Origin of the sequence: Salinicola sp. 4072 (genome assembly GCF_036663415.1) — a bacterium.
GTDB lineage: Bacteria > Pseudomonadota > Gammaproteobacteria > Pseudomonadales > Halomonadaceae > Salinicola > Salinicola salarius_A.
In genome coordinates, this window is the sequence record NZ_JAXOVV010000025.1 from 1 (window position 1) to 57,381 (window position 57,381).

Here is a 57,381-nt window from a genome sequence, read left to right on the forward strand (position 1 = left end):
GCGGGGAAATTTCAGCGTTTTGGCATTACTCAACAGCTATTCGCGCTGAAGAAGCCGATCCTGATAAGCGATGCCACCAGTCAGTACCTTCAGACCGCTCAATCAGCACCCTCGTGAATGAGGCGGGGTAGTGGCAAGAGGCGCGGTAGTTCAGTGAGATTCTGGACCAATCTTCCGTATAGCCGCGATCCCGCTCGTTGCCCATGTTGCGCATCGGATGAGAAGGAAAGAAAGACTCGTATTCTTCAAAGAAGAATTCGTAGGAGAAGTTTCGAAAAATATCGCTCTTGCCTCGCCCCGGCGCAAGATAGCCCTTGTAGTTCAGCTTGCGCAGACAAAGCTTGCAGACTTTGAGCTCTGCATCGCCTACACGTGAGCTAAAGTTTTCATAGATGCGAAATGCGCCGTGAAGGTCCTGAGTAGCAAAGTACTTGCTGTCGAACTTGCCACTCGCTTTCATCTTTTCCAGATGAGAACAGAAAGCTACATGAATCCTATTGCCCTCTTTGCCGTCCAGAAGTGCATTTTCATAACGCGCCGGATAGTGGCTGGGCATGTACATCATGATTTGCTGGCTGTTTTTCTGCAGTAGGCCGCCCGGGCCCTCGACTTCTTCGAATTCCTGCCAGGTAATTTCTTCTCCGCCTGTATCTACGACAGGTAGCTCTCCTTGAGACGTTGGTTGCGCTGACAGCACTCTAGGCGGGAATGGTGGTAAATCGAGAGTCAGCGATAGCGGGCGATAGCCTGGGGTTGAAACAGGGCGCACCGCCTCGACCAAGGCTGAAAGATTCAGCTCCAGTTTCATGGCTCGATCTCACCGAGAATCGCGCGTATCTGACTTTCGGCATTGGTCATGATGCGGAAACTGACACGTCGGGAGCGCTCTTCATCCTCAGCCCCTGAATCATCCAGAATAGGGTGTGCAGAGGAGAAGCCTACTGCTGCCGTGGTCTTCTTCACCCAGGCCTTGTCGGCCTGGGTGTTGGGCAATTCATAGAGATAGCTGAGAACCGATCGGGTGCGATCCTGGGATAGCTGCATATTGAGAAAGTAAGCAGTGTCCGCATCTACGCTCTGATTCCAGAGGCTAGATGTATGCCCTTCGATACGGATCTCGTCGATGTTGCCGTGAAAGGGTTCGAGCACCTTGAGATAGCGCGGATAGAAGTCTGACAGGATCTGCTCGAAACGCGGGCGTAAATCAGCTGAGCCGGTAGCAAATAGTACTTCGGGGGACTGGAAGGTCAGCGCCAGGGTGTCGGAATCGATTTCGGCCTGCCATGCTGCCAGATCGTCGTCGAATTCGTTCATCAGTGCCTGATAGATCGCCACTTGGGTTTGTTGATAAGCTTCAGCGACCTGAGTGACCCGATCACGCTCCTTGAGCGCATGCTGCATCAATGCAATGGAGATCAGTAGAAAGACCATCATCAGGCCGGCCATCAGATCCGAGACACTCAGCCAGTGGTGCTCGTCCTCGCTACCGGTCGCGCTGCCGCGACCGAAGATGGTGTCGAGACGGCTCATTGATAGACGCCTGCCTGCGATGCCTGATTCACGACTTTCTGCATCTCATTGGTCAGCCTGGAGTAATCTTCGGTAAAGCGTCCGGTGATCTGTGCCAGTTGGTTACCCATTTGAGTCAGGGCGCGGGTGAGTTCTTCCTGCATGCTGTCATCGAGTGCCTTGATCTGGTTATCAAGTGAGGCCGACGTTGTTTGGGCGATTTCCTGAAGGATGCCATTGAACTGTTGCTGGGTACTGTTCAGCTGATTCTGATACTGCTGTGAGGCCTCTTCCAGCGCCTTGCGGTGCTGTGACTGCAGGTTTTCGAGTTGCTCCTGGGTCAGGGCCTGGCTTTGACGCAGCTGGCTTTGAGTTTCTTCGCCAGCTTCGCCCAACTGGCGGGCCAACTGACTGGAGTGCTGGCTCAGTTGGTCGATCAGCGTCTTCACCTGCTGCTCGGCGTGCTCTATGCCCATGCGATGTGTTTCGCTCAGACGCTCGGCACCTTCGTTGAGCTGGGTCGCATTTTTCTCCAGCGTGGCATGCAGCCCCTCGAAAAGTTCAGCCGTCCTGCGATGCTGATCCTCCAATTGACTGGCGATGCGCTCGTTGCCTTCGGTCAGGCGGATGGTTATCTGTTCGGCCTGGATAGAGAGATGGTCCGAAGTGCCCTGCAGGGTTTCATGCACGCTGTTGTAGCGTTCATTAAGACCGGAGGCCCCATCGATCATCTCGGCATTGATGTTCGCTGAACCCTCAACAAGCTCTTTCTTGAGACTTTCGCTACCACTGACCAGTTGGCTGGCGGCGGAAAGGGCTGCCTGGGAAATATCGGCGACGGTCTTCTCGACCTGAGCGTTGATTTCCGGCACCGCCTCGATGGCGCGATCGCGCATGTCAGCGAAGGCCGAGAGATGGGCTTCGAGGTCCGCCAACTGACGCTGGGTAGTGGTCAGCAGGGTCTCCAATCCGGCCATTGCTTGGGGGATGGCGCCAGCGCTGACGCTGATATTGGCGACGCTCTTCTCGGTGTCACTGATGGCGGTAACGCCTTGGGCGTACTGATCGCGCATTTCAGTGAGCTGCTGTCGGTAGTTCTCCTGCCACTCCACCATTAATTTCACAGCATCATTCAGTTCTTCAAAGTTCTTTCCGAATTGTTCGGTAAGCTTTTCGTTGAAATCCCTGATGACTTTGTTGAGTGCTTCTATAACCTGCTCGGTAGCGGACTTCGACATCATCTCGGCGAAGTCATGCATCTGCTGGCTTAGCTCGCGAGCGAACTCATCGAAGCGCGTGCGCTGAGTTTCGGCGTGTCGGCCGAGCTGCTCGACCGCCTCGGCCTGGCGGCTGACTTCGCGCACCAGACGCTGCTGGCCATCATCCTGGCTCTGACGCATCAGCCGAATCTGCCCCATCAGGGTGTCGCTGTCATCACCGGCGATGGCATGGCGCAGCCGATCGAGGTTGTCGTTCTGCTCGCGCATCAACTGATGGATATGCTCTGGACCGATTTCGTCCGGGCCGGTAGCCAGATCTGCCCTCGGCTGCATCTGAGGCACGCTGATAAAGAACTTGTAGATAATGGTCATGCCCATGCCGAACAGGCTGGTCATGAAGGCCGTTTGTAGGCCGCCCAGCAGCAGACTGATGCTGCCGTCAATGTCATTGGGGTCGAAATGCAACAGGCCAATCACGATCCCGATGAAGGTGCCGAGCATCCCCAGCGAAGTCAGCAGATTCGGGGTGTAGTGGGTCAGGCTTCGCAGCTTGTCCTGCTTGTAGCAGTACAGGCTGATCACGAAGCAAGCCATGATCAGCGAAAAGAAAATCCCGGTTACAGTGTTCGAGGATGCTTCGCGCAGCCAGGTCTCGAAAAGCGTTGGCAGCCAGTTCATGATCGTTTTCTCCTGGGCCATGGAGCGTTAGGTACCGCCATGGTTGTTAATCCTGCGCGCTCCGGTGCCGGCTCGGAACGTAATGGTTTTGCCTTGATCGGCAGAGATGATCGCTAATTTAGGGTTTTTTCTTTAAAAAAGCTCAGGGCTTGATCGCCAGCGATAGAGCCATGGCCCATGGGGTATGTCGAGTTGAAGATGACCATGCATGGCAACCATGAGTGGTGGATGCGCCAATTGAATCCCAGGCTTTGGTCAATACCTGACTTCAGCCGGCAATCTCGTAACGCCTGACCATGGCAGTTTCTGCGGACTTGATAGAGACTGGCAGCTTTGTTGCGAGCAAAATGCAGCAGGCAATCTTGTTGGGGTACTGTTGGGGCACGGCTGGTGGGACTAAGCTGAGTAGAAAGAGTTTTATAGATAAGTTGTTGATTTAATTGGTGCCCCCATCAGGATTCGAACCTGAGACCTTCCCCTTAGGAGGGGGACGCTCTATCCAGCTGAGCTATGGGGGCGGGAGGCAGGACAGCACTACCGCTGTTCGTCGAGCGAAGCATGTGTCTCGAGCGGCGCATAGTATAAGCGCCGGATTCGCCGAGATAAACCCGCTGGAGCCATTGCGTCGGGACGCTCTGCGTTGGCGTTGATACAATGCCGCCTTTCCGATTCGAGCCATCCCTATCTCATGCCGTGTTCTCATGCCTAGTTCTGATGACGCTTCCGAGCTGCCCGCCGCGAGCCCGCGACACGGCAACGATATCCCCGTGGGGCAGGACCGGATCTTCGACGGTCTGGCCGACAAGTTCGCCAACAGCCTCTATGCCACGGCGCGCGGCCAGATCCGCCTGGCGGTGCTCGATCAGGTGCTGTCGCACGCCTTGCCGCAGGACGGTGCGCCCGCGCTGGATGTAGGCGGTGGCCTCGGCCAGATGAGCGTGTGGCTGGCGGAGCGGGGGCATGATGTCACGCTGGCGGAGCCTTCCGCGGAGATGCTGGCGCATGCGCGAGCCGAATTCGGCGAGTTGCCCATCCGGGCGCTGCAGGCGCCGATCCAGGCATTGCCGGAGCTGGCGCCGGGGCCGTGGCCGCTGATCGTGTGTCACGCGGTGCTGGAGTGGCTGGCCCAGCCGCGTCAGGCGGTTGCCACGCTGAAATCCCTGCTGGCGCCGGGCGGTCGCCTGTCGCTGATGGTGTTCAACCGCGATGCGCTGCGTTTTTCCAACGTGGTCAAGGGCAACCTCGACAAGGCGCTGGAGGATCGGCTCTCCGGCACCGGCCAGCGCCAGCGGTTGACGCCGATCTCGCCGCTGACGCATGCCGATATCGAACGCTGGTGCCGGGAAGAGGGGCTGGTGATCGAAAGCGTCGCCGGTATCCGGATCTTTCACGATTACCTGCGGGAACGCTCGCCGAGCGAGGAACAGCTCGAGACGATCATCGAGCTCGAGAAGCGCTACTGCCAGGTCGAGCCCCACTGGCGCCTGGGGCGCTACCTTCACTACATGATTCGGCACGCCGACAGCGCGGGCCCAGAGGAGACGTACTGATGTCGACGCAACCCCCGGCGTGTCAACTGCTTGCCCGCCAGGATGCGGATTATCGCGGCTGGCTGTGGGTGGCGCCGCCCCGCGATGGCTGGCTCGAGTCCGGCGAGGGCAGCGTCTGGAGCGCGGAGCTGGATGTCTGCGACGCCTGGCGTCAGGCCGGCCGGCCAGCCTACGGCGCCCTGAGCGCGCCGCCGGCCAAGGTGCCGGGGGCGGTGCTGTTCTGGCCCAAGAGCCATGCCCTGGGCGAATGGTGGCTGGCGGCACTGAATGCGTCCTTGCCTGTCGGCACGCCGCTGCAAATCGTCGGCGAGAACCAGGGCGGCATCAAGCGGGTGCCGAAGATACTGGAAGGCTTTCAGCAGGAATGCCGCAAGCTGGATACGGCGCGTCGCTGCACGCTGTTCGCCACCCGCACGGTCGAACCCGTTCGCGATCCGGATGCGGTCTGGCAGACGTTCACGGCAGAAGGGCTAACGCTTGAGACCCATCCCGGCGTTTTCGGTCATGGCAAGCTCGACGAGGGCACGCGGCTGTTGATGGAGGCGTTGCAGCAGTCGCCGTTACCGGCGCGCGGTGGTGCATCGCTGCGGGCGCTGGATGTCGGCTGTGGCGACGGCATTCTGGCGGCGTGGCTGGCACGGCAGGGCTGCGAGGTCACGGCGGTGGACATCAACGAGTTCGCAGTCGAGGCGACCCGCCGCACGCTGGCGGCCAATCAGTTGACCGGAACGGTCGTCCAGAGCAATGTCTATCGCCAGCTGGAGGGCACCTTCGAAGCCATCGTCAGCAATCCGCCGTTCCATCAGCAGCGTGCGGTCGATTACGGCCCCGCCGAGCGACTGATCCGCGAGGCGCCGGCGCATCTGGTCGATGGCGGCAGCCTGACGCTGGTCGCCAATGCGTTTCTGCCGTACCCGGACTGGCTCGAGGCCGCATTTGGCAGCTTCGAGATCCTGGCCGACAACCGGCGCTTTCGCGTCTATCGCGCCATCAAGGCCTGGCGTTAGCCTGTAGCTCTCGGGCCGTCTGGCGAGCGCGCCGATCGGCGGCCCGGACGTCTTCGGCCTGAATGCCGATCAACTGCAGCCGAGGCCAGGTAATTTCGTCCCATGACTCGCTTTCCAGCCGGATGGCGGTCTCCAGCAGCGCGCCCACCGGGCCGGCGCGGGTCAGCAGTGCTCTGGTGATCGACGCGTGCAGCGGCAGCGACTCGACGAGTTCCACCAGTGGGCGATCGAAGAAGGCCTCCAGGTAGGAAAACAGGCCCGAGATGAAGGCTTTCTCGGCCAGCGCGGGATCGCCCGCCGCGAGTTCCCGACACAGGCAGGCGCGCGCCAGCGCCGACTGCGGCAGTGACTCCGGCTTGTCTTCCATCTCGGACAGTGCCAACAGCGTCGCCAGACTGCGGATGCGTTGCGGGCCGACCAGGCCAACGGCTTGCTCCAGGGAGGTGATATCGGCCTGGCGTTGTTTGGTGTTGTTGACCAGCCTGAGTAGACGCACGCCAAGCGTAGGGTCGTACTCGATGGCGGTGGATATCTCGCGCACGCTCACGTCCGGCTTGCTGAGCGTGGCGATGAGTTTGAGTATGGCGATGCGGTCGGTGACCAACGTGGCGCCGTGAACGATCTGGGGGCGGGCGAGAAAGTAGCCTTGGAACAGATCGCAACCGGCACGCTGGCAGCAACTGAGCTCGGTTGCCGTCTCCAGCTTTTCGGCCAGTATCTTGAGATGCGGATAGCGTTGACGTAGCTGCTGCACGATACGCTCGAATGCATCGTCGCAGTAGTGTGGATACTCGAGCTTGACGATATCCACGAGGGGGAGATAAGGATGCTCGATATCCTCCTCGGCGTAGTCATCCAGGGCGATGGTGAAGCCTTGCTGGCGTAGCAGCACCAGTCGGTCACGGATGGCGTCGTCGAACGGAATGTCCTCGAGTAGCTCGATGACCAGGCAGGCAGGGTCGAATGGCAGATCATCGCGCAGCGTCGTCGCGGTAAAATTGACGTATAGCGGCTTCCCTTGACTGACCGTCTCCAGATCGCTCTGGGTGAAGGCATTCAGCAAGACGGTGCTGGTCGCTCGGTTGCCATCGAATGATATCGGCATCGGCCCGCCATCGGTCGGCCGAAACAGCAACTCGAAGGCGACGATTTCGAGCGAGGCATCGAAGATCGGCTGCCGTGCGAACAACACCGAGGTTGCTGGTGATTCGGAGGCGTTCGGCATGGCTGTCCTCAGTGGGTCCCTGTCATTTTGATCTGTCGGGCCAGGTTGGCTGGCCCTTTGACCCTCTATCGACCGCCTCGCGGATTTTTTGAATTACCGGCGCGTTTTCAGCGTCTTCTCGTTTCAATGGTCGCGATCCGAGTAGGCGATGTCGGTCACGATATAGTGGATCTCGCCACCCGGGGCAGCGACCACGACATCATCATCGAGCCCTTTCCCCAGCAATGCCCGGGCGAGGGGGGCGTCGACGCTGATCCAGTGCTTGTCGGTATCGGTCTCGTCGTGGCCGACCAGGCGTATCGACAGTTCTTCGCCCTCGTCGTCTTCCAGCGTCACGTAGGCACCGAAGTAGACCTTGCCGGTATCGGCCGGCAAACGGTCGACGACCTGCAGCTCGTCCAGGCGTTTACGCAGGTAGCGAATCCGCGCGATGACGCGATTGAGCTCTTTCTTGTTGTAGGTGTAATCCGCGTTTTCGCTACGGTCGCCCAGGGCGGCGGCCTCACCGACTTTCGCCGATAGCTGGGGCCGTTTGACACGTGACAGATGGTCGTGGATGCCCTGCAGTCGATCGAATCCCTGCGGGGTGATCAGGTTGCTTTTCTTTTCCTGACGCGGGTCTTTCTTGGGATCGCGCCAGCGCGTCATGTTTCGGCCTTGCATAAGACGTCTCTCGATGCCTGAAGATCCGGATAGCGTAACGTGAATCCGCCGACCACCACCACGAGCACGGCGATACCCTCGGCCCGCGAGACGTTGGCCGAGCCAGGCCTCGTCAGTCGAGCAAGGCCTCGTCAGTCGAGCAAGGCTCCGTTAGCCGAGCAATGGCCCGTGGCTGCCGGTATGGGTTGCAGAGGGCGGTAGCAAACGGAAGCAGAACCGTAGCGACAGGAAGTCGCCGTGGCGAATGGCGTCGTGGTGTGTGCCGAAGCGTAACGGAAAGCGGGGAAGGGTTTTATGCGGTTAATCCGGATTAACGAGGAGGAAAGGACGCTCGCTATACTCGATAACGAGATGACAACGAGAGGCGACAATGCAGAATTCGATCCTCATTCCCATGGGAAAAAATCCGGCATCCATGGCGGCCTTGCGAAGGGCGAGAGGCATTGCCCAACATGAACATACTCGACTTTATCTGCTGCATGTCGTCGAGCCCAGCGAGACGGGAGATGTTCTGGGCGCTGCGACAGGCGCCGCCACCCATGCTCTGGATAGCGAAGATCTCGCGCGCGCCGAAGCGTTTCTGGAAGCTCGGTGGGACCGTTTGAACGAACCCATGGCGGCCGTGAATTTCGTCGTAAAGGCTGGGAAGCTTTCCGAGACGATCGCTGAAGAGGCCCGGCGGCTGGAGGTCGATACGATCATCATGGGTACGTCGAAATCCTCCCCGAAATGGGAAGGGATGATCGGCAAGGTCAAGAAGTCGACGCCCTGTAAATTGACGATCGTGGATGAAGAGGAGAACGTCGTCCTGGAGTACTCGCCTGGCTCATCTGACACCTAACGCATTTGACTCGCCTGGCTCGCGGAACCGGGACCGATGACGCAGACCCGGCTCGGCAGATTCTCGACAGATTAGTGCATGAACGTATGCTTCGGCATGTGATCGGCATGGAAATGGTTGAGAATGTGCTCCAGCCCGTTGGTCAGAAGGGCACCACCGACCGGCGGGCCATGACCCGTCGTCGCCATCGCCGGTGACAGCTTCGCGAGTCGCCTGATGGACTCGAAGGCCTGCCTCCAGTCGTGGGTGAAGTAGCGCGGTGGCCCGCTCAGTTTGGCCCGTTGCAGGATGACCTGGCCGAGAGATTCCTGCTGTACGGTCACGAAGGCATCCCCCGCGATCAACGTCTTGTCTTCCTGCCTGAATAGCGAGACATGCCCCGGCGAATGGCCCGGCGTCGCCAGCCAGCGCCAAGAATCCAGCCCGGGAACCGAGCCGTCCTCCGGTAGCGGAGAGAGAACGTCGTTGAAATGATAAGGGCCTCGCGAGAACAGCGGGGAGAGGCGCGAGATGACGCCGCCTCCCGCCGAGGCGTCCGCTGGTGGATAAGGCATCGAGCCGGTCAGATACGGGAACTCCAGCGCATGCGCGTACAGCGGCACCTGCCAGTGGCGACTGAGCGCCAGCGCCGAGCCGATATGGTCGAAGTGGCCATGTGTCAGGATGATTGCCGCGGGTGCCCGATCGCCGAAGAGCCGTTTGGCCCAGGCGATGATTTTTCCCTCTTGCCTGGGGAGCGCAGCATCGACCAGCACCCAGCGATCCTGGCTTGGCTCCGCCACGAAGCAGATATTGACAAACTTGAGCGTCAGTTGCGTCACGCCGGGTGCTACCGGAGAACTTTGATTATCGCGGACTGATATCAGGCCCAGGGCAAGATTCTGACGGGTTTCTTCGTTCATGGCTTATCTCGTGCTGGACGACGGGATGACTCGACTCGATTCGACTCGGTTCTATAAGAAGGCGCGCCAAGATTCGCTAGCCGCTCGCCTTGGGGTCCGCTTTATCGGCCTTGTCATTGATGTTGGACTTGTGGGCCTTCTTCTCCTTGGCGAGCTGGGCGCCAGGAACGGGCGTCTCCTTCACCGTGTCGTTATGGTGGGGCGTATGCCGTGACTTGGCAGACTTTTGATTATCGACGTTTTCATCCGGGCGATAGGGTGTCGGCTCCTCGTGATGGGATTGTGCCGCTTTACGGCCTTCGGCAGCATTGGGGGTATCCTTGTCCATCGCCTTCTTGGCTTGCTGACGCTCTGTTTCAGTCCCTTTGGACCCATCCGTCTGTCGGTTCATCACGTTGCTCCTGAGTGAAGACATTCCCGAGACAGAATCGGTCAGTTTGTCTCCAGTTTAAAGCTGATGCAGCGGGCATGATTAATCGGCATCAACAATCCTCATGGATCGAAGGGGGATCGAAGGACGTATTCCCTTATTCATATCGAAGCATCGCTAAAATGCGTTGCTCGATGTTGAAGACGAAGAGGCCGCTTTCGGCATTGTTTTGTTCATGGCAGCGCTGAATTTACCCGCGAATGGCTGGCCCCTGATCGGGAAGATAACCGTGCCGAAAAGCTGATACTTTTATCAGGTCAGGCACAGTCTGACGCCATGTGGATGCTGGTTTGCCGACTGCCTCAAGACTTCAGGAGAGAGCGATAGCTGTACAGGGTATAGGTCACGATCAGTGGCAGCGCTATCGCGAGTCCGACCAGGAGGAACAGCAGGCTGGCATGCGAGGCAATCGCGCCTTCCTCCGCCGGACTGCCGATCAGGAGATCGGGGTAGATACAGACATAGACGATCGAGGTCAACAGCAGCACCGAGCACGCGGCCCATAAAAAGGATGCCGTACGGTTATTGGTAAGACGTCTGGCGAGTACGGCGCCCACGATGCCGACGGCGGAGAGCCCGGCGATGATGCCGCCTCGTTCTCCTACCCGAGAGGCGAGCAGCGGCTGCTCGATCAGACAGACGACGATCCAGAGAACGAGCATGAGGAGCGCCACGATGCCCAGCGTCAGGCGGTAGGCCGACTGCTTGCCGGTGCTAGTCTGGGAGATTGTCATGCGCAGCCAGGCACTGCCCAGCACGGCATAGCCCAGGATGAACACGGCGCCGCCAAGGGCGCTTTCATATTGCCAGATGTCGCCATGGCCAGGTTCGTCCGAGAGCCCCTGGCCCATGAGAAGCTGCGTGGCGATGGCGCCCTGGAGATAGGCGGCGGCCAGGGCGGTCAGAAACAGCAGTGTCTGGAAGAGCGCAGGGCGCGAGAACTTTTCATAGAATTCGAACACGATGCCGCGCACGAACAGCAGCATCAGCAGCACGACGATCTCGATGTAGAAGGCTGGCAGTATCGTCGAATAGAGCGCCGGAAAGGCGCCGTACAGCGCCGAAACCGCGAAGACCAGCCAGGTCTGGTTGGCATCCCAGAACGGGATGACGGAATGGATGGCGTGTTCCCGAACCTGCTTGTGGCCGAGAAAGGGCATGTTCAGGCCCACACCCAGCGTGTAGCCATCCAGCAGGAAGTAGATGGAAAGCGCCAGGGCGATCAGGATGTAGAGTACCGTTGCCAGCGTATCCATCAGGAGGCCCCGTTATCGTCTTTCGCCAACATGGCGCGCGGTGAACGCCGCGTGAGCTTGAAGAACAGGTAGGTTCCCGCCCCGGACACCAGCGTGTAGATCGTCCACAGCACGGCGAGGCTCGAGATGAGCTGCCAGGTGCCATAGGGCGTCACGGCTTCCTGTGTCGTCATCTCGCCGTAGATGATCCAGGGCTGGCGGCCGGCTTCGGTGGTGATCCAGCCGGCCTCGATGGCGATGAGGCCCACCGGCAGGGTCAGGGTCATCGCCCGCAGGAACCAGCGGGCATCGAAAAGCGACCGTCGGTGGCGGAGATAGAGCGACACCGCGACGATGCCGAGCATGGTGAAGCCGGTATAGACCATGAGCCGGAAGGACCAGAAGACCAGCGGCACGTTGGGGCGTTCCGCCTCGGGCCAGTCCGTCAGCGGCTGGATCTTTTCCGTCAGGCTGTGGGTGAGATAGAGGCTGCTGAGCCGGGGAATTTCCAATACGAAGCGGTTGCTCTCGCTGTCGCTGTCCGGCCAGGCGGCAACGACCATCGGCATGCCGCCGCGCTCCGGCTTGTGCTCCCAGTAGGCCTCCATGGCCGCCACCTTGACCGGCTGGTTCTCGAGCGTATTCAGCCCGTGGAGATCGCCCGCCACGATCTGCAGCGGCACCACGAAGGTCAGCATCCACAGCGCCATCGACAGCATCTTGCGGGAGACGGGGTCGGTGCGGTCCTTGAGCAGGTGCCAGGCCGCGATGGCGGCCACGACGAAGGCAGTGGCGATCATCGCGGCCAGCGACATGTGGACGAGACGGTAGATCGAGGAGGGGCTGAAGATCACCTGGAACCAGTCGACGGGGATGAAGGTGCTGCCATCGCGCCCGTAGCCTGCCGGCGTCTGCATCCAGCTGTTGGAAGCGAGGATCCAGAACGAGGAGAGGTAGGCGCCCACAGCCACCATGATCGCCGAGAAGCAGTGCATGCGGGTGCCGATCTTGCCTTCGCCGAAGATCATCAGGCCGAAGAACGTCGCCTCCAGGAAGAACGCCGTCACCACTTCGTAGCTCAGCAGCACCCCGTTGATGCCGCCGGCGGCGCGGGTAAACCCCTGCCAGTTGAGCCCCAGCTCGAAGGCCATGACCACGCCGGATACCACGCCGGCGCCATAGTTGGCGGTGAAGTGGGGCAACCAGTAGTGGTACAGCGCCATGTAGACCGCATCGCCTTTCCACGCCGCCATGCAGCGCAGAAAGGCGAGGTAGGTGGACAGGCCGATGCTCAGTGCCAGAAAGATGATGTGGAACAGCAGGGTGCTGGCGAACTGCAGACGTGCGAGATCGAGCGTGTCCAACGAGAACATGGCTGGTTACCCTTTCAGGAGCGGCGCATCGGCCGCCTATTGATCGGTCGCCTATTGAAAGTCGCTGGGCTTGCCCGTGCGGTCGGAAACCGGCCGTTCGACATCGCGATCCAGACGCTCGGTGAATGTCTTCAGCCCGCCGATCAAGGGCGTCAGCGCGTGCCACAGCTCTTCGTCCTTGAGCAGACGGAAGGCGCCGCTGAAGCCGGGCGCCTTGTCGTGTTCACGCTCCGAGCGAACCTCCGTCTCCATGGCGACGAACGCATCCCGCGCGGCGTAGACCGTCTTGTGGAACTGCCCGGGCGGAATGCTGGAAAGCGCGATCAGTAGTGAAGAGAGGTTCTGAATGGCATTCAGCGACCCCTCGCGGCTGAGCGCGTTGGTGAGTATCTGCGCCAGCTGGGTATTGCTGCGGACCAGATCGTTGGCAAAGCGCAGGAAGCCATGCTCGTGTAGGCCCTCAAGTAGGCGTTCCCACTCCTGCTGGGCACTGGGATCGAGATCGCCGTTGGGCGGTGGCGTGTAGTCGATACGTTCTGCCATCAGCTCTTCTCCGGATGCGATTGGTGTTGCGGTGGCTGACGATAGTCCTCCTGCATCCACTTGACCTCGACCGGGACGCCGTCGATCGGCGTGCGGTGGCCGTAGCGAAAGTTGTTGCGGGGGAGGGGCGGTTCGCCTTTCTCTCGGGGCAGCGGTTCCAGCCTGACCGCGGTTTCCTTGTAGGCCGGCGTGTCGACATCAGGGTCGTGGTGTTCGCCCGTCAGCAGGTTCAGGCCCGGCTTGCCCTGGTGAATCGGCATGAACAGCGTATGGCCGCTTACCCGATCGGTGACGCAGACCTTCACCTCCAGGCTGCCGCGTCGGGACGAGACGCGGACCCAGCTACCGTCTTCGAGATCCATCTCGCGGGCCGTGTCCTCGCCGACCTCGACGAACCACTCGGGAACCTGCTCCAGGGTGCCTACCGTCTGGCCGCTCTGGTTCATGCTCTGGAAGTGCTCCAGCAGGCGGCCGTTATCGAGCATGAACGGGTAGTCGTCGTCGTTGGATTCCGCCGGCGGCCGCCACTCCACCACGTAGAGCTTGGCCTTGCCGTCATCCTGCGGGAAGGAGTCGCGGAAAAGGTAGGGAGAGTCGGTGCCATCGGCGTCGACCGGCCACAGCAGGGAGTTCCAGCCGGCCAGGCGTTCATAGGTGACGCCGGCAAAGAGCGGCGAGATGGACGCGCACTCGGCCATGATGTCGGAAGGGTGGCTGTAATCCCAGTCATAGCCCATCCGGTTGGCCAGCTCGGTCAGTATCTGCCAGTCGGGGCGGCTGTCTCCCAGGGGTGGCATGACTTCATAGAAGCGCTGGATGCGGCGCTCGGTGTTGACGAAGGTGCCTTCCTTTTCGACGCTGGGGCAGGCCGGCAGCACCACATCGGCGAACTGCGCCGTGCGGCTGACGAACATGTCCTGGACGACGAGAAAATCGAGATTGCTGAAGGCCTCGTGAACGTTGTTGGTATCGGCGTCCGAGAAGGCCGTCTCCTCGCCCATCACGTACATCGCCTTGAGCTCGCCCTTGTCGGCCGCCTGCACCATCAGGAAGTTGCCTTCGCCCACCTCGCCGGGGAGCGTCTCCTTGTCGACGCCCCAGCCTTTGGCCCAGCGCTCGCGCACTGCGTCGTCGGTGACCGAGTCGTAGCCGGGATAGGTGTTGCGCAGGCAGCCGAAGTCGCTCGCGCCCTGCACGTTGTTGTGGCCGCGCATGGGGTAGCCGCCGGTGCCCAGACGGCCATAGTTGCCGGTGGTCAGCAGCAGGTTGGCGAAGGCCGAGCTGGTGTCCGTGCCATGGACGTGCTGGGTGATGCCCATTGCCCAGACGATGCAGAGCCGTTCGGCGCGGCCGACGGTTTCCGCCAGTTCGGTCAGCGTCTCCAGCGAGAGCCCGGTGACCTCGGCGGCGAATTCGAGCGTATAGGGTTCGAGCGATCGGCGGAATTCGTCCACGCCGGAGACGCGCCGTTCCAGAAAGTCGAGATCGGCATAGCCGTGATCGAACTGATAGCGCGTGATCGCCAGGACCCAGGCGAGATCGGTCCCGGCGCGCGGCTGCAGGAAGCGGTCGGCGCGGTCTGCCATCTCGTGTTTGCGGGTGTCGACGACGATATGCTTCTGATTGCCCTGCTTGTGCGCCGACTTCAGGCGCGAGGCGATGACCGGGTGGCTCTCGGCGGTGTTGCTGCCCACCATGATCACCACATCGGCCAGCTGCAGGTCCTCGACCCGGCCGGCATCCGCGCCGTAGCCCGTGGTGCGCTTGAGGCCGGTGGAGGCGGGGCTCTGACAGTAGCGCGAAGAATTGTCGATGTTGTTGGTGCCGATGATCTGCCGGGCCAGCTTTTGCGCCAGGTAGGCTTCTTCGTTGCTGGCCTTGCTGGAGCCGATGATGCCGACGCTGTCCGAGCCATAGGTGTCGCGCACCTCGAGCAGCCGGCGTGCCACCAGGTCCAGCGCCTCTTCCCAGCTCGCTTCGCGAAAGGCGCCGTTTTCGCGGATCAGTGGCTTCTTCAGGCGCCGGTCCGAATTGACGAAGTCCCAGGCGAACTTGCCCTTGATGCAGGTCGATATCCCGTTGACCGGCGCGTCTTCCACCGGCTGGATCTTGAGAATGTGACGGTCTCGCGTCCACATCTCGAAGGAGCAGCCCACGCCGCAATAGGTGCAGACGGTCTTGGTGCGCTTGATTTCCGGCTGGCGCCATTCCATGTCCATGACCGAAACGCCGGTGATCAGCTGGGCACCGGTGGTCTTCTCGACCTGCTTGGTCAGATCGATCATCGAGCGCTTGAGCTGCTTGGGCATGAACGTGAACGGGCCGGTGTTTTCGTGCATGCTGTTTTCCAGCAGGGCGTTACACGGGCAGACCGTGACGCAGTGACCGCAGTGGACGCAGCTCGATTCGTCGATCAGCTCGCCGCCATCCCACAGCACCCGCGGGTTCTCCATGCTGTAATCGATCGACAGCGTCTCGTTGACCTCGATGTTCTGACACGCTTCGACACAGCGACCGCAGAGAATGCACTGATCGGGATCGTAGGTGTAGAACGGGCTGGAAGTGTCTTTTTGGTAGGGTTTGCGCTGGTAGTCGTAGCGCTGGATGTCGATTCCCATATCGGCGACCGTGTTATGCAAGGTGCAGTCGCCGTTGTTGTTCTCGCATACCGTGCAATAGAGTTCGTGCTTCGACAGCAGGCGATCCATCCCCTCTTCTCGGGCGGCTCTTGCCTTCGAAGAGTCGGTGTGAATCGTCATGCCCGCTTCGCTCTTCACGGCACAACTACGCTTGAGTTCACCGTCGATCTCCACCCAGCAGGTATCGCAAGTCTGAATAGGGCCCAGCGTCTTCAGGTAACAGACATGGGGAATGTCGATGTCGTTTTGTTCGAGGAAATCGACGAGAGAGACGCCCGACTCTCCGGTCAGCGTCTCGTCGTTGACATATAGCTTGCACTGCGCCATTGCTCGTCCACCCGGTCACGGTCGTTTAGCACTTTTGTAGGATGAGGAGGCGCTGAATCAATGAGCGGGCGGCGTAAAGCGCAAGGTGTACGGATAAAACGCAAGGTGTGCGGAGCGCAGGAACCGATGTCTATAGGAGACAGGCGAGGGTTCCGATCGAACTGGCGCCCCGGCATCACGCACGCAGCCATTGCCCGCAGGCATTGATTCAGTGCTTCCTTAGCTACGCTCAGCCTAGTCAGGATTCACCGATAGGCTAGGGTGCGAACGATCGAACATTGATCTGGGTTAAGACGTCGACTGGGTCTCGCTGTCGGCGTGAGACTCGCTGTAATCCAGGAAGAGATCGCCTGGTGATTCGATGATATCCAGATGCGGGTAGAGGCCGAGAACACGAAAGGCTCTATCGAGAGTGGAAAGGCGCGTACTGATCTCGCTATCGAAAAAATTGTTCATGCTGGAGAGCGTCAATCCCATGGCGCCGGCGAAATCGTCCCGCGACCAGCCTTTGTCGATGAGACCGTTCGAGATGGCCACTTTCAAGCGAATGCTGATGGAAGGATACCAGATGTGTCTTGCCTCATCCGTCACCACGCTGTGAGGAATATGCTCTGACGTGGCGAGACAATCTTTGATGATTGCGCTCAGGTTTTTAACGGTCAATTGAGACAGGTCTTCGAGACATTTCGATGTAGCAACGAACTTGGGAAACTCTCGGCATAATGCGATATAGCCAGCTTTGTCTTTTGATACTTGGATGGCATATTTCATGAAAGCTCTATCAAAAGAGATTGGCTAATTGGCGAAATTTAATGATAGTTTCAGATCATGAGATAACCATAACATGGATTAGTTTTGCTAATGGATGGCAAAAGGGAGCACATGTGCTCGAAAGCACGCCAGGACAGTACCCGCCGCTTTCGCGCCTGAGGCGCCTGGGGCATCGTCGTTGGCGGGTATCGGACTTCAGTCGATGCGGTCGACTCGGTCAATGACGAGCCCACTACGCGGATTGGCGGGCATGCGGGTCAGAGCTATCGAAAGGTCCTGGTCCGGGACGCGATAGCGTAATTGATGCGCGAACTTGTCGAGGGTCAAGTCCATCAGCGCCAGCGTGATCCACTCCCCGGGGCAGCGGTGTCCGGTGGCGTACTCGCCGCCGCCTTGCGGGATCGTGGCGAAGCGATGGCAGTCTTCGCTTTCCTGCTCGAAGCGCTCCGGCAGGAATCGATCGGGTTCGTCCCAGCGGTTGGGGTCGTGGTTGGTGCCGTAAAGGTCCAGCACGACTTGCCAGCCGTGATGGAAACGGTAGTCACGCCAGACGAAATCCTGCCTGACTCGCGCGATCAGGAAGGGAAAGAAGGGATAGTAGCGCCGAACCTCCTCGATGAAGCCACGGCGGTAGGCGCTCCTTTCGGCCGTCTGCTGCAGCTTTGCGAGGCTGTCGGGATGCTCATGCATCGCCAGCACGGTGAAGACCATGTAGCGCGCGACGGCCACGATCGGACGGATCAAATTGAGAAGCTCGACGGCCACGATACGGCTGGGGAGTCGTGCGCCAGTCTCGTCCCGGAAGTCGGCAAAGGCGGGCAGGGGGAGAGCGGGATCGACCGATTCGGGGCGCCGCCGATAGTCATCGATCATCGACATCAAGGTGTTTTCGGTCCGGTGGCGGGCGCGACGGGCTTTCCAGTGCTTGGGGCCGACGCTGCCTCCACCCTCTATCATCAGCACGAGACTTTGCGTCAACCCCGCCACATGCTTCTCTTTCAGTGCGATACCGCACCAGTCGCAGGCGGCGCGACAGAGCATTTGATGGAACTCGTCCAGCAATACGAGAGACGCACCGGATTGCCAGTGGGGCATTCGCGCCTGCCAGGACTGCTCGACGAGATGGAGCAGGTCGTCGATTCGCGCCTGGGACATGAAGGCGAGAAACATCGCCTTGCGGCGCCGATGGGATTCGCCCTCGAGCCCCTGGACGCCGCCGACGCCAAAGAGCGTCTTCTGCATCCGTTTGGGAGCCGCCTGCTCTCGGGTCAGGCGATCCTGGTCGTAGAACAGCCGGGCGGCTTCCTCGCCCCGCAGGAACAGGGTCTTCTGCAACATGAGCCGGGAACGGAATACATCGCTACCCAGCCGATCGCACTGCGATCCGATATAACCGTACCCTTCCTGAATCAACGCGAGCGTACAGTCCCGGTTTGCCCGGGGAGCTTCCTGGTAGCGGCTCATTCATGCATCCCGATCAAGGTGTCTTGGCGATGAAGCTTTTCGAGAACTGCTTGACCGATGCCTTGATGGTATCCAGGGCATCCGGGTCGCCGTGCAGCAGCGCCGACATGTAGGCCTTTGCCTGCTCCTTGGCGATATGGGGCGGGATGGGCGGAATGTCCGGGTCGGTATGAAAATCGAGCACCGTTGGCCGGTCGCTGCCGAGTGCCTGGTCCCAGGCATCGCCGATCTGCTCCGGCGTCGTCACCTCGATCCCGACCAGTCCCAGCGACGCGGCGTAGCGGGCGTAGGAGAACGCCGGCAGATCCTGCGAGGCTTCGTATTTGGGGTCGCCGTCCTGCACGCGCATCTCCCAGGTCACCTGGTTGAGATCGCGATTGTTGAGCACGACCACGATGAGCCGTGGATCGTCCCAGCGGTGCCAGTACTTGCTGACCGTGATCAGTTCCGCGTTGCCGTTCATCTGCATGGCACCGTCGCCGACGAAAGCGATCGAGACCCGATCGGGAAAGGCGAATTTTGCCGCGATCGCGTAGGGCACCGCGTTGCCCATGGTTGCCAGGCCACCCGATACCGAGCCTCGCATCCCTTCGCGAAAACGAAGGTCGCGGGCGTACCAGTTGGCTGCCGAGCCGGAGTCACAGGTCAGCAGGCAACGGTCGGGCAGGCGTTCGGAAGCTTCCCAGAACACGCGTTGCGGATTGATGGGGTCGGCGTCGCTCATGGCGCGTTTTTCCAGCAGCTTCCACCATTCGGCGACGGCGGACTCGATGGAGCGCTGCCAGTGGCGGTCGGTCTTGCGTTTGAGCAGCGGCAGTAGCGCCTGGAGCGTGCTCACGCTATCACCGTTGAGATTGACCTCCATCGGGTAGCGCATCCCGAGCATGCGGGGTTCGATATCGATCTGTACCCCGCGAGCCTGACCTTCCTTCGGCAGGAATTCCGAATAGGGGAAGCTCGAGCCGATCATCAGCAAGGTGTCGCATTCGGACATCAGGATCCAGCTGGGGTTGGTGCCCAGCAGGCCGATGGATCCGGTGACATAGGGCAGGTCGTCCGGCAGTACGTCTCGCCCCAGAAGGGCCTTGGCAACGCCGGCACCGAGCAGGCCGGCGACTTCCTCGAGTTCCCGCTCCGCGCCTCTGGCCCCGGCGCCCACGAGAATGGCAACCCGCTTGCCCGCGTTCAGCACCTCTGCCGCCTGGGCGAGTGCCCGAGCGTCAGGCGTGATGCTGGCCGAGGTGTAGCCAATCCCGGAATGTACGGTGCCATGGGCATGCGCGGGTACTTCGACGGCCTGCTGGGACTGCAGGTCGTTGGGCACGACGATGGCGGTGACGGTACGCTCACCATGGGCGATGCGCACGGCACGATCGATCAGATGACGAACCTGCCCCGGGCTTGTCGCCATGTGCACGTAATCGCCGGCGACATCCTTGAACAGCGATACCAGATCCACCTCCTGCTGGTATTCGCCGCCGAGCGCCGTCCTGGCCTGCTGTCCGACGATGGCAACCACCGGCACGTGATCCTTCTTTGCATCGTAGAGCCCATTGAGCAGATGGATCGCTCCAGGGCCCGAGGTCGCCATGCAGATACCGACTTCGCCGGTAAACTTGGCGTGCCCGCAAGCCATGAAGGCAGCCATTTCCTCGTGCCTTGGCTGAATGAAGTCGATCGCCCCTTCGGCACGGTTCAACGCGCCCATGAGCCCGTTATTGCCGTCACCGGAGTAGCCAAATATCCGGGTGATGCCCCATGCCTGTAGCCGACCGATGATGAAATCGCTGACTTGTTCTGCCATTGAGGCCTCCTTTATCCACTGCGCTACCGGTTCTTCCTGAACCGTGAATGTGCGATGACCAGTCAGGCCAGTGTCGATAAAACGGTCAAATCGGTGGGATTGGCTATTGGATCAATGCGATTTGGATGCTGTGGCGGCGCGTTGCCTGGCGCGACTGCAGCTATGCAGATAGGCCGTATTGAAACCGGCTAACGCCAATAGTGCCGGGTAATCGAGAAGCCGAATATTGCGTGAATCCTTATCCCGAGTTAATAGACCCTTGGCTTCGAGCTGGCTCAGACAACGACACACATGTACGTTGGTCATGCCCAATAGATCACCGATGACCTGCTGGGATAGGGGGATGGTCAGATCCCTCATCTCTGAGCGCGAAAAGTTGAGACGCGCATGCAGTTCGAGCACGAAATAGGCGAGCCGTGTCGTTGCGTCATGACTGATCAGATTGTTGAGTCGATCCGCCATGATGTTGCATTGGTGCATGGTGGCCGCGAGCATGGCATGCACCAGGCTGTGGTCTTTCTGCATCACCTGATCGAGTTGGGACTTGTGCATCGGGATGACCAGGCCGTCGGTCAACATGATGACCTCGTCGAAACGACCACCAGCGTGATAGTCACGCAGGCCGACGATGTCGCCAGGCAAGTAGAGATCGATGATCTGGCGTTTACCTTCCTCGGTGACGCGGCAGGAGCACGCCCAACCATCCTGAATCGCCAACAGATATCTGTTATTCAGGTTGTGATTCTTGATCACGCTTCCCTTTTTGAAGCGACGGGGTGCCTGCTGTAGCTCAGCCAGCGTTTCGCGGTTGCTGATCGACAGTGGTGCGTGGTGAGAGAAGATTTCGAAATAGAGTGAATAGTCATGCCATAGCTGGGAGTTCGCCGAGACTCGTCGGGAAAGCTTGGATGGTCGGCCAGTCACTTCGACTAGTGAAGACATAGTGATCTACCTCGGCAAATGTTCTGTCAGATGGTCCGGCAAATTGGCTTGAAAGCCTTTCTACGAGAATCGTTTTGGCCGCGTTGGCCTGACATTGAAAGCGCTTTGCAAAAGGCTTTTATTACAAACTGCCTGGCACGGCTGTTCGATGTTGGCTTTGCATCCTGGCGGAATTGTTGACGAAAACCGATCATTCACCGCACGTAAAGGAGCAGGCTGACGGGGCGTTATCCGCGTTGTTTACCGCACCCGTCATGGAGCCTGTCCTTCGACTCTGGATCATCGAAAAGGTGCTTTTTTCAAGGCAGCGCCCTGAAGCGCTGCTTTTTTCGCTATCAACAAGGCTCAATGGCCCTGACTTTTACCGCCCTTGTGGCCAGCCTCGGAGGCCTTCTTCGGATCGTTCTTGAAGTTGCCGGAACTCTCCTGACCGCCCTTGTGACCAGCTTCGGCAGCTCTTTCAGGATCGTTCTTGAAATTACCGGAACTCTCCTGACCACCCTTGTGGCCAGCTTCGGCAGCTCTTTCGGGATCATTCTTGAAATTACCGGAACTCTCTTGGCCACCCTTGTGGCCAGCTTCTGCAGCCTTCTCGGGATCGTTCTTGAAGTTGCCGGAACTTTCCTGGCCGCCTTTATGACCGGCTTCCGAAGCCTTTTCACGATCATTCTGAAAATTACCGGGATTACGGTTAGTCATTTCAGATTCTCCCTTTCCTTAGGTTCGGTACAAATGATGGCCCGTCGCCATCAGTACTCAAGATAGTGGAATCTCGTAGTTGGTCGAGCCAATCAGGTTTTTAAATGTTATTAAATGAAATTAGGAAATGGTGTTTTTTATTGCGCCTAGTTGGGCTTGGTTTTTTGTTAAAATAAGCCTTTGTTTTTAAAGTGTTTTTAAGTCTAACTGCTTAATATAAACCATGTTAATTGTTAATTTTGTGTTGGCTTTGATAAAAGAAAATAAAGGATGTTTGCTATGGTTGGGGAAGGGGTGAAGGGAGGAGGGGGTTAACTTATGTTTATGTTAACGGATTACATAACTATTCATGGAATCTAGGTTCATTGTTATCCCTTGATCTGTAAAATCCTGTCGGTAAGGAAGCGATACCAATAAGGAAAGGTGACCGGATGCGAAAGATGCGGGAATGTATCGATAGCTGGTTACGCGACGCGCACGCCATGGAGCGGGAATCCAGCGCTTTCCTCGGTGCCCGGCTTGGACGAATCGTGCATTACCCTAGTCTACACGATCTGCTTGAGGCGCACCTGCACGAGACCAACTGTCAAGTCGAACGGCTGGAAGATTTCATCGCACAGCGCTCGAGGGATGCCGGACCTTGGAAGCACCTCCGAGCCCGACTTCAAGGCGAGGCGCGCAGCGCATCGTTGAGTCTATGCGGCGATGAAGTCATCGAGACTGTGATTGCGCTCGTCACCCAAAAGCAAATGGAAATAGCGAGCTATCAAATACTGGCCGCGGCAGCGGAAGAAGCATCGGACGAAGAGGTAGCCGAGTTGTGCCAGACGCTATGTCAACAAGAGCACATGCTGGTCAGCCGTGTTCAGCAGCAGGTACCTGAGCTCATCCATCTATATCTGCTGCGCGAGCGCATCAAAGGGGTTCCTTCGAAACGCTGACACTTGGTGAGGACTCGGATCATGCATTGGACGCAGAGAGATTGGAGTGAGGATGAAATCTAGGCCCTGGTGGCGAGATCCCATCGTCAATCGTCGTGCTTCGCTCCACGATGCCGCTGGCGAACCGAAAATCGACTGGTGGGGCAGCGCGGTCATCTATCAATTGTCCCCCTGGAGCTTCCAGGACAGTAACGACGACGGTATCGGTGACCTGCAAGGCATCATCCAGCGTCTGGACTACATCGGCTCGCTGGGCGTGGATGCGATCTGGTTGACGCCGGTGTTCGTCTCGCCGATGGACGATTTCGGCTACGACGTGACCGGCGAACGCGAGATCGCGCCGTTGTTCGGCACCCGGGAGGATTTCACCCGGCTGGTCGAATCCCAAGGCGGACTGGTACGTCTGGGCCGATCCTGCAGAAGACGGTGGCCCGCCCAACAACTGGCGCTCTTCGTTTTCCGGCGAGTCCGCCTGGCACTATGACGAAACGCGCCAGCAGTACTACTACGCCAACTTTCTCGCCAGCCAGCCGGATCTGAACTGGTTCAACGATGATATGCGGGATGCGGTACTCGACACGGCCCGCTACTGGCTGGAGGCCGGCATCGATGGGATGCGTCTGGATGCGGTCAATTTCTTCTGTCATCACCCCGAACTACGAGACAATCCGCCACGAGAAGAAGGGTCCGGGGTGCCCGACGGCGTCTCGATGGACAATCCGCTGGCGGAACAGCTGCTGGTCAACAGTTTCTGCCGGCCGGAAACACTGGAACGGCTCGCCCCGCTGCGCGAACTGGTCGATGAGTATCCCGGCGTGGTGCTGCTGGGGGAGGTGATCGAGGCCGAAGACTCCATCCAGCTCGCCGCCGAGTACACCGCGGGCGATCGTCGTCTGCACCTGGCCTATCACGGCGCCTTGCTGTTCGAGGAGCGGATGCGGGCCGGCCGGCTGCGTGAGGTGGTGAGCCGAGCGCTGGATGCGTTCGGCGAGGAGGGCGTCTGCTGGATCGTCGGCAATCACGACTTCGGGCGGCTGCGTTCCCAGTGGGCCGCTGCCGACGAGGATTACCCGCCCGCATTCTACCGCATGATGGCGACGCTGCTGCTGATACTGCCCGGCTCGTTCTGTCTCTGGCAGGGGGATGAGCTCGGCCTGGAAGAGGCGAGGATTCCCGAAGACATTCCCCCCGAGAAGCTCAAGGACCCGTTCGGTCGCACCATGTACCCCACGCTCAAGGGGCGCGATGGCTCGCGCACGCCGATGCCTTGGGGCGACGGTGACGTCAACGCGGGCTTCAGTCGCGCGGAACCATGGTTGCCCCTACCGGCGGCGCACTATCAGCGGAGCGTCGCGAGACAACAGTCCGATCCGGATTCGATGCTCAACCACTGGCGCTGTCTGCTGCGTTGGCGCACGTTGCAGCCCGCGCTCAAGGCTGGCAGGACCACCATACTGACGTACGACGATCCGCTATTCGGCCTGCTGCGAGAATCGCAGGAGCAGCGCCTGCTCTGCCTGTTCAACGTCTCCGATCGAGCGATCGACGTGGATCTCGAACCGTTCGGCAACCTGCGCCCGGTGGAAGGGGTGGGCCACGCGGCCGGCCTGGAGGCCTCCTGCCGATTGGGTCCCTGGGGCGTGCTCCTGGCCGACCTGGTCGACCCCGCGCCAACCCGGAACGGTTGAAAAAGCCGCTGAAAGCACTGCGGAAAGAACTGCTGAAAGAACCGTTGAGAGAACGCTCGAGAACCGCCGAACACGGCGCGAACGACCGCGTCGCCGATCGAGCCTGCGGCCGACCGGCGACATTGCCGGTCTTCTATGCCGGCCGGTCTTCTACGCTAAGACGACCTGCGCATGAGGATGACCCACCGAGGAGCCCCCACGATGACCCGAGATTGGCGCAACGATGCCGCGATCTACCAGATCTATCCGCGCAGCTTCATGGATGCCAACGACGACGGTATCGGCGATCTCGACGGCATTCGCCAGCGGCTGCCGTATATCGCCGCGCTGGGCGTGGATGCCATCTGGATCAGCCCGTTCGTCCGCTCGCCGATGGAAGATTTTGGCTACGACGTCAGCGACTACTGTGCCATCGAGCCGATGTTCGGCGATATGGCGAGCTTCGAGGCGCTGGTGACGGAAGCCCACGACGCCGGGCTCAAGGTGCTGATGGATCAGGTCTGGAATCACACCTCCGATCAGCATCCCTGGTTCCAGGAGAGCCGCTCGAGTCGCGACAATCCCAAGGCTGACTGGTATGTCTGGGCGGAGCCGGCCGAGGACGGCGGCCCGCCCAACAACTGGCGGGCCACTTTCGGCGGCGAGGCCTGGGCCTTCGATGAGCAGCGCCGCCAGTACTACCTTCACAACTTTCTCGCCTCGCAGCCCGATCTCAACTGGTACAACCCCGACGTGCGCGCCGCTGTGCTGGAGACGGGGCGCTTCTGGCTGGAGCGCGGCGTCGACGGCTTTCGGCTCGACGTGGTCAACTTCTACGCTCACGATCGCACCCTGGCCGACAACCCGCCCCGTCCGTCGGATGCGCCAAGACCGGCCGGCGCGGGAGCTACCGACCCCTACTTCGATACCATCAACGCCGGCACGGTCAGCCGCCCCGAGACGCTGGAGATGCTGCCCGAGCTGCGCACGCTGGCGGACGAGTATCCCGGTACGCTGCTGCTGGGGGAGATATCCTCCACCGAGGATTCGATCGCCGATGCGGCGGCGTACGTCGAGGAGGGACGGCTGCATCTCGCTTACAACGCCTCGCTGGTGACCGATAGACCGTTCACCGCCGAGACCCTGCATACGCTGCTGTCGCGCTGCCTGGCGCTGTTCCCTCACAACCGGCTGTGCTGGACGTTCGGCACCCATGACTTCCCCCGGCTCAAGGGGCGCTGGTCCGGGCACGGGCAGTTCGACGAGGGGCTCGAGCGGCGCCTCGATGGGCTGCTGGCCGCGCTGCTGGTCGGGCTGCCCGGCGCCTGCTGCATCTACCAGGGCGACGAGCTGGGGCTGACCCAGGCGCAACTGACCTTCGAGCAGCTGCGCGACCCTTACGGCATCGCCAACTACCCCAACATCCTGGGACGAGATGGCTGCCGCACGCCGATGCCCTGGACCGACGACCTTCCCAACGGCGGCTTTACCCGAGCGCGCAGCGCCTGGTTGCCGATGCCTGCCGAACATCTCGCGCTGGCCGTTCAACGTCAGGATGCCGATGACGCTTCGCTGCTCAACGAATACCGCCGCCTGTTGAAGTGGCGAAAGGCGACGCCGGCGCTGCGCGGTGGAGAGACGACGCTGTTCGATGTTCAGGACAACGTGCTGACGTTCGAACGCGGGGAAGGGGAGGCCAAGGTCCTCTGCGTCTACAACTTCTCGGCCGACACCGTGACGCTGCAGCTGTCGCCCTTCTCGGCGCGAACGACCGGCTACCATCTGGGCGAAACGTCTTCATCCGAGGCGCTGATCCAGGAAGGGCAGTTGCGTCTGCCGCCATTCGGCGTTGCTTTCCTGTTCTGAACGCAAAGCCGCTGTTCTGAGCGCAAAGCCGCGGTGGACGGACGCCGACCCGACCTACAGGGCAGAACGTCGCGATCGGGGGCGGCGGGTGTCGCCGGCGCGGTTTTCCTCGAGCGAACGCAGCAGTGCGCCCAGACCTTCGGGGGTCTGGATTCGCGCCGGGCACTGGTCTTGACCCGCATGGTCTGCAGCCAGTCGATGGTGAAGCCGTGCCGCTTCAACGTGCCGACGAGCTTGACGTCCTCATGAGCGACCAGCGGCGCGAACCCGCCCACGGCGAGATAGGCGGCGACGCTGACGCCAAGGTTGGCGCCGTGGATATGGCGCCCGCCCGGGACGGTCCGCCGCTGGGCCAGGTAGCGGCGGCGAAGTTCGTGGGAGAGATTTGTCCAGCCGAGCAGGTGGACACCGCCGCAGACGGCATCGGCTCATCCATGAGAATAGTCGCTATTGGACCCTCATTCGCTGAGCTTCATTCACTGAGTGGGAACCGGCAGCACCACGCACCGCACACCACGCATGGCGTATCGAGCCGGTCGCGACAGCCCGGTGAAGGTTCGGTGAACGCCGGGATGATTCTCTCCAGAACATGACGTTCTCCGGAACACGACGCTTTTCGAAACTCGACGCTCTAGGAGATGGCGGTTCCTGCTACGCATTCTGAAGCTAGCTGAAGAGAAGGGTGGCGCGAACAACTCGGATCAGGAGGCAGTCCGAACGGTGCGCTTATTTATCTGGGTTAATCCGAGCGCCTGTTTCACGAACGAATATCGGCTTTTGGGACCAGATGGGTCGAGTTTTATCGGGCCTGGCTTTCGTATCGAGGGATCATCGGCAACAGCAGCGGGTGGCGATGGTTCGTAATGATGGCCCGTGGCGATGGCTCGTAATGATGGCTCAGGACGATGGCAGGCGTGGCGAGGCCAGAACCGCCAGGGAAATGGCGCCACCGGGCGTGGAATCCTCTTCGACAAGGAATGTGTCATGAAAAAACCGGTCAGCTTTTTCGTTCACCACCAGGGCCGAGGCCATGCGCGGAGAACCATGGCGATCATCCGCGAGTTTTCCCCGGATCGGCCGGTCAGCGTCATGACCGCCGACCCGTCGCTGTTCGATGGTTTCGAGCGCGAGATCGACATGGTCGAGCTGCCCGACATGATCGGCGCCGATGTCCCGACGCAGGCCCTGTTCGAGCAGCCGACGCCCTCGGTCATGCACTGCGTGCCGATGGGGGTGGTCGAGATGCGACAGACCATGCGCCGGATCATCGATCATCTCGATGACATCGACGCCGGGCTGTTCGTCATCGATGTCTCGGCGGAACTGGCGCTGCTGTCCCGTATCGCCAGCATTCCGGCGGTCAAGATTCGCATGCATGGCGATCGCAACGATCCGGGGCATCATGGGGCCTACGAAGCCTGTGTCGGCATGCTGGCCCCTTATGACGAACGTCTCGAGCAGGCCGACTATCCCGACGCGCTGCGCAGGAAGACCTTCTACAGCGGCGGGCTCTGTACCACGGCGCCCCAGGTGCCGAGCCGGGAGGAAGCGCGCCAGCGGCTGGGGCTGGACCCGGAACGGGAGATCGTCGTGGCGCTGACCGGCGGCGGCGGTTCGGGAACGCCTTACGCCCCGTTGACGGTGGCGGCGCGGGCGGCGCCCGAGACGCTGTTTCTGACCATCGGGCCGCTGCTCCTGGAGGGCCACGAGACCGATTTCGCCAACCTGGTCAACTGTGGCTGGGTCGACAACGTGGTGGATTACCTGGCTGCCAGCGACATCGTGCTGGCCTCTGCGGGCGACAACACGGTGCATGAGATCGCGATGCTGGAAAGGCCATATATCGTCGCGCCGGAATGGCGCTACTTCGGCGAGCAGACCCGCAAGGCCGAGCGGCTGGCCGAGCTGGGCGCGGCGGTCGACATGCCGGTATGGCCGGCCGACTTCGCCGGCTGGCAGTCGATTCTCGGGCAGGCGCGAGCTCTGGATATCAGCCGGCTCAGCGAGCTCTACGCGGCCGATGCCGCCCGTCGCGCTGCACAGTGGCTCGAGCGCTGCGTCGACCGGCTGTGGGAGGGAACCACGACGGGGCAGCCGGCTAACGAAGCCAATGAAAGTTTTCCCGATCGCGTCACTTCCCTGGATGATAGGCGCTCGGTTGCCAGCGAGAGGTATCAGCCGTAGCGCGCGCTGGCCGGCAGACGCGCGGCGGCGATTTCCTGTTCGCCAGGGCGGCGCAGCACCTCGATGCGATCGGCGGAGGGCGACCAGTCGATCGCACCGGCTTCGCTAAACTGCCCTAGCCAGTAATCCATGCACCAACGCTGCCAGCGTCGATGGAAGCGCCGGGCGTTGGCAATGATGGCGTCGAAGTGGGGCCAGGGCGGGGCATACAGCGGATGATGCTGGTGCCACGCCAACGCGCCTCCGACCCAGTGGAAGGACACCTCGGCCGCCGCCAGCCGCCAGGCGTAGTCGGTCTCCTCGCCGCCGTAGCCGACGTATTCCTCGTCCATGCCGCCGGCTCGCAGATGATCCTCGCGCATCAGCGCAAACGAGAGTCCCCACAGGTTGCCGGGGTCCGGCTCGGGACGAATCTCGTCGGCCTCGATGGCCGGTCGCGCCGGGTGCCGCTCGCCCAGTCTCGCCAGACGCTCCCGGTCCAGCGTGCCATCGGCCCGACGGCGTACGGCATCGGCCGGCAGGTAGTGCACTTCCCCCAGGTAAAGCGCCGAGCGTTGGCGCAGGGCGTGATGATAGCGCTCGATCAATGTCGGGGAGGCGATGCAGTCGACATCGAGAAACACCAGCGCCTCGAAGCGAGCCGCGGCCACTGCCGCATTGCGCGCCCGCGCCAGGGGCAGCGCATCGCCCTCCACCATGACGTGCCTGACGGGAAACTGCGTGGCGGGCAGGTTCGTCTCGGGTTCGGGCTGCATCCAGGCGATGACCAGCTCGTCCGGGCGATGATGCTGGGCGTCGAGGCTCAGCATCAGATTGACCAGATGTTCGCGGCGGTGCCGAACCAGCGTCAGGGCGCTCAGCTTCACGAGGCGAGGTCTCCCGGCGCATGACGTCGCTGAAAATGCCTGACGCCTTCGATGATGCCGAGGGCGTGAGTGGCATCGGCGGCATAAGCGTGCTTCATGCCCGGTGCGTCGAGCAGGCCGTCGCTGTGGTTGGCGACCACGATCGAACACGGGGACGAGCGCAGCATGTCGAGATCGTTACCGGAGTCGCCGGCGACATAGAGCGACTGGCGGTCGATCTTCAGGCGCTGGCGTACGTGTTCGACCGCTAGCCCCTTGGACGCATCGACCGGTAGGATATCGACGTAGCGCCCATGGCTGTGAATGACCGTGGATGCCAGGCCCTGGGCCTGGAGGTGCGCCTGGATATCGGCGACGAGGCCGGGATCGCCGTCGCTGAAATAGCTCAACTTGTGCCGACGCTGCTCCAGCGAGCCCTGCGGCGTCAGCCCCGGGAAATCGATCAGCGCCTGCTGGATCGCCTCCTGCTGCCAGCAGCGGTCGATCTGTTCCGACCATTCATGGTCCTGGTAATAGGTCACGCCGTTGGCATCCAGGTAGTGAATCTCGGAGCCGACCGACGAGATGATCAACTGCGGATAGTGGATGCCGGCCTGCTCCAGAATCGACAGGGCGCTATGGAAGCTGCGCCCGGTGGCGACCCCGAACCCCAGCCGGAATTGCGTCCGATACCAGGCGTTGAAGGCGCGAATGCCGGCCGAGGAGCCAGTCAGCGTGTTGTCGATGTCGCAGACCAGCAGCGCCCTCGGCGCCGGCACCTTTGCCAGTGGCTTCGACGGCGAGTGCGACCGGCAGAGCCGCGTGAGCAGGTCATGGTAGCGCTGCGTGTGGCGCTGCCAATCGAACGCCTTGATCGCTTCCCGGCCGTTGCGGGCCATGCGAAGCCAGCGTGGACGGTCCTCGACCAGGGCAAGCGTCTGTTCGGCAATCTGCTCGGTATGGCGTGGGTTGACCAGAATGCCGTTGCCGCACTGCTCGATGATGTCGTTGGGGCCGCCGCTGTCCGTGGCGATCAGCGGAAGGCCCGCCGCGGAAGCTTCCAGCAGGGTCAGGCCGAACGGCTCGTTGAGTGCCGGATTGACGAACACACCGCCGCGTTCGCGGGCCCAGGCGTAGAAGGCCGGCACGTCCTCGGGGGCGTGATGCCGCGGATACGCGACCTGCCCGTAGAGATCGTAGTCGTCGATCAGCTCCAGCAGTTCTCGCAGGTTGTCGGCGAGTTCGGGTTCCAGCGCATCGATGCGATCACGGACACCGGCGACGATCACCAGGTTGGCCTTTTCGCGCAGTGCCTCGTTCTCTCCGAAGGCTCGTAGCAGGGCCGCCAGGTTCTTGCGCGTGACCGGCCGCGCGATGGCCAGGATGGCCGGCTTGTCGGGATCGTGCAGGAACTGGCCCAGCATCGTCTCTACCGCGGGAGTGGACGTGGCTCCGGTGAAATCGGCCAGGTGACTGCCGGGCGCGATCACCCGAATGCGGCCGGCGTCGTAGTGCAGGTAGTCGGCGTACTGCACCTCGGCTTCGTCGCGGGAGCTGGCGATGATCAGCGAGGCCTTGCTGATGGCGCGCTCTTCGAACGCGATGCGCCGCTGCAGCACGCGCTGTGTCTCGATGTCGATCCCCTTGCCGTCATCGGCCAGGCATTTAAGCTTGCCGCGTCCCAGGGAGTGGGCGGTGAACACGAACGGAAGGCGATGACGGGCGCCAATTGCCGCGGCGACTTCACCCGCGTCGGCGTAGTGGGCGTGCAGGGCGTCCGGCGGGGCCGGCAGCGTTGCCAGCCAGCGTTCGAAGGCCTCGATGAACGAGGGCAGCTCCTGCCACAGCTGCTCCTTGGGGAGATAGCCGGAGTGCTCGGTCGGCAGCCGAACCAGCGTCACCTTGGGGCCGACGGTTTCGCTCGAGCAGCGGTAGTCCAGCTCGCTGAAGTCGCAGTCGAAAGCGCGAGTGACCAGGGTGATGCGCTCGATCGCCGGATCCTGCGCCGAGGCCTCGACCAGTTCCAGCAGATAGCGAATATGGCCGCCGGTGTCGGCCGTGATGCCATACTCGACATCGCTGCCACGCAGGCAGCCCTGCAGTGCCACATGTACGATATGCATGATGAAATCCTTTTCACCTGAACAGGGAATGTTCTTGCCATGGCCTTCGAAGCGCGATTACGCATCGCTCAGGTCGCCCCGGTCATTTTTCCGGTGCCGCCGGTGGATAACGGCGGCACCGAACGCATCGTCCACGATCTGACCGAGGCGTTGGTGGCGATGAACCATGATGTGACCCTCCTGGCCCCATCGGACAGTCATACCAGCGCGCGTCATCTTAAGACGTCACCGAGCCTGAGCGAGTGGCAACGGCGCCGGAGCAACGTGCCGCCGGGCGTCCCCGGCGTTCTGGAATCGCTGGTGCTCGAACAGCTGCGCCAGCATCTGGACGAGTTCGACGTCATCCACTGTCACGGCGAGTTCTGTCACGCCGCGGTGCTGGGTGATCGGCGTCGCCACAGCTTGACCACCATCCATTGGCGGGTGGACGAACTGGATCGCCAGCTTTTCTTCGCGGGCTTCCCCGATTTGCCCGTAGCGGCGATCTCCCGCGCGCAGGGCGCCGCGATTCCGGAGTCGAACCGTCAAGGAACGGTCTACCACGGTCTCGATCCGGCGCGCTTTAACGTAGGTAAGGGGGAAGGAGGTTATCTGGCTTTCATCGGCCGGATGACCGATCAGAAGCGTCCGGATCGCGCTATCGACGTGGCGCGGGCCAGCGGCCATGCACTGCGTCTGGCGGGCGATATCGATGTCGGCAATCCGCTGTGGTTCGACCGGCATGTGCTGCCGCAGCTCGACGAGGACATTCGGCACATCGGCCCGGTCAACGATCGCCAGAAGCAACGGTTGCTCGGCGATGCCAGGGCGCTGCTGTTTCCGATCGATTGGCCGGAGCCTTTCGGCCTGGTCATGATCGAGGCGATGGTCTGCGGGACGCCGGTGATCGCCTGGCGCAACGGCGCCGTCGAGGAGATCGTCGAGGAGGGTGTCAGCGGTTTCGTCGTCGACTCTCACGACCAGGCAGTGGAGGCGGTGAAGCGGCTACCCGAGCTGGACCGCCGCCGCGTTCGCGAGGCATTCATGGCACGGTTTACCGCCAGACGGATGGCGCAGGATTACGTGCAGCTCTACCGTCGTCTGCTGGCGGGAGATGACGTCAGGGAAGCTGGCTGAAGCCGAACGATGTTCGGCCGGGCGCGCTGATGAGCGGGCCACCGGCGATCCCGGCGGGCTGCCCGACGGGTTGCGATCGCGGTGACCCGTTGTCGCACCGGTGGGCATGGCTTGTTTCGACGTCCACTTGCTATGATGCCGCTCTCGACGGGAAGGCTGAGGAGAGTAGACAAGCATGCTGAGCGTATTGATGTACCTGCTGATTTTCCTGGGCGTCGCGATCTCCGTCTATCAGGTCTACGACATCTATTACGCCCAGAACTTCGAGGATGACGAGCGCCGTACGCTTGACGACAGCCCGCTTGGCCAGCTGTCGCGACAGGCAGAGCAGTATGCGGCAACGGGCGAGTCCAAGGGGTTGCTGGATCTCGTCGGCCGGCTGTTCGGCGCGCGTTTCGACAAACGCCTTGCGCTTTCTGCGGCTTCCCGCCCCGATGCATCGCAGTACTTGGCGGCGTTGCTGCGCCGCCAGCGTCGGATTGTCTCCAATGGCCAGGTTCGCGTGCGTCATCCGCTCTCCTGGCAGACCAACCCGCCCGTCAGCGACAGTCGTCCGGTGCTGTTGTCGCTGGTGCTGATCAATTGCCTGGTGGTGATGTTCTTCGGCGGGCTCAGCCTCTACACGATTGCCTATCAGGTTCCGGTGGCGTCGCTGGCCTGGATGAACAGCGAATGGATTCTGATGTTGCTCATCTACGCCGTGATCGCCATGACGCATGGTATTTCCCGGCTCGACGCCTACCTGCACGATCTCTATCTGATCGGCACCTTGAATCGCACGGCGGGGTGACGGTCTTTTCGAGGCTCGACGGGCCTTGCCTTGGCGAGTCGGCTTTCCTTACATGGTCTGGCAGCCTGGCCACAAGTGGCGCTTTCAAGGCGGCCAGATCATGGAGTTGTTATTGGTTAATGTATCGGTTGGTCCCTCGTTTCAAAATATAATTTTCGCACTGTCCATTCTTGGATAGTCATTTCTGGATGGTATCGGATCGGCGTTGAATGTTCTGAAAAGCCTCGTCGTAGACGCCTAGAACATTCCCGTTGCCGTATTTACCCTGCCTATCTAACCGGTGTTATGTACCTCCTTTCGCTAACATGCTGTCATGCTTGAAAAATTTAAGAAGGCACGAGTGAATGGGTCAGCAGGAAGGCTGTATTGCCCACCATTTCAGTCGCTACGCAACACTTTCTGAAAATGATCGTCGCCAGCTCGACGCACTGGAAGGGGCCGCGATTGATGTCACCAAGGGACAGGTGATTTGGCACGAGGGCGATCTTGTGCGTGATTTCTGCGCATTGCGACGAGGGTGGGCTTATTCGTTTCGCTACATGGAGGATGGCACGCGACACATCCTCGACATATTTCTACCCGGCGATGTCATCGGGTTACATGAGTTCTCGTTCAGGTATCGGCTCTCCAGCGTCGCCATGCTGGAAGACGGCGAGATTTGCACCATCGCCAACCGCCAGTTACTGAGCCTGCTTCGCGAATCATCGAGTCTCATGTCGGTCTGCTTCGCGGTCTGTTCCTATCGGCAGGCTGTGCTGAGCGAGCGGCTGGTGCATCTCTCGCGTCGCAGCGCTCGCCAGCGCGTGGCCTATTTGCTGCTCAAGATATTCTGTCGCCTGCAATATAACGATGATGATCCGAGCGAGTGCTTTCGCTTGCCGTTGTCCCAACAGCAGCTTGCCGATGCGCTCGGCCTGTCGCCGGTCCATGTCAGCCGGACGTTGACGGCGTTCCGGCAAGAAGGGGTGATCAAGCTCGCCCGAGGCTGGGTGACCGTGCTCGATAGGCCCGCGTTGGCCAGCGAGGGCGGCGTGGTGGGGTGTCTGCGGGATCGCGTTGCTCACACAGCCTGACCGATACTTTTATCTGTAGGCTTCGGCTTCAGGGACGACGTGTGGGGCGATACGTATAGGGGCAAGGGGCTGAGGTAGAAGTAGAGGTAGAAACGATGCGTTAGCGTCCGGCAACGAGCACCAAAAGCCGAACGCCAGACGCCAAAACTCGCTCCCGTAGGTGACGAGAGCGAGCCGAGATGAAGCTTGGCGTCGAGTCCTGCTAGACCGCTGCGCGGCGCGTGGCGCGGCTCAGTGCACTGGTCATTTCAATCGCCATGGTCAGATCCGCCAGTTCCCGCGGCGAGAAGGCATTCAGCGCCAGCTTGCGGGTGGTCGGATTGGCGGGACGAAAGTGGGTGAAGGACTCACACCAGGCCAGTGCGGCTTTTTCGCGCTCGTCGAACTCGTCGGACTCCGCCCAAGCGGCCAGCGCCTGCAGCTTGCTGGGAGAGATACCCAGTGCTTCGGCCTGCTCGCGACGGAAATGCGTGCAGCTCAGGCAACCGTTGATCTGCGAAGCGCGCAACTCGGCCAGGCAGCGAATGGACGGATCCAGTGAGCAGGCGTGCAGTGATCTCGCTGATTTATCGATGTTTTTAACGTCGATCGTTTGCCACTTGTTAGCGTTCATCTCGGTCTCCTGAATTCAGGTGTCATGCGATTAAACGACTATCGTTCTCAAGTTTCCACAGCCTTGATTGGAATGTTTAATTGCAGTTAAAGATTGAAACTATGGTTTAGACGTAACCGGAAAACAGAACGCCCCGCTTGGCGGGGCGTCGGAAAGGCTAGCGACGGCCAATCAACAGGCCGATCACGGCGCCGGCCAGCGTGGCTGCCCCGATACTGGACCACGGGTGTTCACGCACGTAACGGTCGCACTCATTGGCTGACTGGTTGGCGGAACGCTTGAACCGGCGATTGCGCCGGCGCGCCTGGTCGGCCATGCGTACATACTGCGCCTCGCTTTGCAGCCGTGCCTCTTCGATCGCGTCTTGCGTGTCGTCTCGCAGGTCACGTCCCAGTGCCTGGGCCTGATCACCGATATCGTCCAGATCGGCACGAATGCGATCGGTACGGGCTTCGCGGTCTTCACGCTTGAATAGGCTCATGTTTCACCTCCCTGATGGATTATGGGCCTGGGTGCGTATGACAGCGTAGACGCTGCAAAGTGCCCGTGCCGCCGGAAATCCTGTGATCGTTCGTCGATCGGTGCCTCGCGGAGTCGGCCGGGCGGCAAGCGTCGGGTATAGTCGGGGCGCGGATTTCGATGGCGGAAACAGGAAGTCGACGTGTCGTTGCAACTCTGGTTGTCTCTCTTGGCGGTTTGCGCTCTGGGGGCCATGTCACCGGGCCCCAGCCTGGCCATGGTCATGCAGAACACGGTCGGTGGCGGCCGCTGGTGTGGCGTGGTCGCCGGTGTGACCCATGCGCTGGGGGTCGGTCTCTATGCGGGGTTGACCGTACTGGGGCTGGCGGCGGTCATCGTTCACCAGCCCTGGCTGTACCGACTGGTGACCTGGGGCGGCGCGCTCTATCTGGCCTGGATGGGCATTCAAGCCCTCCGGGCCAGCGGTAGCGGCAGCTTTAGCGTCGCCGAGCGGGCGAGCGACTGGCGCCGTGCCATGCGCGATGGCCTGCTGGTGGCGCTGGGCAATCCCAAGCTGATCGTGTTCTTCGTCGCGCTGCTGAGCCAGTTCGTCAGCGCCGATCTGGGCACGGCCGGGCGCTGGCTGATCGTGGCCACCGCCACGCTGGTGGACGGCGGCTGGTACGTGCTGGTGGCGCTGTTGCTGTCACACTCCCGCGTGCTGCCGTGGTTGCAGCGACACGCGGCGTGGATACATCGTCTGACGGGTATCGTCCTGCTGGGATTGGCGGCTCGCGTGGCGCTGGGCTGAGCCTGCCCTCCGGGCGGCTCATTTCATTCAGACACTTTCCTCCAGACGCGCGAGAATCGCCGGCAAGGGAGCGCCGGCCGGGAGCACGCCGAAAATCGGCGAGACGCTTTCCAGTCTGGTGGCGCAAAACGTGTCCGCGATGGCATGGGGCGCGTGACGAACCAGCAGGGCGGCCTGCAGCGTCTGCGCCATGCACTGGACCAGCCAGCGCGCCTCGGCCTGCAGCCGTTCGGCGCTGGCCGTCAGTCGGGCGTCGAGCGAGTCGACGGCGGCATCGAAGGCGGGATGGTGGCCCCGGGCCAGGTTGAGTTCCTGTCGCAACGCTTCGATGCTGGCCGGGTGCCGTTCCAGGATTCTCAGCACGTCCAGGCAGATGACGTTGCCGGAACCTTCCCAGATCGAATTGACCGGCGCTTCGCGATAGAGCCGGGCCAGCGGCGTTTCCTCGACGTAACCGATGCCGCCCAGGCATTCCATCGCCTCGGCCATGAACGCGGGGCAGCGCTTGTTGTGCCAGAACTTGGCCAGCGCGGGGAGCAGGCGGGCCAGGGCGGCTTCGTGCTCGTCGTCCGCGGTGCGGTCCATGGCACGGGCGCCTCGCATCGCCAGCAGCAGGCTGGCCTCGGTCTCGATCTCCAGATCGGCGACGACACGCTGCATCAGAGGCTGGTCGGACAGCCGACGATCGAAGACCAGGCGCTCCTGAACGTGGTGCCAGACTTCCCGCATTGCCTGGCGCATCATGCCAGCCGGCGCGGTGGCCGCATCGAGCCGCGTCTGTTGCACCATCTCCAGGATGGCCGGCACGCCACGACCGGGTTCGCCGACCAGCTGCGCCCAGGCGCCGGCGTATTCGATCTCCGCCGAGGCGTTGGCGCGATTGCCGCATTTGTCCTTGAGCCGCTGGATCTCGATGGCGTTGCGCTGACCCTCCGGCGTGAACCGCGGCGCCAGGAAGCAGGAGAGCCCGTCGTCGGTCTGGGCCAGCGTCAGGAAGGCATCCGACATCGGTGCGCTGCAGAACCACTTGTGCCCCTCGAGCCGATACCACTCGCCGGAACCGGGCGATGACACCGGCCGCGCCTGCGTGCTGTTGCGGCGGACGTCGCTGCCGCCCTGCTTTTCGGTCATGGCCATGCCGAAGGTGTTGGTCGTCTTGTGCCAGGCGGGGATGGCCGCAGGTTCGTACTCTCGGCCCAGCAGCCGGGCTCGCCAAGCCTCGCCACCGTGCAGATGGCGCAGCACGGGCATGGCGGCGTGGGTCATGGTGATCGGACAGCAGAAGCCGGGTTCGGCCTGGGTCAACAGATAGAGGGCGGCGGCGTGCGCCTGGTGCCCGCCGTCATGCTCGCGTTCCCAGGCGACGGCGTGCCAGCCCTCGCCAATCGCGAGCGCCATCAGCGAGTGGTAGCTGAGGTGATAGTCGACCTCGTCCAGGCGCCGGCCGTGACGGTCGAAGGCGTGCAACTGGGGCGGGAACCGGTTGGCCTGCTCGCCCCAGCGTTCGACTTCTGCAGAGCCCAGGCGCTGCCCCAGCGGTGCCAGACGCTCGCTCACCCAGTCCGGGGCGAAGTGCGACACTGTCTCGCGCAACGGGCGGTCGTCTCGCCACAGGTCGCGTTCTGGCTCGGGGGCAGGCTGATTCTCGACCCGATGTGTGGTCAGTTCGATGCGGGGCGCATGGTCGGCCATGTGAATTCTCCGAGTGGGCTGACTCGAGCATAAACCGGACATTCGCCGCCGTGTGCTCCCTTCGACCAATGCGGCATGCCGACGGTGCCACATACCGCCAGTGGATCGGGTCGAAGCCACCCGTGATACGCTGCGGTTCCGTTTTCGATCGTCAGGCCTCCCCATGAGCACGTTTTCCATGAGCCCGTTTTCAGTGAACAAGCGGGTCATCGCCGACGAGCAGGTGCAGCTCGTCGACCCGCGCAACCGGCCCTGCGGCAGCGCCTCGCGTGTCACGATGCGGCAGTTGAACTGCTGGCATCGGGCGACGTACATCGTCGTGCGCAATGGCAAGGACGAGATCTGCGTGCAGGAGCGAACATCGATCAAGGAGACGCATCCGGGCTGGTTCGATCTGGCCGCGGGCGGCGTGGTAGGCGCGGGCGAGGCGTCCCGGCCGGCAGCGCGGCGGGAGCTGTTCGAGGAGCTCGGCATTCGCGGCGTCGAGCTGATGTCCGGTGGCGAATTCATGTTCCAGGAGGCCGGGCTGAATCTCTACGGCAGCCTCTACTGGGTGAGCTACGATGGAGCGCTTCGCCTGCAGCCGGAGGAGGTCGCCGCCGTACGCTGGTTGCCGATCCCGGAGGCGCTGGCGCTGGAAAAGGCGACGCCGGACACGCGGGTGGCATTGTCGAAGGCCGTCTCGCTCGATCACTGGTGAAGTCGCGGCTGGCGTGGCACTCTTTTGGCCGGACCGGCTTTCTGAATCAGGCGCCCGTGTTCAGAACAAGCGCGATGCCTTGCGTTCGCGCTTCGGTTCCCACGATTTGACACTAGCGTTCCTCGGGTCGACTCATCGATGTCGTTATATACGCAAGACTGCCGGACACATGCCGGCGAACCCTTCAATCTGCGCGCGCTGCGCGGCCAGGTGCTGCTGGTCGTCAATGTCGCCAGCCGCTGCGGTTTCACGCCCCAGATGGAGGGGCTGGAAAAGCTCTATCGCCAATATCGCGACCAGGGGTTCACCGTGCTGGCGTTTCCCTGCAACCAGTTCGGACGCCAGTCGCCGGAATCCTCGGCCATGTTCGCCACGTTCTGCGAACAGCGTTACGCGGTCACGTTCCCGATGATGGAAAAGGTCAAGGTCAACGGGGGCGAGGCGCATCCGCTGTTCATGTATCTGCGGCACCAGGCGCCCGGCGTGCTGGGGAGTACGCCGATCAAGTGGAATTTCACCAAGTTTCTGGTGGGGCGCGACGGGCAGGTCATTCGTCGCTTCGGGCCGCGCGCCGTGCCGCGATCGCTGCATCGTGCCATCGAGGACGCGCTGGAGACGCCGTTCTCGGCCTGAGCCAGCGCCGTTCTTCCATCAGACGCGCTGGCCGGCGTCTTGCACGGATAGCCTGTCCGGCCTCGGTTCGTCCGGTCTCGATTACCGCGGGGCTTCAGCTTTCGGGCGGACGTTCGCCTCGCGCGGCCATGAGCCGGATCGCCAGTTCATTGAAGCGTGGCCGGCTCATCATCGTCGTCAACCCCGAGAACAGCGACCACAGGGCCTTGCGCCAGCCGCCGAGCTTGCGGTTGTGGCGCACCAGTCGCGTCAGCAGCGCCGTTTCGTCGAACGCGCGCCATTCGCCCGCCACGGAGAGCTGGTTGCGTGCCATGACCGGCGACATCTCCAGCCGATAGACCCACTCCAGCTGCTGCAGCGTCAGTGCGCTGGCTTCGATCTCGCGGATCATGCGGGCGTATTCGGACTCGCGCGGCTCGCGCTCGAGCCATAGCGGCGACAGCGCCAGCCACAGCGCGCCGCGCCGGACGACCAGGTCTTCGATCTCTTGTTCGTGGTGCATGGGGCTTTCTCTGCTTTCTGGACTGGCTCGGCTTGCCGGTGGGCTATCTTCGAATACCCGCAGCGGCGAGACAAGCCTGACCGGCTTTCCCCGCGGGCGAGCCGATGGGTACGCGCCTCTCGTCGGGCAACGCGGGACCTGGCGGCGGACTGCGGCGAAAGCGTCATGTCACGAGTTCGCCCCCTTTTTGACCACGCTGTTAGAATGCGCCCGGATAGCACTCGACCTGATAGAATTCGACCCATGCCACTTCCCGGCGAGACTCGCCGGGGCTTTCCGTTTCGCTGTAGAAGACGAGGTTAGACGTGATCATCAAGCCCAAGGTTCGCGGTTTCATCTGTACCACGACGCATCCGCTCGGCTGCGAGCGCAACGTACTCGAACAGATCGAGACCACCCGCGCCAACCTGAGCGGCAAGCAGGCCGGCCCCCGCAACGTGCTGGTCATTGGCGCGTCCAGCGGCTACGGGCTGGCGGCGCGTATCACGGCGGCATTCGGCTATGGCGCCGATACGCTGGGCGTGTTCTTCGAAAAGCCCGGAACCGAAACCAAGCCCGGCACCGCCGGCTGGTACAACTCGGCAGCATTCGACAAGTTCGCCAAGGCCGAAGGCCTCTACAGCAAGTCGATCAACGGCGATGCGTTCTCCCATGAAGTCCGCGACAAGGCGATCGAGCTGATCCGTGAGGACATGGGGCAGATCGATCTGGTGGTCTATTCGCTGGCATCCCCGGTGCGCAAGCTGCCGGACAGCGGCGAGGTCAAGCGCTCCAGCCTCAAGCCGATCGGCGAGACCTACACGGCGACCGCCATCGATACCAACAAGGACACCATCACCGAAGCCACCGTCGAGCCGGCGACCGAGCAGGAAGTGGCCGACACCATCGAGGTCATGGGCGGCCAGGACTGGGAACTGTGGATGGATGCGCTGGACAAGGCGGGCGTGCTGGCGCCGGGTGCCAAGTCCGTGGCGTTCAGCTATATCGGTACCGATATCACCTGGCCGATCTACTGGCACGGTGCGCTGGGCAAGGCGAAGGAAGATCTCGATCGCGCCGCCAGCGAAATCGACCAGCGCCTCAAGGCGACCGGCGGCGGCGCCAACGTGGCCGTGCTCAAGTCCGTGGTGACGCAGGCCAGCGCCGCGATTCCGGTCATGCCGCTCTATATCTCCATGGTCTACAAGGTGATGAAGGAACAGGGCGTTCACGAGGGCACCATCGACCAGCTCAACCGGCTGTTCGGCGAGCGCCTTTACGCCGATGGCGAGCCCGAGGTGGACGAAGCCGGACGTCTGCGCCTGGACGACTGGGAACTGCGCGACGATATCCAGCAGGCCTGCAAGGATCTGTGGCCGCAGGTGACCAGCGACAACCTGTTCGCGTTGACCGATTACGCCGGCTACAAGCACGAATTCCTCAAGCTGTTCGGCTTCGAGCGTGACGACATGGATTATGACGCCGAGGTCGATCCGCTGGTGAAATTCGACGTCGTCCAGGTTTGATCACGCCCGACCCCATCGCATGAAACATCGGTCATGAGTCGGTCATGAATGCACAGGGCACCCCGCGCCAGGTGGGGTTCGTCATGCTGCCGGGGTTCTCCCTGCTGGCGCAGGCCTGCGCCATGGAGCCGCTGATCGTCGCCAACACGCTGGCGGAGCGGCGGCTCTATACCGCCACCACGTTCGGACTCGACGGCCGGCCGGTGAAGAGCGTGGCGGAATTGACCCTCTCGCCGGAGAGCGTGGCCGGCAGCGATGCGCGCCATCTCGACATGCTGTTCGTCTGCGCGCCCACGCCGAGCGGTGTAGTAACGGCGGAAGAAGAGGGCGAGTCGCTGATCCACTGGCTGCATCGCCTGGCGAGCCGAGGCGTGACGCTGGGCGGTATTGCCGGCGGCACGCACTGGCTGGCCAGGGCCGGCGTGCTGGATGGCTATCGGGCCTCGATCCCCTATGCCAGTGCCGATGCGTTCATGCGGACGTTTCCGACGATTCATGTCTCTCATCAGCTGTTCGAGATCGACCGTGATCGCCTCACCTGCGGCGGCGGTACCGCGGCGATGGATATGCTGATGACACTGATCGGGCAGCAGCAGGGCGCCGGGCTGGCGCAGCGGATCTCCGAGCATTTCGTCTGCGAGCGCATCCGCATGGCCGACGAGCCGCAGCAGTTGCCGCTGCGCTCGCGGCTGGGGCACGCGCCGCAGAGTCTTCTCGATGCCGTGGCGCTGATGGAAGCCAATATCGAGGAGCCGCTGACCACGCACGAACTGTCGGCGCACCTGGGCCTTTCCCGCCGTCAGCTGGAGCGCTTGTTCAAGAAACACCTGCAGGCCGTACCCAGCCGTTACTATCTGAACCTGCGCCTGCAACAGGCGCGCCGGCTGCTCCGTGAAAGCGACCAGGCGGTGGGGGAGATCGCGCTGGCCCACGGATTCTCGTCGGGCGCGCATTTTTCCACCGCCTATCGCCATCATTTCGGCATCAGCCCGCGAGATGAGCGATTGGGACAGGCCGGAGGCGAATCATGAAGAAGCAATGTGTCGGCGGGGGTGGCAACACCATAAACGACAGCCATTGGCTGGGCTCCGCTCGCCGAGTGATATCGCCCAACGCCAATGAGCGGCCGGCGGGCGAGATATCGGCCGTGGTGCTGCACGGCATCAGCCTGCCGCCGGGGGAGTTCGGCGGCGACGCCATCGAGCGGCTGTTCACCAATATGCTGGACCTGGATGCGCATCCGGCCTTCGCCGCGATCGCCTCGTTGCGGGTCTCGGCGCATCTACTGATTCGGCGCGATGGCGAGTGCGTCCAGTTCGTGGCGTTCGACCGTCGTGCCTGGCATGCCGGCAAGTCGCGCTGGCTGGATGAAAGGCTGCCGCGCCAGGGACAGCCTTTCATCCAGCGTCAGCCTCTCATCCAGCACCAGGGGCAGCTGCGCGAAGGGCTCAATGACTTCACTGTCGGCATCGAACTCGAAGGCACCGACGAGAGGCCCTATCGGGAGGCGCAGTACCGCGCGTTGTCAGGTGTTCTGGGCGCGCTGATGCAGCGCTACCCCGCAATCTCGAGCGCGCGGATTACCAGCCACGCGCACATTGCGCCGCTGCGCAAGACCGATCCCGGCCCCGCGTTCGACTGGGCTTATCTGCGGCGTTGTCTGACGGAGATCGTTTGAATGCTATGCTTTTGTGGGGGTATCGTGCGCATGGATTGCCTGCGATCCTGATGTTGGTAATTTGGCTACAGGAACGGTACTCGCTTTCTTCTGCGAGATTGACCTTCAAGTTGCTGAAGTTGCGGCATTTACGCGCCGTCCCTAGCACAATCGATGTGTCCGCGAATTGGCAGATGCGAGCGTTTGCGGTATCTTCTTCGCCTGATTTCTCGCGTCACGCACGCCTGCTGTAATTCCATTACAGCCAATAAATCTCGGAAAACGGCCCCAAAAGAGCCGTGCCGGCACCGAAGAGCGCATATTCCCAAGCCCCGCTGCGGCTATCCGCCCCGGCCGGGCGAATGGCAAACCTTTTCCCATTCGGAGAGTTGTCTATGAGTCTGGAGACACGAGAAGATCTCGATCCGGTCGAAACCACGGAGTGGTTGGATTCCCTGGCTTCGGTCGTCGAGCATGAGGGCGAAGAGCGCGCTCAATACATTCTGAGTCGGTTGGCGGACCGCCTGCGTCGTGATGGCTCTTCACCGCCGTTTTCCGGTACCACGCCGCACCGCAACACCATTCCCGTGCATCGTGAAGCCAAGATTCCCGGCGATATGTTCATCGAGCGCAAGATCCGCTCGGCGATCCGCTGGAACGCCATGGTGCAGGTGCTCCGTGCCAACAAGAAGCACAAGGGCCTGGGCGGTCACATCGCCAGCTATCAGTCCAGCGCCACGCTTTATGAAGTCGGTTTCAACCACTTCTTCCGCGCCGACAACGGCGACCACAAGGGCGATCTGCTCTACATCCAGGGCCACGTCACGCCGGGCATCTACGCGCGCTCGTTCCTGGAAGGCCGCCTGACTCAGGAGCAGATGGATAACTTCCGCCAGGAAGTCGACGGTGAAGCTCTGCCGTCCTATCCACACCCCTATCTGATGCCGGACTACTGGCAGTTCCCGACCGTTTCCATGGGTCTGGGCCCGATCCAGTCGATCTATCAGGCCCACGTGATGAAGTACCTGCACTCGCGTGAGCTGGAAGACATGAAGGACCGCAAGGTCTGGGCGTTCCTGGGCGACGGCGAGTGCGACGAGCCGGAATCGCTGGGCGCGCTGCACCTGGCCAGCCGCGAGAAGCTCGACAACCTGATCTTCGTCATCAACTGCAACCTGCAGCGTCTCGACGGTCCGGTACGCGGCAACTCGCGGGTCATCGACGAGCTCGAAGGCGTTTTCCGCGGTGCCGGCTGGAACGTGATCAAGGTGGTCTGGGGCGGCCTGTGGGATCCGCTGTTCGAACAGGACACCAAGGGCATGCTGCAGAAGCGCATGGACGAGGCGGTCGACGGCGAGTACCAGAACTACAAGGCCCAGGGCGGCAAGTACACCCGCGACAATTTCTTCGGCAAGTACGAAGAGACCGCGGAGATGGTCAAGGACTACTCCGACGAGCAGGTCTTCCGGCTCAATCGCGGTGGCCACGATCCGCAGAAGGTCTACGCGGCCTATCACGAAGCGGTCAACAACGCCAACGGTCGGCCCACGGTCATCCTGGCGCATACCGTCAAGGGTTACGGCATGGGCGGCGGCAGCGGCGAAGCCGATATGGAAGCCCACCAGATCAAGTCCATGGAAACCGAGGCGCTGAAGGCATTCCGTGATCGCTTCGGCATCCCGGTTTCCGACGAGCAGATCGAAAGCGGCGACATCCCTTACTACAAGCCCGCGGACGACAGCCCGGAGATGAAGTACCTGCATCTCCAGCGCGAGAAGCTCGGCGGTTTCCTGCCGGCGCGCAAGGCGGATTTCGAGGCGATGGAGATCCCCGCTCTCGATGACAAGATGTTCGCGACGCAGCTCAAGGGCACCGGCGACCGCGAAGTCTCGACCACGATGTCCTTCGTGCGCGTGCTCAACGGTCTGGTCAAGCACAAGCAGCTGGGCTCTCGCATCGTGCCGATCATCCCTGACGAAGCGCGTACGTTCGGGATGGAAGGCATGTTCCGCCAGCTCGGTATCTATGCCGCCGAAGGGCAGAAGTACGAGCCGATGGATGCCGGCCAGATCATGTATTACCGCGAGGACCAGAAAGGTCAGATCCTCGAGGAAGGTATCACCGAGGCCGGTTCCATGTCCGCCTGGATCGCGGCGGCCACGTCCTATGCCAACCATCACCTGCCGTTGATTCCGTTCTACGTCTACTACTCGATGTTCGGCTATCAGCGGGTCGGCGATCTGGTCTGGGCCGCGGGTGACCTTCAGGCGCGCGGCTTCATGGTCGGCGGCACCGCTGGCCGTACCACCATCAACGGTGAAGGCCTGCAGCACCAGGACGGCCACAGCCATATCCTGATGTCCACCGTGCCGACCTGCCGCGCTTACGATCCGTGCTACGGTCACGAGCTGGCAGTCATCATGCAGGATGGTCTGAAGCGGATGTTCCAGGACAAGGAAAACTGCTTCTACTACCTGACCGTGATGAACGAGAACTACTCGCACCCGCAGATGCCGGAAGGTAGCGAAGAGGGCATCGTTCGCGGCATGTACCTGCTCAAGCCGGGCGAGAACGCCGGCAAGAAGAAGGCGCCGCGGGTTCAGCTCATGGGCAGCGGCACGATCCTGCGCGAAGTCGAAGCGGCGGCCGAGCTGCTGGCGGAAGATCACGGCGTGGTTGCCGATGTCTGGAGCGTGACCAGCTTCAACGAACTGCGTCGCGAAGCGCTGGAATACGATCGCCAGCAATTCCTCGACTACGATGAAAAGCGCGAGAAGCCGTGGGTCGTCCAGCAGCTCGACGGTGTCGAAGGGCCGGTCATCGCCTCGACCGACTACATGAAGCTGTATGCCGATCAGATCCGCGCCTGGGTGCCGACCGACTTCCATGTCCTCGGAACCGATGGCTTCGGCCGTTCGGATACCCGTGAGCAGCTGCGTCGCTTCTTCGAGGTCGACCGCTACTACGTGACGATTCAGGCACTGCGTGCGCTGGCCAATCGCGGCGAAATCGACATCAAGGTCGTCAACGATGCCATGAAGAAGTACGGCATCGATCCCGCCAAGCCCAGCCCTCTGTTGTCCTGAGCCCTGCGGTTGGTCTGGACCGGAGTGTCACGTCAAGGCGCTGCCGCCCTGCGGGGCGGTAGCCAGATTGCCTGAGTGAGTCGACCTGCCCCCGGGCAGGTCGACAGATGATAAAGGAGCGCGACCTTGAGTAGCGAAATCATCAAAGTTCCCGACATCGGCGGCAGCGACGATGTCGAAATCATCGAGATCGCGGTGAGCGTCGGCGATGTCATCTCCGCCGAAGACACCATGATCACGCTGGAATCCGACAAGGCCAGCATGGACGTCCCCGCGCCGAAAGGTGGTAGGGTCGTCAAGCTTCTGGTGAAGGAAGGCGACACCGTCTCCGAAGGCGATGACATCCTCGAGCTCGAAGTGGAAGGCGAGGGTGACGACGATGGCCAGGATGACGCTGAAGAAGCGTCTCCCGGCAAGAGTGCCGAAGAAGCCGACGCCAGCGGCGAAGCCGAGAAATCGGAAAAGCCGAACGGAAAGTCGAAAAAGTCTTCCGGTGGTGGCAAGCGGACCGTCGAGATCAAGGTGCCGGACATCGGTGGCAGCGAAGGCGTCGAGATCATCGAAGTCGCCGTCGGCGAAGGCGACGAGATCAGCGAAGAAGATACCCTGATCACGTTGGAATCCGACAAGGCCTCGATGGATGTGCCGAGCCCCTACAGCGGCAAGATCGTTTCGCTGTCGGTCAAGGAGGGCGATAGCGTCTCCGAGGGCGATCTGATCGGCACCATGGAAATCGCCGGCGAAGGCGACGATGAAGGCGACGCCGACGAAGCTGCTCCGGCAGAGGAATCCGACAGTGCCGAGCCCAGCGACGGTGCCGAGGAACAGGACGCCGAAGATCAGGGCGACGAAGAGGAAGGCGGTGACGAAGGTGGCCGCAAGGTAATCCGCGTCCCCGACATCGGTGGTAGCGAAGGCGTCGAGATCATCGAGGTCGCGATCAGCGAAGGCGACGAGATCAACGAAGAAGACACCCTGATCACGCTGGAGTCCGACAAGGCTTCCATGGACGTGCCGAGCCCCTACAAGGGCAAGGTCGTCGAAGTATCGGTCAAGGAAGGCGACAGCGTCTCTGAAGGCGATCTGATCGGCTATATCGAGGCGGCCGGCGCTCCGGGGGCGGGGGCGAAGAAGCCGGCCGAAAGCGGTGCCAGGAAGGGCGGTGAGTCGAAGCAGGCCCCGGCCAAATCCGATGCCGGCAAGCAGTCCGGCGCCAAGCCGGAGAAGGACGTCAGCGGTGAACCGAGCCCGGAAGCCCGTCACAAGCATGGTGACGACAAGACCGAAGGTGCGCGCGTTCATGCCGGCCCGGCCGTGCGCAAGCTGGCCCGCGAACTGGGCGTCGAGCTCAGCGAAGTCAAAGGCTCCGGTCCCAAGGGCCGCATCCTGAAGGATGACGTCGACGGCTTCGTCAAGCAGGTGATGAAGCAGCGCAAGAGCGGTGGCGGCGCAGCACCAGCAGCGGCCACCACCGGTGGCGCAGGCATTCCGCAGGTGCCGGCGATCGATTTCAGCCAGTTCGGCGAGATCGAAGAGAAGCCGATGAGTCGTCTGATGAAGGCAGGCGCCAACAACCTGCATCGCAGCTGGCTCAACGTGCCGCACGTCACGCAGTTCGACGAAGCGGACATCACCGAGCTCGAAGCTTTCCGCAAGTCGATGAAGGCCGAGGCGGAGTCTCAGGGTGCCAAGCTGACGCCGCTGCCGTTCATGATCAAGGCGTGTGCCTATGCGCTGCGCAAGTTCCCGCAGTTCAACTCGAGCCTGCATCCGGACGGCGACAAGCTGATCATCAAGCATTACGTGCATATCGGCGTGGCAGTCGATACGCCGGATGGATTGATGGTGCCGGTGATTCGCGACGCCGACAAGAAGTCGCTGATCGACCTGGCCAAGGAGTCGGTCGAGCTGGCGAAGAAGGCCCAGAACAAGAAGCTGTCTCGCGAGGAGATGAGCGGTGCCAGCTTCACCATCTCGAGCCTGGGCTCGATCGGTGGCACGGCCTTCACGCCGATCGTCAACACGCCGGAGGTAGCGATTCTGGGTGTCTCCAAGTCGTCGATGAAGCCGGTGTGGAACGGTAGCGAGTTCACGCCGCGTCTGATGTTGCCGCTGTCGCTCTCCTATGACCACCGGGCGGTCAACGGTGCCGATGCGGCACGCTTTACCGCCTTCCTGGCGCAGGTGCTGTCCGATATTCGTCGTATGCTGGTCTGATACGGCGAGCGGTCCATCGAACGCCAACGGCTCCTTCGGGGGCCGTTGGCGTTTTTGCAGGTGGCATGGCAGATCGGTGACGAATACGACGAAATGGTGAGGTCCCGTCGAACTTGCTGCCGCGCCTGGCAGGCCCTAGCCCAAAGCGAGTCTTGTGCGTCAACCGATCGGCAGGTATCGTCTTGAGCCATTGACGATGTCGTCTGCGTTGCGCCTCCGACGCCGCTGGCCGGTCTGAAAATCGATACCATTCTAAGGAGCTGTATCAATGCGTTTGATCCTCTTGGGCGCCCCCGGCGCTGGCAAGGGTACCCAAGCCCAGTTCATCTGCGAGCATTTCCACATCCCGCAGATTTCCACCGGCGACATGCTGCGCGCCGCGGTGAAAGAAGGCAGCGAACTGGGACTCAAGGTCAAGGAGACGATGAACAGCGGCGGCCTGGTGTCCGACGATCTGATCATCGCGCTGGTCAAGGAACGCATTGCACAGCCCGACTGTGCCAACGGCTTTCTGTTCGACGGTTTCCCGCGCACCCTGCCGCAGGCGGATGCGATGAAGGATGCCGGCATCAAGCTCGACCATGTGGTGGAAATCGCCGTCGACGACGAGGAGATCGTCAATCGTCTCTCCGGGCGTCGCGTTCACCCCGACTCCGGGCGTGTCTATCACGTCGATTACAAGCCGCCCCAGGAAGAGGGCAAGGATGACGTGACCGGCGAACCGCTGATCCAGCGCGACGACGACAGCGAGAAGACCGTGCGCTATCGCCTCTCCGTCTATCACGATCAGACCGAGCCGCTGATCGGCTATTACCAGGAGTGGGCGGCGAAGGACGCCGAAGCCGCGCCGGCCTATCATCGCATCGCGGGCGTCGGCAGCGTCGACGAGATTCGCGACCAGGTACTTGCCGCACTGGAATCCTGACGGAACGAACCCGTGGTCGCCCGTCATTCGCTCCGCCTTCATGGCGGAGCGATCGTTTTGATGTCCTGATGGCGATATACTCGCTGACTTCTTTTTGCTGCCATTCTCCGAGAAGCCGATGCCGACGTTGCTGGCGCTGGACGCCTCATCTACTGCCTGTTCCTGTGCGCTGATTCGGGACCAGCTCATCGTTCAGCGTTTCGAAATCGCGCCGCGCGAGCATACGCGCCTGTTATTGCCGATGGTCGACGAGGTGCTGGCGGAAGCGGGTGTGTCGCTCGGCCAGCTCGACGCGGTCGCGTATGGGCAGGGGCCGGGCTCGTTCACCGGCCTGCGGATTGCCGCCGGCGTCGCTCAGGGACTCGCCTACGGTGCCGATCTGCCGCTGATGGGTGTGTCGACCCTGGAGGCGCTGGCGCTGGCGGCGCATCGTAAATGGCACGCCCGCCATGTGATCGCGGCGCTCGATGCCCGCATGGACGAGATCTACGTAGGTGCCTATCACTGCCTCGACGGTGCCCTGACCGTCGCCCTCGAGGAGCGGGTCATGCCGCCTTCGCAGCTGCGATTGCCCAAGGCCGACCATGCCATCGAGTGGCTGGGGATAGGCAGCGGCTGGCAACTTTTGTCCGGCATTCCTGTCGACGTACAGGCCGCATTGCCGCAAACCCTTCCCGACGAACTACCCGCGGCGGAAGATCTCGTTCGTCTGGCTGCCACGTCATGGGAGCGTGGCGCGCGAGGTAGCGCGCCTCACGAGGTCGTCCCCGTCTATCTACGCGATGAGGTCGCGTGGCGAAAGGCGTGACAGTTCGAGGCCCATTGGCGTGGCCTCTTCGTACAAGGATATCGAAAGAAAATGGATGTTTTTCAACTGGCCGCACTCGCCATCATCCAGGGCTTGACGGAATTCCTGCCCATTTCTTCTTCCGCGCATCTCATTCTACCGTCTCAGCTGTTCGGCTGGTCCGACCAGGGGCTGGCCTTCGATGTCGCGGTCCATATCGGCTCGCTGGGAGCCGTGCTGTTCGCCTTTCGCCAGGAGGTCTGGCGTATTCTCCACGCCTGGTCCACCCAGTTCGGCGGACGTGGGCAGACGCCCGAGAGTCGCCTGGGATGGGCGATCATCGTCGGCACGATTCCGGCGGTGATCGTCGGTCTGCTGATCGAGGATTGGGTCGAGAACGCAGGGCGCTCGGTGCTGGTCATTGCCACGACGACGATTGTTTTCGGCATGCTGCTGGGTATTGCCGACAAGCGCGGCAGTCGGGTGCAGCCGATCGAGAAGATGACGCTCAAGACCGCGCTGCTGATCGGGCTGGCCCAGGCGATTGCGCTGATCCCCGGCACCTCGCGTTCCGGCATCACCATGACCGCCGCGTTGATGCTCGGCTTCACGCGTCAGGCCGCGGCACGCTTCTCGTTCCTGCTTTCGATGCCGCTGATCCTGGCGGCCGGGTCGCTCAAGGGGCTCGAACTGGCACAGTCCGGTACCGCGACCCAGTGGCATGAGATTCTGCTCGGTGTCGCTTTCTCGTTCGTGGCCGCCTGGCTCTGCATCAAGCTGTTCCTGGCCGCGCTGGACAGGATCGGCATGATGCCTTTCGTGATCTACCGGCTACTGCTCGGCATTGCGTTGTTCGTATGGGCGACGTGAGCGGCAACGCGCCGTTGGTCGTGGTTGGCGAGTCGCTGACCGACCTGGCCGAACGCTATGGGCTGCCCTGGGCACCGTCGGCGCCGGGGAGCGGGCTGGTTCTGCAGCGAGCCGAGCACGGCCTCGAAATCGCTGGCGATCCCAAGCGCTATGGTCATCCGATACGCGCGGATTTCGTCTCCGGTGCGGCCGCCCATCGCCGCCGCTTCGGTGGCGGTCGCGGCCAGCTCGTCGCCAAGGCCTGTGGTTTCGGCAAGGGCGTGGTGCCCCGGATCGTCGATGCCACGGCCGGCCTTGGGCGGGACGCTTTCGTGCTGGCTTCCCTTGGAGCCGAGGTGTTGATGGTCGAGCGGGTCGCGGCGATTCACGCCTTGCTGGAATCGGCCCTGTCGCAGGCTGAGGCCGACGAGGAAGTCGTCGAGATCGCCGGGCGTCTTTCATTGCGGCACGCCGATAGCGCAACGGCACTGGCGGAAGCGGTGCGCGACTGGCCGCACGCCCCCCAGGTCGTGCATCTCGATCCGATGTTCCCGCATCGGGAGAAATCGGCGCTGGTCAAGAAGGAGATGCGGCTGTTTCGCGAACTGGCCGGAGATGACGACGACGCCCCCCGTTTGCTGGAAGCGGCGCTGGATGTCGCCACGCATCGCGTGGTGGTCAAGCGCCCCCGCAAGGCACCTCCCATCGAGGGGCCGCCGCCGCACCATGTCATCGAGGGGAAGACGAGCCGTTACGATCTCTACGTGCATCGTTCCCTGAAGGGTTGAGGCTCGGCACGGACGAGTCCGGCTGGCCCCGGTGACGCTTGAACAGTATCAGCCAGAGCGCGAACCCGATGAGCAACCCGCCGACGGCATGGGCCCAGCCGACCTGCTCGCCGAGGAACAGCGTTCCCCACAGTACACCGAACATCGGCACCAGCATGGTGACCGTCAGCGGCTTGATCGGCCCCAGCTCTTCGACGAGCCGGAAATAGAGCAGGTAGGCGAAAGAGGTGCAGGCAAGGCCCAGCGCCGCGACGGCCCACCAGACGTTGGCCGAGGTCCAGCTGCGGGCGCTGTCGTCCAGCCATAGCTGCGCGGCCATGAAAGGGCCCAGCAGCAGCGTGGCGCCAAGCTGCGATCCCAGGGCGATCAGGCGGGAGTCGAGGCCGCCTCGCTGCGCGATCCAGCCTTTCACCAGGAACCCGCTGAGTCCGTAGCAGCTGGCCGCCACCAGGCAGGCGGCAGCGCCGATCAGCAGTCCGCCGCTGATCGCCACCGGGCCGGTGCCCACCAGTACGCCGACGCCAAGCATTCCCGCCGCAACCCCGATCAGACGGTCTCGCGTCAGCTGTTCATGAAAATGGATGGCGCCGATGACGACGCCCATCAACGGCGTCGAGGCGTTGAGCATCGCTGAATAGCCGGCGGGTAGATACTGCGCCGCGATGCAGAACATGGCGAACGGGATGCCGGAGTTGATCATGCCGATCGCCAATGTTGCCTTGAACTTGCCGTCGAAGCGCCAGCTCGTGCGCAGGAGAGCCAGGATCATTACCAGCCCCAGCGTCCCGAGGAACACCCGAAAGAAGGCGGTAGGAAAGGCGCCTAGCGCTGGCGTTGCGATACGCATGAACAGAAAGCTGGCGCCCCACAGTGCGGAAAGCAGCAGCAGGCGACCAAGCGATGATAACGGCATGTCGAGAGAGTCTCCGAATGTGATCGCGGCTAGCGTAAACGGGTTGTCCATCGATGTCTGGTCGTTTTCGGCATTGGCGTCTGCAATGGGAGCGTGATCGGGTTTGCCGACATGGCGCGATCGGAGAGCGGTCCATTGTCGACCGGCGAATTTTGTCGAGATCCCGCAAGACAACTATGCTCAAGGATCAGCGGAACGACTCTGCTGCAATAACCGTGATCAAGGAGCCAGGGATGTACGAAGATCAAGTGAAAGGACGCACCGAAGAACTCAAGGGCCATGCTCAGGAAGCTGTCGGCAGCTTCACCGAAGACGATGACCTGCGTCACGAGGGCAAGGCGCGCCGGACTGCAGGGAAGTTGCAGGCCAATTACGGCGAGAAGCTCGACGAAGTTCGTGAAGCTACCGTCAAGAACCCGATCAGCGCGTTGGCGATTGCTGGCGGCGTAGGCGTCTTTCTGGGGATTCTTCTCGGTCGGCGTTGAGATCTGCCCCGAACGGTTTGCCGACAGATGGCTTTCGACCCCGGCTCCAGGCCGGGGTCGTCGTTTGAGACCGTCCTTCGCGCTCATCGGTTGAACGGGCAACGACTCGCGAGATTTTCCGCCACTGGCGCCCAGCCAGCAGGGCTTGCAGTCTCGCTAGCGAGACCGGAAAGTGTCTCGCTCATCACCACATGGGCCGTTTGCTGTGTTGACTCCTCTCATTTATCTCGCCGCGGCAGTGGCAGAAATCGCCGGCTGTTTCGCTTTCTGGGCATGGTGGCGGCTGGATCGATCGCCTCTGTGGATGGTTCCCGGCGTCATGAGCCTGATGCTGTTCGCCTGGCTGTTGACCCTGGTGGATAGTGACTACGCCGGTCGCGCTTATGCCGCCTATGGCGGTGTCTATATCCTCGCGTCGCTATTGTGGCTATGGGTGGTCGAGCAGCGCATGCCCGATCGATGGGACGTGGCCGGTGCGACGATCTGTCTGGTCGGCGCCGGCGTCATACTGTTCGGGCCGCGTGGTTGAGAGGCGTCTGAAGGCATGGCATTGCCCGGAAGACAACGCTCAATACGGTTGTCACCAACCGCCGCTAAAATCCGCTGGCATTTGACGCGAAAAAGTCTTGAGGCCAGTCTCTGACGAGGTCATTATCTGCGGCCTCTCGACGGTCCCCGTGGACCGGGCGGGGGACCAAGACCGGGGTGGCATCGGGTCGGGGTGCGCTGAAGAGTTGCCCACTACCGATAAGACCTTATCACTGTTGACTTTTCCCGATCTGGAAGGAATTCATGAGCAAAGTCCTGATTGTTGGTGCCGGCGGCGTCGGTGGTGTCGTGACCCATAAGTGCGCGCAGCATCCCGAGGTGTTCAGCGAGATCTGTCTTGCCAGCCGCAACGAAGCCAAGTGCAAGGCGATCGCCGAGCAGTTGCCGCGTCCGATCCAGACCGCCCAGGTCGATGCCGACAGCGTCGAAGCCCTGGTCGCGCTGATCGAGTCGTTCAAGCCGGACATTCTGATCCATGTGGCCCTGCCGTATCAGGACCTGACCATCATGGAAGCCTGCCTGCAGACCGGCGTGCCGTATCTGGATACCGCCAACTACGAACACCCGGACGAGGCCAAGTTCGAGTACAAGGAGCAGTGGGCGTTCCAGGATCGCTATACCAAGGCGGGCGCGATGGCCACGCTGGGCTGCGGCTTCGATCCGGGCATGACCAACATCTACTGCGCCTATGGCCAGAAGAACCTGTTCGACGAGATCCATCGCATCGACATTCTGGATGCCAACGGTGGCGATCACGGCTATCCGTTCGCGACCAACTTCAACCCGGAAATCAACATTCGCGAGATCACCGCGAACGGGCGTTACTGGGAGAAGGGCGAATGGGTCGAGACCGCGCCGCTGGCCGAAAAACGCAAGTTCGACTTCGACGGCATCGGCGAAAAGGATCTTTACCTGCTTTATCACGAAGAGCTCGAGTCGCTGTCCCAGAACATCAAGGGACTCGAACGCATTCGCTTCTGGATGACCTTCTCCGAGAAGTACATCACGCATCTGAAGGTGCTCGAGAACGTCGGCATGACCAGCATCGAACCGATCGAGGTCGATGGCGTCGAGATCTCGCCGCTGCAGTTCCTCAAGAAGGTGCTGCCGGACCCGGCTTCGCTCGGCCCGCGCACCAAGGGCAAGACCAACATCGGTGTCATCCTCGACGGCATCAAGGATGGCAAGCGTCGTAAGGTGTACATCTACAACATCTGCGATCACGAGAAGTGCTACGAGGAAGTCAAATCCCAGGCGATCTCCTACACTACCGGCGTGCCGGCGGTGACCGGGGCGATGCTGATGCTGCAAGGCATCTGGAAAGGCGAGGGCGTGTTCAATGTCGAACAGCTCGACCCCAACCCGTTCATGGAGCGCATCGGCGAGATGGGGCTGCCGTGGCAGATGGTCGAGCTAGATCCCGATCAAGACCCGCTGGCCTGAGCGCGCGATGACTGATATTTCCTCCAAGGCCGAAGGCTATCCCTTCGACATCAGCGCTAGCCCGTCGCCGGCCTACGTGGTCGACGACGCCCTGTTGCGTCGCAATCTGGAGCTGCTGGGCCGCGTGCAGGCCGACAGTGGCGCCAAGATCCTGCTGGCGCTGAAGGGGTTCGCCATGTGGAACACCTTCCCGCTGGTCAGCCAGTATCTGGTCGGGACCACCGCCAGCGGGCAGGACGAGGCCCGCCTCGGCGCCGAGACGTTCGGCGGCGAGGTGCATGTCTATTCTCCGGCGTTTACCGCGCCGGAGATGGACGTGGTGCTGCGCTACGCCGATCACCTCAGCTTCAATTCGCCGCGCCAGTGGCGTCATTTTCGTGAAACCGTGAAAGCGGCCCCGCGCAAGGTATCGTGCGGGCTGCGCGTCAATCCCGAGCATTCCACCGGTGAGGTTGCGCTCTACGACCCCTGTGCAGCGGGCTCGCGCCTGGGCACGCGGGCGGCGGATCTGGCCCCGGAAGATCTCGCAGGGCTGGAGGGGCTGCATTTTCACGCGCTGTGCGAGCAGAACAGCGATGCGCTGGAAGAGACGCTGGCGGCGTTCGAGACCAGGTTCGGGCAGTATCTGGGCGGGCTTCGCTGGGTAAACTTCGGCGGCGGCCACCACATCACGCGTGCCGACTACGATGTGGAGCGGCTGATACGGGTGATTCGCGAGTTCCGGTCGCGCTACCCGCATCTGGAGGTCTACCTCGAGCCGGGTGAAGCGATCGCGCTGAATACCGGCTATCTCGTCTGCACCGTGCTGGATATCGTCGAGAACGATGGCCCCATCGCGATTCTGGACACCTCGGCGACGGCACACATGCCCGACGTGCTGGAGATGCCGTATCGGCCCGAAATCATCGGCGCCGCCAAACCTGGCGAGAAGGCATACACCTATCGCCTGGGCGGCACGACCTGCCTGGCCGGCGACGTGATCGGCGACTACGCATTCGATGCGCCGCTCGAGATTGGCGATCGCCTGGTCTTCACCGACATGGCGCACTACACCATGGTCAAGACCACGACGTTCAACGGCATCCGGCTGCCGTCGATCTGCCGGATCGACGAAGAGAGCCGGGAAGTCCGCACGGTCAAGACCTTCGGCTACGTGGACTATATGCAGCGGCTGAGTTGAGTTCATAGGGAAGGTTCGTGCCTTCGACGCCCCGCATTTGCAATGCGGGGCGTTTTTCATAGCTAGACGGGTGTCGGCTGCTCCGGTGAAATCTGCCGGGAAGACTGGTACTGCGTGATGATATCCAGCAGTTCCTGGCCGAAGCTTGGAAGAACATGATCTTCGCGGATCAGCACGCTGCGTTCCCGATAAGCCCAGGCGTCGCTCAAGTGGCGCACGCTCAGTCGCATGTGGTCCCGATAACGCAAGGCACAGGATTCGGGGAGAATTCCGACGCCGACGCCAGCCTCGATCATGCGGCACGCCGATTCGAAACCGAACACCTGGATCCTGACCGGCAGCGGCTTGCCGAACTCCAGCGCCTTGCTTTCCAGATAATGAAACAGGGTACTGCCCTCATGCAGAGTGACATGCGGATAGTCCAGGGCGTCTTCGTAGGTGATCTCCTCGCGCTCAGCCAAAGGATGATCGAGCGGGGTCGCCAGTACCAGCCTGTCCCGGCTGAACGGCAGGGTCTTCAGCCGGGAGGGCACGTCGACGCCGACCATGATGCCGAGAATGCCCATGTCGGCGGTGCCATCGAGAACGCCGCGAATGATGTCGTTGGTCAGACGCTCCTGCAGGTCCACGGTGATACCGGGGCGTGACGCGAGGAAATCGGCGAGCACCTCTGGCATGAACTCGATGACCGCCGTCGTGTTGGCGAATATCCGCAGGTGGCCGATGGCATCGCTGGCGTAGCCGGAAAATTCGCTCTTGACGCGCTCGACCTGGCGCAGGATGAGGCGCGCATGTTGCAGCAGTCGCTCGCCGGCGGGTGTCAGTTCGACCCCCTGGCTGCTGCGATAGAACAGCCGGCTTTCCAGTTGCGCCTCGAGTGACTTGATGCGGCCGCTGACCGCTGCCGTCGAGAGATGCGCGCGCTGGGCGCCTGCCGTCAGGCTGTTCTCTTCGGCGACATGGACGAAGATGCGCAGATCGGCGAGATCGAAATGCATTAGGCGGGTTCCTTCAGCGCTCGGTAGGTCGCGACGAGTTATAGTCAAATCTGGTGGATGGCAGTCAGGCGGCAGTCCTGTCTGACTGATCGGTTACCTGCTCCCCATCCTGGAACCGGACGTTGTTCACGACCAGCTCCAGCTTTCTAAACCCCTTGATGC

At 61.9% G+C, this 57,381-nt stretch carries 49 protein-coding genes, 1 tRNA gene and 1 pseudogene; 26 read left to right on the plus strand and 25 right to left on the minus strand.

Annotated elements, in window-relative coordinates; all coding sequences use genetic code 11:
* Positions 1-25: 25 nt before the first annotated feature.
* The 4 genes from R3F72_RS15090 to R3F72_RS15105 form a co-directional block, all read right to left on the minus strand.
* Entirely contained in the window at positions 26-808 is a 783-nt protein-coding gene (locus R3F72_RS15090) for a hypothetical protein (protein WP_332780067.1), read from the minus strand.
* Positions 805-1,530: an OmpA/MotB family protein gene (locus tag R3F72_RS15095; protein WP_332780068.1), complete on the minus strand. Its 726-nt coding sequence runs from the start codon at positions 1,528-1,530 to the stop codon at positions 805-807. The genes R3F72_RS15090 and R3F72_RS15095 overlap by 4 nt, the downstream gene beginning before the upstream one ends.
* Positions 1,527-3,407, minus strand: a complete 1,881-nt coding sequence (locus R3F72_RS15100) for a hypothetical protein (RefSeq protein WP_332780069.1) — start codon at positions 3,405-3,407, stop codon at positions 1,527-1,529. Before R3F72_RS15100 ends, R3F72_RS15095 begins: the two co-directional genes overlap by 4 nt.
* A 441-nt stretch (positions 3,408-3,848) precedes the next feature.
* Positions 3,849-3,925, minus strand: a tRNA-Arg gene (locus tag R3F72_RS15105).
* 183 nt (positions 3,926-4,108) lie between these two features.
* Here R3F72_RS15105 and R3F72_RS15110 point away from each other — a divergent pair.
* Together R3F72_RS15110 and R3F72_RS15115 are read left to right on the plus strand one after the other, a co-directional pair.
* Complete coding sequence (locus R3F72_RS15110) at positions 4,109-4,957, plus strand: methyltransferase domain-containing protein (RefSeq protein ID WP_332780070.1); 849 nt, start codon at positions 4,109-4,111, stop codon at positions 4,955-4,957.
* Positions 4,957-5,964: a methyltransferase gene (locus R3F72_RS15115; RefSeq protein ID WP_332780071.1), complete on the plus strand. Its 1,008-nt coding sequence runs from the start codon at positions 4,957-4,959 to the stop codon at positions 5,962-5,964. The genes R3F72_RS15110 and R3F72_RS15115 overlap by 1 nt, the downstream gene beginning before the upstream one ends.
* On the opposite strand, the gene R3F72_RS15120 is transcribed toward R3F72_RS15115, so the two are convergent.
* Together R3F72_RS15120 and greB are read right to left on the minus strand one after the other, a co-directional pair.
* A complete protein-coding gene (locus R3F72_RS15120; protein WP_332780072.1) occupies positions 5,948-7,189 on the minus strand; it encodes an EAL and HDOD domain-containing protein in 1,242 nt (413 codons plus the stop codon). The two genes, R3F72_RS15115 and R3F72_RS15120, sit on opposite strands and share 17 nt — an antisense overlap.
* Positions 7,190-7,312: 123 nt before the next feature.
* On the minus strand, positions 7,313-7,852 hold the full coding sequence (gene greB, locus R3F72_RS15125; protein ID WP_332780073.1) for a transcription elongation factor GreB: 540 nt from the start codon (positions 7,850-7,852) through the stop codon (positions 7,313-7,315).
* A 370-nt stretch (positions 7,853-8,222) separates the two neighbouring features.
* Here greB and R3F72_RS15130 point away from each other — a divergent pair, with 370 nt between their 5' ends.
* Positions 8,223-8,693: a universal stress protein gene (locus R3F72_RS15130; RefSeq protein WP_332780074.1), complete on the plus strand. Its 471-nt coding sequence runs from the start codon at positions 8,223-8,225 to the stop codon at positions 8,691-8,693.
* Between the two features lie 71 nt (positions 8,694-8,764).
* On the opposite strand, the gene R3F72_RS15135 is transcribed toward R3F72_RS15130, so the two are convergent.
* From R3F72_RS15135 to R3F72_RS18660, 11 genes are all read right to left on the minus strand, one after another.
* Positions 8,765-9,595, minus strand: coding sequence for an MBL fold metallo-hydrolase (locus R3F72_RS15135; RefSeq protein WP_087720022.1), 831 nt, complete (start codon positions 9,593-9,595; stop codon positions 8,765-8,767).
* A 76-nt stretch (positions 9,596-9,671) separates the two neighbouring features.
* The gene (locus R3F72_RS15140) at positions 9,672-9,986 is read right to left on the minus strand and encodes a hypothetical protein (protein WP_087720023.1); all 315 of its coding nucleotides are present in this window, start codon (positions 9,984-9,986) and stop codon (positions 9,672-9,674) included.
* A 341-nt stretch (positions 9,987-10,327) separates the two neighbouring features.
* Complete coding sequence (locus R3F72_RS15145) at positions 10,328-11,281, minus strand: cytochrome d ubiquinol oxidase subunit II (protein WP_332780075.1); 954 nt, start codon at positions 11,279-11,281, stop codon at positions 10,328-10,330.
* Positions 11,281-12,633, minus strand: a complete 1,353-nt coding sequence (locus R3F72_RS15150) for a cytochrome ubiquinol oxidase subunit I (protein WP_087720025.1) — start codon at positions 12,631-12,633, stop codon at positions 11,281-11,283. Before R3F72_RS15150 ends, R3F72_RS15145 begins: the two co-directional genes overlap by 1 nt.
* A 51-nt stretch (positions 12,634-12,684) precedes the next feature.
* Positions 12,685-13,176 (minus strand): hypothetical protein, encoded by a 492-nt coding sequence (locus tag R3F72_RS15155; protein WP_087720026.1) that lies wholly within the window; start codon positions 13,174-13,176, stop codon positions 12,685-12,687.
* Positions 13,176-16,142 carry a formate dehydrogenase subunit alpha gene (gene fdhF / locus R3F72_RS15160; RefSeq protein WP_332780076.1) on the minus strand — a complete coding sequence of 989 codons (2,967 nt, stop codon included), beginning with the start codon at positions 16,140-16,142 and terminating at the stop codon, positions 13,176-13,178. The genes R3F72_RS15155 and fdhF overlap by 1 nt, the downstream gene beginning before the upstream one ends.
* A gap of 288 nt (positions 16,143-16,430) precedes the next feature.
* Positions 16,431-16,913: a hypothetical protein gene (locus tag R3F72_RS15165; RefSeq protein ID WP_143543294.1), complete on the minus strand. Its 483-nt coding sequence runs from the start codon at positions 16,911-16,913 to the stop codon at positions 16,431-16,433.
* A gap of 195 nt (positions 16,914-17,108) precedes the next feature.
* Complete coding sequence (locus R3F72_RS15170) at positions 17,109-18,377, minus strand: cytochrome P450 (RefSeq protein WP_332780077.1); 1,269 nt, start codon at positions 18,375-18,377, stop codon at positions 17,109-17,111.
* 13 nt (positions 18,378-18,390) lie between these two features.
* Positions 18,391-20,181, minus strand: coding sequence for a thiamine pyrophosphate-requiring protein (locus R3F72_RS15175; protein ID WP_332780078.1), 1,791 nt, complete (start codon positions 20,179-20,181; stop codon positions 18,391-18,393).
* Between the two features lie 111 nt (positions 20,182-20,292).
* Positions 20,293-21,123: a Crp/Fnr family transcriptional regulator gene (locus R3F72_RS15180; RefSeq protein ID WP_087720031.1), complete on the minus strand. Its 831-nt coding sequence runs from the start codon at positions 21,121-21,123 to the stop codon at positions 20,293-20,295.
* A 345-nt stretch (positions 21,124-21,468) separates the two neighbouring features.
* Positions 21,469-21,822, minus strand: coding sequence for a general stress protein (locus R3F72_RS18660; RefSeq protein ID WP_087720032.1), 354 nt, complete (start codon positions 21,820-21,822; stop codon positions 21,469-21,471).
* Between the two features lie 431 nt (positions 21,823-22,253).
* On the opposite strand from R3F72_RS18660, the gene R3F72_RS15195 reads away from it, so the two are divergent.
* From R3F72_RS15195 to R3F72_RS15210, 4 genes and pseudogenes are all read left to right on the plus strand, one after another.
* Positions 22,254-22,763, plus strand: a complete 510-nt coding sequence (locus tag R3F72_RS15195) for a DUF892 family protein (protein ID WP_087720033.1) — start codon at positions 22,254-22,256, stop codon at positions 22,761-22,763.
* Between the two features lie 52 nt (positions 22,764-22,815).
* Positions 22,816-24,451: pseudogene (locus R3F72_RS15200) on the plus strand (alpha-amylase family glycosyl hydrolase).
* A 201-nt stretch (positions 24,452-24,652) separates the two neighbouring features.
* On the plus strand, positions 24,653-26,296 hold the full coding sequence (locus R3F72_RS15205; protein WP_218777038.1) for an alpha-glucosidase: 1,644 nt from the start codon (positions 24,653-24,655) through the stop codon (positions 26,294-26,296).
* Positions 26,297-27,280: 984 nt separating this feature from the next.
* The gene (locus R3F72_RS15210) at positions 27,281-28,480 is read left to right on the plus strand and encodes a glycosyltransferase (protein ID WP_143543295.1); all 1,200 of its coding nucleotides are present in this window, start codon (positions 27,281-27,283) and stop codon (positions 28,478-28,480) included.
* Here R3F72_RS15210 and R3F72_RS15215 read toward each other — a convergent pair.
* Both R3F72_RS15215 and R3F72_RS15220 read right to left on the minus strand, forming a co-directional pair.
* Complete coding sequence (locus R3F72_RS15215; RefSeq protein ID WP_087720038.1) at positions 28,471-29,346, minus strand: glycosyltransferase family 2 protein; 876 nt, start codon at positions 29,344-29,346, stop codon at positions 28,471-28,473. The genes R3F72_RS15210 and R3F72_RS15215 overlap by 10 nt on opposite strands.
* Entirely contained in the window at positions 29,343-31,448 is a 2,106-nt protein-coding gene (locus tag R3F72_RS15220) for an HAD-IIB family hydrolase (RefSeq protein WP_332780079.1), read from the minus strand. Before R3F72_RS15220 ends, R3F72_RS15215 begins: the two co-directional genes overlap by 4 nt.
* Before the next feature lie 39 nt (positions 31,449-31,487).
* On the opposite strand from R3F72_RS15220, the gene R3F72_RS15225 reads away from it, so the two are divergent.
* From R3F72_RS15225 to R3F72_RS15235, 3 genes are all read left to right on the plus strand, one after another.
* Complete coding sequence (locus tag R3F72_RS15225; RefSeq protein WP_332780080.1) at positions 31,488-32,564, plus strand: glycosyltransferase family 4 protein; 1,077 nt, start codon at positions 31,488-31,490, stop codon at positions 32,562-32,564.
* 175 nt (positions 32,565-32,739) lie between these two features.
* On the plus strand, positions 32,740-33,354 hold the full coding sequence (locus R3F72_RS15230; protein WP_332780081.1) for a hypothetical protein: 615 nt from the start codon (positions 32,740-32,742) through the stop codon (positions 33,352-33,354).
* A gap of 344 nt (positions 33,355-33,698) precedes the next feature.
* Complete coding sequence (locus tag R3F72_RS15235) at positions 33,699-34,427, plus strand: Crp/Fnr family transcriptional regulator (RefSeq protein WP_332780082.1); 729 nt, start codon at positions 33,699-33,701, stop codon at positions 34,425-34,427.
* A 202-nt stretch (positions 34,428-34,629) separates the two neighbouring features.
* On the opposite strand, the gene R3F72_RS15240 is transcribed toward R3F72_RS15235, so the two are convergent.
* Together R3F72_RS15240 and R3F72_RS15245 are read right to left on the minus strand one after the other, a co-directional pair.
* Positions 34,630-35,040, minus strand: coding sequence for a carboxymuconolactone decarboxylase family protein (locus R3F72_RS15240; protein ID WP_332780083.1), 411 nt, complete (start codon positions 35,038-35,040; stop codon positions 34,630-34,632).
* Between the two features lie 157 nt (positions 35,041-35,197).
* Positions 35,198-35,521, minus strand: a complete 324-nt coding sequence (locus tag R3F72_RS15245; protein WP_087720044.1) for a DUF883 family protein — start codon at positions 35,519-35,521, stop codon at positions 35,198-35,200.
* Positions 35,522-35,701: 180 nt separating this feature from the next.
* On the opposite strand from R3F72_RS15245, the gene R3F72_RS15250 reads away from it, so the two are divergent.
* Entirely contained in the window at positions 35,702-36,310 is a 609-nt protein-coding gene (locus R3F72_RS15250; protein ID WP_087720045.1) for a LysE family translocator, read from the plus strand.
* 27 nt (positions 36,311-36,337) lie between these two features.
* Here R3F72_RS15250 and R3F72_RS15255 read toward each other — a convergent pair whose 3' ends face one another.
* Entirely contained in the window at positions 36,338-38,002 is a 1,665-nt protein-coding gene (locus R3F72_RS15255; RefSeq protein WP_332780084.1) for an acyl-CoA dehydrogenase family protein, read from the minus strand.
* 178 nt (positions 38,003-38,180) lie between these two features.
* Between R3F72_RS15255 and R3F72_RS15260 the strand changes: the two genes are divergently transcribed.
* Together R3F72_RS15260 and R3F72_RS15265 are read left to right on the plus strand one after the other, a co-directional pair.
* A complete protein-coding gene (locus tag R3F72_RS15260; protein WP_256961312.1) occupies positions 38,181-38,702 on the plus strand; it encodes an NUDIX hydrolase in 522 nt (173 codons plus the stop codon).
* Between the two features lie 138 nt (positions 38,703-38,840).
* Complete coding sequence (locus R3F72_RS15265; RefSeq protein WP_087720048.1) at positions 38,841-39,335, plus strand: glutathione peroxidase; 495 nt, start codon at positions 38,841-38,843, stop codon at positions 39,333-39,335.
* A 94-nt stretch (positions 39,336-39,429) separates the two neighbouring features.
* Here R3F72_RS15265 and R3F72_RS15270 read toward each other — a convergent pair whose 3' ends face one another.
* The gene (locus R3F72_RS15270) at positions 39,430-39,837 is read right to left on the minus strand and encodes a DUF7079 family protein (RefSeq protein WP_087720049.1); all 408 of its coding nucleotides are present in this window, start codon (positions 39,835-39,837) and stop codon (positions 39,430-39,432) included.
* 305 nt (positions 39,838-40,142) lie between these two features.
* On the opposite strand from R3F72_RS15270, the gene fabV reads away from it, so the two are divergent.
* The 9 genes from fabV to R3F72_RS15315 all read left to right on the plus strand — a co-directional run bounded on the left by fabV (position 40,143) and on the right by R3F72_RS15315 (position 51,651).
* A complete protein-coding gene (gene fabV, locus R3F72_RS15275; protein WP_087720050.1) occupies positions 40,143-41,342 on the plus strand; it encodes an enoyl-ACP reductase FabV in 1,200 nt (399 codons plus the stop codon).
* 44 nt (positions 41,343-41,386) lie between these two features.
* Positions 41,387-42,373: a GlxA family transcriptional regulator gene (locus R3F72_RS15280; protein ID WP_087720051.1), complete on the plus strand. Its 987-nt coding sequence runs from the start codon at positions 41,387-41,389 to the stop codon at positions 42,371-42,373.
* Complete coding sequence (locus R3F72_RS15285) at positions 42,370-43,020, plus strand: N-acetylmuramoyl-L-alanine amidase (protein WP_087720052.1); 651 nt, start codon at positions 42,370-42,372, stop codon at positions 43,018-43,020. Before R3F72_RS15280 ends, R3F72_RS15285 begins: the two co-directional genes overlap by 4 nt.
* A 374-nt stretch (positions 43,021-43,394) precedes the next feature.
* On the plus strand, positions 43,395-46,085 hold the full coding sequence (gene aceE, locus R3F72_RS15290) for a pyruvate dehydrogenase (acetyl-transferring), homodimeric type (RefSeq protein WP_087720053.1): 2,691 nt from the start codon (positions 43,395-43,397) through the stop codon (positions 46,083-46,085).
* A gap of 126 nt (positions 46,086-46,211) precedes the next feature.
* A complete protein-coding gene (gene aceF, locus R3F72_RS15295; RefSeq protein ID WP_087720054.1) occupies positions 46,212-48,302 on the plus strand; it encodes a dihydrolipoyllysine-residue acetyltransferase in 2,091 nt (696 codons plus the stop codon).
* Between the two features lie 268 nt (positions 48,303-48,570).
* Entirely contained in the window at positions 48,571-49,227 is a 657-nt protein-coding gene (adk, locus tag R3F72_RS15300) for an adenylate kinase (protein ID WP_087720055.1), read from the plus strand.
* A 118-nt stretch (positions 49,228-49,345) separates the two neighbouring features.
* Entirely contained in the window at positions 49,346-50,035 is a 690-nt protein-coding gene (gene tsaB / locus R3F72_RS15305; RefSeq protein ID WP_087720056.1) for a tRNA (adenosine(37)-N6)-threonylcarbamoyltransferase complex dimerization subunit type 1 TsaB, read from the plus strand.
* A 51-nt stretch (positions 50,036-50,086) separates the two neighbouring features.
* Positions 50,087-50,884, plus strand: coding sequence for an undecaprenyl-diphosphate phosphatase (locus R3F72_RS15310; protein WP_303855000.1), 798 nt, complete (start codon positions 50,087-50,089; stop codon positions 50,882-50,884).
* Positions 50,872-51,651 carry a class I SAM-dependent methyltransferase gene (locus tag R3F72_RS15315; RefSeq protein WP_332780085.1) on the plus strand — a complete coding sequence of 260 codons (780 nt, stop codon included), beginning with the start codon at positions 50,872-50,874 and terminating at the stop codon, positions 51,649-51,651. Before R3F72_RS15310 ends, R3F72_RS15315 begins: the two co-directional genes overlap by 13 nt.
* Here the strand turns inward: R3F72_RS15315 and R3F72_RS15320 are convergent.
* A complete protein-coding gene (locus tag R3F72_RS15320; protein ID WP_332780086.1) occupies positions 51,593-52,564 on the minus strand; it encodes a DMT family transporter in 972 nt (323 codons plus the stop codon). The genes R3F72_RS15315 and R3F72_RS15320 overlap by 59 nt on opposite strands.
* 233 nt (positions 52,565-52,797) lie before the next feature.
* Here R3F72_RS15320 and R3F72_RS15325 point away from each other — a divergent pair, with 233 nt between their 5' ends.
* From R3F72_RS15325 to nspC, 4 genes are all read left to right on the plus strand, one after another.
* Positions 52,798-53,049 carry a CsbD family protein gene (locus R3F72_RS15325; protein WP_087720059.1) on the plus strand — a complete coding sequence of 84 codons (252 nt, stop codon included), beginning with the start codon at positions 52,798-52,800 and terminating at the stop codon, positions 53,047-53,049.
* 205 nt (positions 53,050-53,254) lie between these two features.
* Positions 53,255-53,578, plus strand: coding sequence for a YnfA family protein (locus R3F72_RS15330; RefSeq protein ID WP_332780087.1), 324 nt, complete (start codon positions 53,255-53,257; stop codon positions 53,576-53,578).
* 263 nt (positions 53,579-53,841) lie between these two features.
* Positions 53,842-55,041, plus strand: coding sequence for a saccharopine dehydrogenase family protein (locus R3F72_RS15335; RefSeq protein ID WP_332780088.1), 1,200 nt, complete (start codon positions 53,842-53,844; stop codon positions 55,039-55,041).
* A gap of 7 nt (positions 55,042-55,048) precedes the next feature.
* Positions 55,049-56,221 carry a carboxynorspermidine decarboxylase gene (nspC, locus tag R3F72_RS15340; RefSeq protein ID WP_087720061.1) on the plus strand — a complete coding sequence of 391 codons (1,173 nt, stop codon included), beginning with the start codon at positions 55,049-55,051 and terminating at the stop codon, positions 56,219-56,221.
* A gap of 62 nt (positions 56,222-56,283) precedes the next feature.
* Here the strand turns inward: nspC and R3F72_RS15345 are convergent, their stop codons facing one another.
* On the minus strand, positions 56,284-57,219 hold the full coding sequence (locus R3F72_RS15345; RefSeq protein ID WP_087720062.1) for a LysR family transcriptional regulator: 936 nt from the start codon (positions 57,217-57,219) through the stop codon (positions 56,284-56,286).
* Positions 57,220-57,381 lie beyond the last annotated feature (162 nt).

Bases quoted from the DNA above. Each gene is read 5' to 3' on its own strand.
- R3F72_RS15090 (WP_332780067.1), bottom strand. From the start codon at position 808: ATGAAACTGGAGCTGAATCTTTCAGCCTTGGTCGAGGCGGTGCGCCCT.
- R3F72_RS15095 (WP_332780068.1), bottom strand. From the start codon at position 1,530: ATGAGCCGTCTCGACACCATCTTCGGTCGCGGCAGCGCGACCGGTAGC.
- R3F72_RS15100 (WP_332780069.1), bottom strand. From the start codon at position 3,407: ATGAACTGGCTGCCAACGCTTTTCGAGACCTGGCTGCGCGAAGCATCC.
- R3F72_RS15110 (WP_332780070.1), top strand. From the start codon at position 4,109: ATGCCTAGTTCTGATGACGCTTCCGAGCTGCCCGCCGCGAGCCCGCGA.
- R3F72_RS15115 (WP_332780071.1), top strand. From the start codon at position 4,957: ATGTCGACGCAACCCCCGGCGTGTCAACTGCTTGCCCGCCAGGATGCG.
- R3F72_RS15120 (WP_332780072.1), bottom strand. From the start codon at position 7,189: ATGCCGAACGCCTCCGAATCACCAGCAACCTCGGTGTTGTTCGCACGG.
- greB (WP_332780073.1), bottom strand. From the start codon at position 7,852: ATGCAAGGCCGAAACATGACGCGCTGGCGCGATCCCAAGAAAGACCCG.
- R3F72_RS15130 (WP_332780074.1), top strand. From the start codon at position 8,223: ATGCAGAATTCGATCCTCATTCCCATGGGAAAAAATCCGGCATCCATG.
- R3F72_RS15135 (WP_087720022.1), bottom strand. From the start codon at position 9,595: ATGAACGAAGAAACCCGTCAGAATCTTGCCCTGGGCCTGATATCAGTC.
- R3F72_RS15140 (WP_087720023.1), bottom strand. From the start codon at position 9,986: ATGAACCGACAGACGGATGGGTCCAAAGGGACTGAAACAGAGCGTCAG.
- R3F72_RS15145 (WP_332780075.1), bottom strand. From the start codon at position 11,281: ATGGATACGCTGGCAACGGTACTCTACATCCTGATCGCCCTGGCGCTT.
- R3F72_RS15150 (WP_087720025.1), bottom strand. From the start codon at position 12,633: ATGTTCTCGTTGGACACGCTCGATCTCGCACGTCTGCAGTTCGCCAGC.
- R3F72_RS15155 (WP_087720026.1), bottom strand. From the start codon at position 13,176: ATGGCAGAACGTATCGACTACACGCCACCGCCCAACGGCGATCTCGAT.
- fdhF (WP_332780076.1), bottom strand. From the start codon at position 16,142: ATGGCGCAGTGCAAGCTATATGTCAACGACGAGACGCTGACCGGAGAG.
- R3F72_RS15165 (WP_143543294.1), bottom strand. From the start codon at position 16,913: ATGAAATATGCCATCCAAGTATCAAAAGACAAAGCTGGCTATATCGCA.
- R3F72_RS15170 (WP_332780077.1), bottom strand. From the start codon at position 18,377: ATGAGCCGCTACCAGGAAGCTCCCCGGGCAAACCGGGACTGTACGCTC.
- R3F72_RS15175 (WP_332780078.1), bottom strand. From the start codon at position 20,181: ATGGCAGAACAAGTCAGCGATTTCATCATCGGTCGGCTACAGGCATGG.
- R3F72_RS15180 (WP_087720031.1), bottom strand. From the start codon at position 21,123: ATGTCTTCACTAGTCGAAGTGACTGGCCGACCATCCAAGCTTTCCCGA.
- R3F72_RS18660 (WP_087720032.1), bottom strand. From the start codon at position 21,822: ATGACTAACCGTAATCCCGGTAATTTTCAGAATGATCGTGAAAAGGCT.
- R3F72_RS15195 (WP_087720033.1), top strand. From the start codon at position 22,254: ATGCGAAAGATGCGGGAATGTATCGATAGCTGGTTACGCGACGCGCAC.
- R3F72_RS15205 (WP_218777038.1), top strand. From the start codon at position 24,653: ATGACCCGAGATTGGCGCAACGATGCCGCGATCTACCAGATCTATCCG.
- R3F72_RS15210 (WP_143543295.1), top strand. From the start codon at position 27,281: ATGAAAAAACCGGTCAGCTTTTTCGTTCACCACCAGGGCCGAGGCCAT.
- R3F72_RS15220 (WP_332780079.1), bottom strand. From the start codon at position 31,448: ATGCATATCGTACATGTGGCACTGCAGGGCTGCCTGCGTGGCAGCGAT.
- R3F72_RS15225 (WP_332780080.1), top strand. From the start codon at position 31,488: ATGGCCTTCGAAGCGCGATTACGCATCGCTCAGGTCGCCCCGGTCATT.
- R3F72_RS15230 (WP_332780081.1), top strand. From the start codon at position 32,740: ATGCTGAGCGTATTGATGTACCTGCTGATTTTCCTGGGCGTCGCGATC.
- R3F72_RS15235 (WP_332780082.1), top strand. From the start codon at position 33,699: ATGGGTCAGCAGGAAGGCTGTATTGCCCACCATTTCAGTCGCTACGCA.
- R3F72_RS15240 (WP_332780083.1), bottom strand. From the start codon at position 35,040: ATGAACGCTAACAAGTGGCAAACGATCGACGTTAAAAACATCGATAAA.
- R3F72_RS15245 (WP_087720044.1), bottom strand. From the start codon at position 35,521: ATGAGCCTATTCAAGCGTGAAGACCGCGAAGCCCGTACCGATCGCATT.
- R3F72_RS15255 (WP_332780084.1), bottom strand. From the start codon at position 38,002: ATGGCCGACCATGCGCCCCGCATCGAACTGACCACACATCGGGTCGAG.
- R3F72_RS15260 (WP_256961312.1), top strand. From the start codon at position 38,181: ATGAGCCCGTTTTCAGTGAACAAGCGGGTCATCGCCGACGAGCAGGTG.
- R3F72_RS15265 (WP_087720048.1), top strand. From the start codon at position 38,841: ATGTCGTTATATACGCAAGACTGCCGGACACATGCCGGCGAACCCTTC.
- R3F72_RS15270 (WP_087720049.1), bottom strand. From the start codon at position 39,837: ATGCACCACGAACAAGAGATCGAAGACCTGGTCGTCCGGCGCGGCGCG.
- R3F72_RS15280 (WP_087720051.1), top strand. From the start codon at position 41,387: ATGAATGCACAGGGCACCCCGCGCCAGGTGGGGTTCGTCATGCTGCCG.
- R3F72_RS15285 (WP_087720052.1), top strand. From the start codon at position 42,370: ATGAAGAAGCAATGTGTCGGCGGGGGTGGCAACACCATAAACGACAGC.
- aceE (WP_087720053.1), top strand. From the start codon at position 43,395: ATGAGTCTGGAGACACGAGAAGATCTCGATCCGGTCGAAACCACGGAG.
- adk (WP_087720055.1), top strand. From the start codon at position 48,571: ATGCGTTTGATCCTCTTGGGCGCCCCCGGCGCTGGCAAGGGTACCCAA.
- tsaB (WP_087720056.1), top strand. From the start codon at position 49,346: ATGCCGACGTTGCTGGCGCTGGACGCCTCATCTACTGCCTGTTCCTGT.
- R3F72_RS15310 (WP_303855000.1), top strand. From the start codon at position 50,087: ATGGATGTTTTTCAACTGGCCGCACTCGCCATCATCCAGGGCTTGACG.
- R3F72_RS15315 (WP_332780085.1), top strand. From the start codon at position 50,872: ATGGGCGACGTGAGCGGCAACGCGCCGTTGGTCGTGGTTGGCGAGTCG.
- R3F72_RS15320 (WP_332780086.1), bottom strand. From the start codon at position 52,564: ATGCCGTTATCATCGCTTGGTCGCCTGCTGCTGCTTTCCGCACTGTGG.
- R3F72_RS15325 (WP_087720059.1), top strand. From the start codon at position 52,798: ATGTACGAAGATCAAGTGAAAGGACGCACCGAAGAACTCAAGGGCCAT.
- R3F72_RS15335 (WP_332780088.1), top strand. From the start codon at position 53,842: ATGAGCAAAGTCCTGATTGTTGGTGCCGGCGGCGTCGGTGGTGTCGTG.
- nspC (WP_087720061.1), top strand. From the start codon at position 55,049: ATGACTGATATTTCCTCCAAGGCCGAAGGCTATCCCTTCGACATCAGC.
- R3F72_RS15345 (WP_087720062.1), bottom strand. From the start codon at position 57,219: ATGCATTTCGATCTCGCCGATCTGCGCATCTTCGTCCATGTCGCCGAA.